At 69.5% G+C, this 57,251-nt stretch carries 51 protein-coding genes, 1 tRNA gene and 1 riboswitch (1 of these 53 running past the window's edge); of the genes, 15 read left to right on the plus strand and 37 right to left on the minus strand.

Features of this window, described 5'->3' with window-relative positions; all coding sequences use genetic code 11:
- Positions 1–216: 216 nt before the first annotated feature.
- The 10 genes from ACIQPT_RS27960 to clpS all read right to left on the minus strand — a co-directional run bounded on the left by ACIQPT_RS27960 (position 217) and on the right by clpS (position 8,436).
- Complete coding sequence (locus tag ACIQPT_RS27960) at positions 217–1,167, minus strand: cysteine synthase (protein ID WP_327218498.1); 951 nt, start codon at positions 1,165–1,167, stop codon at positions 217–219.
- Positions 1,167–1,445, minus strand: coding sequence for a MoaD/ThiS family protein (locus ACIQPT_RS27965; RefSeq protein WP_006124874.1), 279 nt, complete (start codon positions 1,443–1,445; stop codon positions 1,167–1,169). Before ACIQPT_RS27965 ends, ACIQPT_RS27960 begins: the two co-directional genes overlap by 1 nt.
- 98 nt (positions 1,446–1,543) lie before the next feature.
- A complete protein-coding gene (locus tag ACIQPT_RS27970) occupies positions 1,544–1,672 on the minus strand; it encodes a putative leader peptide (protein WP_256123298.1) in 129 nt (42 codons plus the stop codon).
- Positions 1,673–1,741: 69 nt separating this feature from the next.
- Positions 1,742–2,539 carry an ABC transporter ATP-binding protein gene (locus tag ACIQPT_RS27975; protein ID WP_401159736.1) on the minus strand — a complete coding sequence of 266 codons (798 nt, stop codon included), beginning with the start codon at positions 2,537–2,539 and terminating at the stop codon, positions 1,742–1,744.
- Positions 2,540–2,612: 73 nt separating this feature from the next.
- Positions 2,613–3,653 carry a FecCD family ABC transporter permease gene (locus tag ACIQPT_RS27980; RefSeq protein WP_401159738.1) on the minus strand — a complete coding sequence of 347 codons (1,041 nt, stop codon included), beginning with the start codon at positions 3,651–3,653 and terminating at the stop codon, positions 2,613–2,615.
- On the minus strand, positions 3,650–4,648 hold the full coding sequence (locus ACIQPT_RS27985; protein ID WP_401159740.1) for an ABC transporter substrate-binding protein: 999 nt from the start codon (positions 4,646–4,648) through the stop codon (positions 3,650–3,652). The genes ACIQPT_RS27980 and ACIQPT_RS27985 overlap by 4 nt, the downstream gene beginning before the upstream one ends.
- Before the next feature lie 58 nt (positions 4,649–4,706).
- A riboswitch (cobalamin riboswitch) is annotated at positions 4,707–4,824 on the minus strand.
- Between the two features lie 75 nt (positions 4,825–4,899).
- Positions 4,900–5,322 carry a Mov34/MPN/PAD-1 family protein gene (locus ACIQPT_RS27990; protein WP_401159741.1) on the minus strand — a complete coding sequence of 141 codons (423 nt, stop codon included), beginning with the start codon at positions 5,320–5,322 and terminating at the stop codon, positions 4,900–4,902.
- A gap of 300 nt (positions 5,323–5,622) precedes the next feature.
- The gene (locus ACIQPT_RS27995) at positions 5,623–7,086 is read right to left on the minus strand and encodes an amino acid permease (RefSeq protein ID WP_401159743.1); all 1,464 of its coding nucleotides are present in this window, start codon (positions 7,084–7,086) and stop codon (positions 5,623–5,625) included.
- 344 nt (positions 7,087–7,430) lie between these two features.
- The gene (locus ACIQPT_RS28000; protein ID WP_401159744.1) at positions 7,431–8,042 is read right to left on the minus strand and encodes a DUF2017 domain-containing protein; all 612 of its coding nucleotides are present in this window, start codon (positions 8,040–8,042) and stop codon (positions 7,431–7,433) included.
- A gap of 76 nt (positions 8,043–8,118) precedes the next feature.
- Positions 8,119–8,436, minus strand: a complete 318-nt coding sequence (clpS, locus tag ACIQPT_RS28005) for an ATP-dependent Clp protease adapter ClpS (RefSeq protein WP_401159746.1) — start codon at positions 8,434–8,436, stop codon at positions 8,119–8,121.
- Between the two features lie 79 nt (positions 8,437–8,515).
- Between clpS and ACIQPT_RS28010 the strand changes: the two genes are divergently transcribed.
- The gene (locus ACIQPT_RS28010) at positions 8,516–9,841 is read left to right on the plus strand and encodes a nicotinate phosphoribosyltransferase (protein WP_401159748.1); all 1,326 of its coding nucleotides are present in this window, start codon (positions 8,516–8,518) and stop codon (positions 9,839–9,841) included.
- A 222-nt stretch (positions 9,842–10,063) separates the two neighbouring features.
- Positions 10,064–10,657, plus strand: coding sequence for an isochorismatase family protein (locus tag ACIQPT_RS28015; RefSeq protein WP_401159749.1), 594 nt, complete (start codon positions 10,064–10,066; stop codon positions 10,655–10,657).
- 31 nt (positions 10,658–10,688) lie between these two features.
- On the opposite strand, the gene ACIQPT_RS28020 is transcribed toward ACIQPT_RS28015, so the two are convergent.
- Entirely contained in the window at positions 10,689–11,057 is a 369-nt protein-coding gene (locus tag ACIQPT_RS28020) for a hypothetical protein (protein WP_401159932.1), read from the minus strand.
- A gap of 250 nt (positions 11,058–11,307) precedes the next feature.
- Positions 11,308–13,710 carry an immune inhibitor A domain-containing protein gene (locus ACIQPT_RS28025; RefSeq protein WP_401159751.1) on the minus strand — a complete coding sequence of 801 codons (2,403 nt, stop codon included), beginning with the start codon at positions 13,708–13,710 and terminating at the stop codon, positions 11,308–11,310.
- Between the two features lie 423 nt (positions 13,711–14,133).
- Between ACIQPT_RS28025 and ACIQPT_RS28030 the strand changes: the two genes are divergently transcribed.
- Complete coding sequence (locus ACIQPT_RS28030; RefSeq protein ID WP_401159753.1) at positions 14,134–14,436, plus strand: hypothetical protein; 303 nt, start codon at positions 14,134–14,136, stop codon at positions 14,434–14,436.
- Here the strand turns inward: ACIQPT_RS28030 and ACIQPT_RS28035 are convergent.
- Entirely contained in the window at positions 14,433–15,101 is a 669-nt protein-coding gene (locus ACIQPT_RS28035) for an RDD family protein (protein ID WP_401159755.1), read from the minus strand. The genes ACIQPT_RS28030 and ACIQPT_RS28035 overlap by 4 nt on opposite strands.
- 194 nt (positions 15,102–15,295) lie before the next feature.
- Positions 15,296–16,891, minus strand: coding sequence for an RDD family protein (locus ACIQPT_RS28040; protein ID WP_401159757.1), 1,596 nt, complete (start codon positions 16,889–16,891; stop codon positions 15,296–15,298).
- A gap of 248 nt (positions 16,892–17,139) precedes the next feature.
- On the opposite strand from ACIQPT_RS28040, the gene ACIQPT_RS28045 reads away from it, so the two are divergent.
- Positions 17,140–17,622, plus strand: a complete 483-nt coding sequence (locus ACIQPT_RS28045) for an SsgA family sporulation/cell division regulator (RefSeq protein WP_401159759.1) — start codon at positions 17,140–17,142, stop codon at positions 17,620–17,622.
- Between the two features lie 22 nt (positions 17,623–17,644).
- On the opposite strand, the gene ACIQPT_RS28050 is transcribed toward ACIQPT_RS28045, so the two are convergent.
- Positions 17,645–19,012, minus strand: coding sequence for an FAD-binding oxidoreductase (locus tag ACIQPT_RS28050; RefSeq protein WP_401159760.1), 1,368 nt, complete (start codon positions 19,010–19,012; stop codon positions 17,645–17,647).
- A gap of 97 nt (positions 19,013–19,109) precedes the next feature.
- Between ACIQPT_RS28050 and ACIQPT_RS28055 the strand changes: the two genes are divergently transcribed.
- Positions 19,110–20,834, plus strand: a complete 1,725-nt coding sequence (locus ACIQPT_RS28055; RefSeq protein WP_401159762.1) for a tetratricopeptide repeat protein — start codon at positions 19,110–19,112, stop codon at positions 20,832–20,834.
- A gap of 109 nt (positions 20,835–20,943) precedes the next feature.
- On the opposite strand, the gene hppD is transcribed toward ACIQPT_RS28055, so the two are convergent.
- Positions 20,944–22,089, minus strand: coding sequence for a 4-hydroxyphenylpyruvate dioxygenase (gene hppD, locus ACIQPT_RS28060; protein ID WP_401159764.1), 1,146 nt, complete (start codon positions 22,087–22,089; stop codon positions 20,944–20,946).
- A 122-nt stretch (positions 22,090–22,211) separates the two neighbouring features.
- Here hppD and ACIQPT_RS28065 point away from each other — a divergent pair, with 122 nt between their 5' ends.
- The 8 genes from ACIQPT_RS28065 (at position 22,212) to ACIQPT_RS28100 (ending at position 28,855) form a co-directional block, all read left to right on the plus strand.
- Positions 22,212–22,685 carry an Lrp/AsnC family transcriptional regulator gene (locus tag ACIQPT_RS28065; RefSeq protein ID WP_401159765.1) on the plus strand — a complete coding sequence of 158 codons (474 nt, stop codon included), beginning with the start codon at positions 22,212–22,214 and terminating at the stop codon, positions 22,683–22,685.
- A 40-nt stretch (positions 22,686–22,725) separates the two neighbouring features.
- A complete protein-coding gene (locus ACIQPT_RS28070; RefSeq protein WP_030087600.1) occupies positions 22,726–23,373 on the plus strand; it encodes an ABC transporter permease in 648 nt (215 codons plus the stop codon).
- Positions 23,366–24,640, plus strand: a complete 1,275-nt coding sequence (locus ACIQPT_RS28075; protein ID WP_401159768.1) for a betaine/proline/choline family ABC transporter ATP-binding protein — start codon at positions 23,366–23,368, stop codon at positions 24,638–24,640. The genes ACIQPT_RS28070 and ACIQPT_RS28075 overlap by 8 nt, the downstream gene beginning before the upstream one ends.
- Positions 24,637–25,506, plus strand: a complete 870-nt coding sequence (locus ACIQPT_RS28080) for an ABC transporter permease (protein ID WP_401159770.1) — start codon at positions 24,637–24,639, stop codon at positions 25,504–25,506. Before ACIQPT_RS28075 ends, ACIQPT_RS28080 begins: the two co-directional genes overlap by 4 nt.
- Entirely contained in the window at positions 25,503–26,483 is a 981-nt protein-coding gene (locus ACIQPT_RS28085; RefSeq protein ID WP_401159772.1) for a glycine betaine ABC transporter substrate-binding protein, read from the plus strand. Before ACIQPT_RS28080 ends, ACIQPT_RS28085 begins: the two co-directional genes overlap by 4 nt.
- Positions 26,484–26,559: 76 nt before the next feature.
- Positions 26,560–27,174 carry a helix-turn-helix domain-containing protein gene (locus ACIQPT_RS28090; RefSeq protein ID WP_401159774.1) on the plus strand — a complete coding sequence of 205 codons (615 nt, stop codon included), beginning with the start codon at positions 26,560–26,562 and terminating at the stop codon, positions 27,172–27,174.
- 46 nt (positions 27,175–27,220) lie between these two features.
- Complete coding sequence (locus tag ACIQPT_RS28095; protein WP_401159775.1) at positions 27,221–27,427, plus strand: hypothetical protein; 207 nt, start codon at positions 27,221–27,223, stop codon at positions 27,425–27,427.
- A gap of 33 nt (positions 27,428–27,460) precedes the next feature.
- Positions 27,461–28,855 (plus strand): MFS transporter, encoded by a 1,395-nt coding sequence (locus ACIQPT_RS28100; protein WP_401159777.1) that lies wholly within the window; start codon positions 27,461–27,463, stop codon positions 28,853–28,855.
- Here ACIQPT_RS28100 and ACIQPT_RS28105 read toward each other — a convergent pair.
- The 6 genes from ACIQPT_RS28105 to ACIQPT_RS28130 all read right to left on the minus strand — a co-directional run bounded on the left by ACIQPT_RS28105 (position 28,815) and on the right by ACIQPT_RS28130 (position 35,060).
- A complete protein-coding gene (locus ACIQPT_RS28105) occupies positions 28,815–29,612 on the minus strand; it encodes a S16 family serine protease (protein ID WP_401159779.1) in 798 nt (265 codons plus the stop codon). The two genes, ACIQPT_RS28100 and ACIQPT_RS28105, sit on opposite strands and share 41 nt — an antisense overlap.
- 234 nt (positions 29,613–29,846) lie before the next feature.
- Entirely contained in the window at positions 29,847–30,491 is a 645-nt protein-coding gene (locus tag ACIQPT_RS28110; RefSeq protein ID WP_164620270.1) for a helix-turn-helix domain-containing protein, read from the minus strand.
- A 503-nt stretch (positions 30,492–30,994) separates the two neighbouring features.
- A complete protein-coding gene (locus ACIQPT_RS28115; protein WP_401159781.1) occupies positions 30,995–32,779 on the minus strand; it encodes a DEAD/DEAH box helicase in 1,785 nt (594 codons plus the stop codon).
- 156 nt (positions 32,780–32,935) lie between these two features.
- Positions 32,936–33,319 carry a type II toxin-antitoxin system death-on-curing family toxin gene (locus tag ACIQPT_RS28120; RefSeq protein ID WP_401159783.1) on the minus strand — a complete coding sequence of 128 codons (384 nt, stop codon included), beginning with the start codon at positions 33,317–33,319 and terminating at the stop codon, positions 32,936–32,938.
- Positions 33,319–33,516 carry a ribbon-helix-helix protein, CopG family gene (locus tag ACIQPT_RS28125; protein ID WP_032775118.1) on the minus strand — a complete coding sequence of 66 codons (198 nt, stop codon included), beginning with the start codon at positions 33,514–33,516 and terminating at the stop codon, positions 33,319–33,321. Before ACIQPT_RS28125 ends, ACIQPT_RS28120 begins: the two co-directional genes overlap by 1 nt.
- A gap of 44 nt (positions 33,517–33,560) precedes the next feature.
- Positions 33,561–35,060: an MFS transporter gene (locus ACIQPT_RS28130; protein WP_401159785.1), complete on the minus strand. Its 1,500-nt coding sequence runs from the start codon at positions 35,058–35,060 to the stop codon at positions 33,561–33,563.
- A 217-nt stretch (positions 35,061–35,277) separates the two neighbouring features.
- Here ACIQPT_RS28130 and ACIQPT_RS28135 point away from each other — a divergent pair.
- A tRNA-Cys gene (locus ACIQPT_RS28135) sits at positions 35,278–35,352 on the plus strand.
- 78 nt (positions 35,353–35,430) lie between these two features.
- Here the strand turns inward: ACIQPT_RS28135 and ACIQPT_RS28140 are convergent.
- The 10 genes from ACIQPT_RS28140 to ACIQPT_RS28185 form a co-directional block, all read right to left on the minus strand.
- Positions 35,431–36,201 carry a hypothetical protein gene (locus ACIQPT_RS28140; RefSeq protein WP_401159786.1) on the minus strand — a complete coding sequence of 257 codons (771 nt, stop codon included), beginning with the start codon at positions 36,199–36,201 and terminating at the stop codon, positions 35,431–35,433.
- A gap of 78 nt (positions 36,202–36,279) precedes the next feature.
- Positions 36,280–36,714, minus strand: coding sequence for a hypothetical protein (locus tag ACIQPT_RS28145; protein ID WP_401159787.1), 435 nt, complete (start codon positions 36,712–36,714; stop codon positions 36,280–36,282).
- A gap of 91 nt (positions 36,715–36,805) precedes the next feature.
- The gene (locus ACIQPT_RS28150) at positions 36,806–37,432 is read right to left on the minus strand and encodes a hypothetical protein (RefSeq protein ID WP_401159789.1); all 627 of its coding nucleotides are present in this window, start codon (positions 37,430–37,432) and stop codon (positions 36,806–36,808) included.
- Positions 37,433–37,455: 23 nt separating this feature from the next.
- On the minus strand, positions 37,456–39,771 hold the full coding sequence (locus tag ACIQPT_RS28155; RefSeq protein ID WP_401159790.1) for a hypothetical protein: 2,316 nt from the start codon (positions 39,769–39,771) through the stop codon (positions 37,456–37,458).
- A gap of 17 nt (positions 39,772–39,788) precedes the next feature.
- The gene (locus ACIQPT_RS28160) at positions 39,789–40,223 is read right to left on the minus strand and encodes a hypothetical protein (RefSeq protein ID WP_401159792.1); all 435 of its coding nucleotides are present in this window, start codon (positions 40,221–40,223) and stop codon (positions 39,789–39,791) included.
- A gap of 620 nt (positions 40,224–40,843) precedes the next feature.
- Positions 40,844–42,139 (minus strand): type VII secretion-associated serine protease mycosin, encoded by a 1,296-nt coding sequence (gene mycP / locus ACIQPT_RS28165; protein WP_401159794.1) that lies wholly within the window; start codon positions 42,137–42,139, stop codon positions 40,844–40,846.
- Between the two features lie 263 nt (positions 42,140–42,402).
- Positions 42,403–43,791 (minus strand): type VII secretion-associated serine protease mycosin, encoded by a 1,389-nt coding sequence (gene mycP, locus ACIQPT_RS28170; protein ID WP_401159795.1) that lies wholly within the window; start codon positions 43,789–43,791, stop codon positions 42,403–42,405.
- Between the two features lie 245 nt (positions 43,792–44,036).
- Positions 44,037–45,428 (minus strand): type VII secretion-associated serine protease mycosin, encoded by a 1,392-nt coding sequence (mycP, locus tag ACIQPT_RS28175; protein ID WP_401159797.1) that lies wholly within the window; start codon positions 45,426–45,428, stop codon positions 44,037–44,039.
- 1,648 nt (positions 45,429–47,076) lie between these two features.
- A complete protein-coding gene (mycP, locus tag ACIQPT_RS28180; RefSeq protein ID WP_401159799.1) occupies positions 47,077–48,441 on the minus strand; it encodes a type VII secretion-associated serine protease mycosin in 1,365 nt (454 codons plus the stop codon).
- A 29-nt stretch (positions 48,442–48,470) separates the two neighbouring features.
- On the minus strand, positions 48,471–48,605 hold the full coding sequence (locus ACIQPT_RS28185) for a hypothetical protein (protein WP_401159801.1): 135 nt from the start codon (positions 48,603–48,605) through the stop codon (positions 48,471–48,473).
- A 739-nt stretch (positions 48,606–49,344) separates the two neighbouring features.
- On the opposite strand from ACIQPT_RS28185, the gene ACIQPT_RS28190 reads away from it, so the two are divergent.
- Positions 49,345–49,614: a hypothetical protein gene (locus ACIQPT_RS28190; protein WP_401159803.1), complete on the plus strand. Its 270-nt coding sequence runs from the start codon at positions 49,345–49,347 to the stop codon at positions 49,612–49,614.
- Positions 49,615–49,952: 338 nt separating this feature from the next.
- Here ACIQPT_RS28190 and ACIQPT_RS28195 read toward each other — a convergent pair whose 3' ends face one another.
- The 5 genes from ACIQPT_RS28195 to ACIQPT_RS28215 all read right to left on the minus strand — a co-directional run.
- The gene (locus ACIQPT_RS28195; protein ID WP_401159805.1) at positions 49,953–50,495 is read right to left on the minus strand and encodes a hypothetical protein; all 543 of its coding nucleotides are present in this window, start codon (positions 50,493–50,495) and stop codon (positions 49,953–49,955) included.
- 127 nt (positions 50,496–50,622) lie between these two features.
- Positions 50,623–52,983, minus strand: a complete 2,361-nt coding sequence (locus ACIQPT_RS28200) for a xanthine dehydrogenase family protein molybdopterin-binding subunit (RefSeq protein WP_401159807.1) — start codon at positions 52,981–52,983, stop codon at positions 50,623–50,625.
- 58 nt (positions 52,984–53,041) lie between these two features.
- A complete protein-coding gene (locus ACIQPT_RS28205; RefSeq protein WP_401159808.1) occupies positions 53,042–54,748 on the minus strand; it encodes a 2Fe-2S iron-sulfur cluster-binding protein in 1,707 nt (568 codons plus the stop codon).
- Positions 54,745–55,641: an FAD binding domain-containing protein gene (locus ACIQPT_RS28210; protein WP_401159809.1), complete on the minus strand. Its 897-nt coding sequence runs from the start codon at positions 55,639–55,641 to the stop codon at positions 54,745–54,747. The genes ACIQPT_RS28205 and ACIQPT_RS28210 overlap by 4 nt, the downstream gene beginning before the upstream one ends.
- 362 nt (positions 55,642–56,003) lie before the next feature.
- Positions 56,004–57,251, minus strand: the 3' portion of a protein-coding gene (locus tag ACIQPT_RS28215; protein ID WP_401159811.1) for a beta-N-acetylhexosaminidase. Its footprint extends 486 nt past the window's final position; only the last 1,248 of its 1,734 coding nucleotides appear in the window; its start codon lies off the right edge, out of view — the gene reads right to left on this strand; the stop codon is at positions 56,004–56,006.

The following is a 57,251-nucleotide window of genomic DNA, read 5'->3' on the forward strand; positions in this document are numbered from 1 at the left end:
GGGGGGCCGGTGGGGGGGGGGGGGGGGGGGGGCGGGGGGGGGGGGGGGGGGGGGGGGGGGGGGGCGCGGGGGGGGGGGGCGCGGGGGGGCCCGGGGGGGGGGGGGGGGGGGGGGGGGCCCTTTCGGGGCGCTGCCCCGGGCCCCGCTCCTCAAGCGCCGGAGGGGCTTGAAAGACGTCCTCAAGCGCCGGACGGGCTGGGTTTGTCCCCGGACGGCTCAGGCCCAGAGTTGGCCCTGCAGGGTTTCGATGGCTGCTTCTGTCGTCTCCGCCGTGTAGACGCCCGTCGACAGGTACTTCCAGCCGCCGTCCGCGACGACGAAGACGATGTCGGCGCTCTCCCCCGCCTTGACCGCCTTGTTGCCCACGCCGATCGCCGCGTGGAGCGCGGCGCCGGTGGAGACGCCCGCGAAGATGCCCTCCTGCTGGAGGAGTTCGCGGGTGCGGGTGACCGCGTCGGCGGAGCCCACGGAGAAGCGGGTGGTGAGGACCGAGGCGTCGTAGAGCTCGGGGACGAAGCCCTCGTCGAGGTTGCGGAGGCCGTAGACGAGGTCGTCGTAGCGCGGTTCGGCGGCGACGATCTGGATGTCCGGGCGGTTCTCGCGGAGGTAGCGGCCGACGCCCATGAGGGTGCCGGTGGTGCCGAGGCCCGCGACGAAGTGGGTGATGGACGGGAGGTCGGTGAGGATCTCCGGTCCGGTGGTGGCGTAGTGGGCGCCCGCGTTGTCCGGGTTGCCGTACTGGTAGAGCATCACCCAGTCCGGGTGCTCGGCCGACAGTTCCTTCGCGACGCGTACGGCGGTGTTGGAGCCGCCCGCGGCCGGGGAGGAGATGATCTCGGCGCCCCACATGGCGAGCAGGTCGCGCCGTTCCTGGGAGGTGTTCTCCGGCATGACGCAGACGATGCGGTAGCCCTTGAGCTTGGCCGCCATGGCGAGCGAGATGCCGGTGTTGCCGCTGGTGGGCTCCAGGATGGTGCAGCCGGGGGTGAGCCGGCCGTCCTTCTCGGCCTGTTCGACCATGTGGAGCGCCGGGCGGTCCTTGATCGAGCCGGTGGGGTTGCGGTCCTCCAGCTTGGCCCAGATACGGACGTCCTCGGACGGGGACAGCCGCGGGAGGCGGACGAGGGGAGTGTTCCCCACGGCCGCCAGCGGGGAGTCGTACCGCATCAGCGCATGCCGCCGGCGACGGCCGGGAGGATCGTGACGTTGTCGCCGTCGCTGAGCTTCGTGCTGATGCCGTCGAGGAAGCGGACGTCCTCGTCGTTGAGGTAGACGTTCACGAAGCGGCGGAGCTGCTCGCCGTCGACGATGCGCTCACGGATGCCGGTGTGGCGGCTCTCCAGGTCGGCGAAGAGGTCGGCGAGGGTGTCCCCGTTGCCTTCGACGGCCTTCGCGCCGTCGGTGTAGGTGCGGAGGATGGTCGGGATGCGGACCTCGATGGCCATGGCGTGGGCTCCTGTCGAATGCGGAGAGGTGGCGTGGGGCGCGCGTTTCTGCCCCCGCGCAGGGGGTGGTGCGTGTGGGTGGGCGCGCGGACCGCGGCTCAGGCCGGGCGGCTCACGGGCAGGCTGCGGGTGGGACAGATCGCGCTGGCGAGCCTGCACAGGTCGACGTGCAGCCGCGCGACGAGCAGCGTGCCCGGCGTCTTGTTGCTCACGTCATGGGGAACCATGCGGGCATCGTATCGATTCCCTGTGCGGAAACCCGAGTGCCATCCCGCATGGTGGATGGTGAGCGACCGCTATGTGGACATCGCGGGGCGGGCGCGTCCTTCCGGGAGGTAGACGACGGTGGGTGCGCCGGTCTTCGGATGGGTGCTGACCTCGGCGGCGACGCCGTACACCTCGCCCAGCAGTTCGGCCGTGAGGACCTTCTCCGGGGTGCCGGAGGCGACGACGCGGCCGTCCTTGAGGACGTAGAGGCGGTCGCAGTAGTAGGCGGCGAGGTTGAGGTCGTGCAGGGCGAGGAGGTTGGTGGTGCCGAGGTCGCGGACCAGGGAGAGGATCTCCAGCTGGTAGCGGATGTCCAGGTGGTTGGTCGGTTCGTCCAGGACGACGAGCGAGGGCTGCTGGACCAGGGCGCGGGCGACCAGGGCGCGCTGGCGTTCGCCGCCGGAGAGGGAGGCGAACGTACGGGGTTCGAGTGCGGCGATGCCGACCCGGGCGAGGGCCTCGGTGACGAGGGTGGTGTCGGCGGCGGTGTCCGCCTCCCAGAACCGCTTGTGCGGGGCGCGGCCCATCGCGACGACCTGGCCGACGGTGAGCTCGAATCCGGCGTGGCCGTCCTGCGGGACGGTGGCGATGCGCTGGGCGCGGGCCTTCACGGGGAGGGTGGCGAGGTCGTCGCCGTCGAGGAGGACGCGGCCGTGGGTGGGGCGCAGGGTGCCGTAGACGCAGCGCAGGAGGGTGGTCTTGCCGCTGCCGTTGGGGCCTACGAGGCCGACGGTCTCGCCGTCGGCGGCGGTGAGGTCGACGGCGTCGACGAGGTGGCGGCCCTCGCCGATGCCGTACGAGAGGCCTTCGGTGCGCAGGGTGGTCACGGGCGGGCTCCCTCGGCAGAAAGTGCGTGCATCATCGTCATGCTGGCGCCCCCTCCGGCTGTGCTCACGGTCGTCATGCGGGCGCCCCCTCCGGTCTGCGGCGGAGCATCCACAGGAAGAACGGGCCGCCCGTCAGCGCCGTGAGGACGCCGACCGGGATGTCCTGCGGGGCGGCGAGCGTCCGGGCGGCCAGGTCGGCGAGGACCAGGAACACCGCCCCGCCGAGGGCGACGACCGGGAGCAGCGCGCGGTGTGCGGCGCCCACCGCCATCCGGGCCATGTGCGGGACCATCAGGCCGACGAAGCCGATCGCCCCGCTGTACGCGACGAGCGCCCCGGTCATGAGGGAGGCGAGGACGAAGACGGCGGCCCGGAAGCGGGCGGTGTCGAGGCCGAGGACGGTGGCGCCCTCCTCCCCCACCAGGAGCAGGTCGAGCGGGCGGGCCAGGGTGAGGAGTACGGCGGTGCCGACGACCAGGGTGACCGTGGGGAGCGCGAGCATGTCCCAGCGGGCCGCGCCGAGGCCGCCGAGGGTCCAGTAGAGGACTTCCTGGAGGTGGTCGGCGCGGGCGGAGGTGACCAGGATCAGGCTGGTGAGGGCGGAGAGGATGTAGGAGACGGCGACCCCGGCGAGGACGAGCCGGTTGGTGGTGAGGCCGCCTCCGCCGCGCGCCAGGGTGTAGACGAGCAGCAGCGAGAGCAGTGCGCCGGCGAAGGCGGCGGCGGGGATCGTGACGGTGGTGGCGAGCGACGCGCCGATGCCGAGGACGATCACCAGGACCGCGCCGGTGGAGGCTCCGGAGGAGACGCCGAGGAGGAACGGGTCGGCGAGCTGGTTGCGTACGAGGGCCTGGAGGACGGTGCCGATGACGGCGAGTCCGGCGCCGACGACGATGCCGAGCAGCACCCGGGGCAGCCGGACGTCCAGGACGATCGTGCGGAAGGGGCTCGCCTCCGCCCGCCCGGTCAGGATGTCGAGGACCTGACCGGGCGGGATGCGGACGGAGCCGAGGGCGAGGGCGGCGAGCACGGCGGCGGCGAGGAGCGCGGCGAGCACGCCGAGCACCAGGGTGTAGCGGAGCAGCCGCCGCGGTGCGGGGGTGCGGCAGGTCACGGGGTGGTGGCCGCCGGGTGGAGCTGGGCCGCGAGCTTGTCGACGGCGGCGGGGACGCGGACGCCGAGGACCGCGTCGGAGAGCGGCATGACCGCGAAGCGCTTGTTCTTGATGGCGGGGACGTCGGCGAGGGCCGGGTCGGTCAGGAGGCGCTTCTTCTTCTGTTCGACGGTGGTGGAGCCGTAGTCGTAGATCACGATGACCTCGGGCTTGCGGGCGACGACGTTCTCCCAGGAGGCGTCGCCGAAGGCCTTGTCGAGGTCGGCGAAGATGTTCGTGCCGCCGGCCCGCTCGATCAGCTCGTTGCCGATGCCCTCGCCGCCGGCGGTGAAGGCGGTCTTGTCGCCGCTGTCGTAGACGAAGACGGGGAGGGCCTTGAGGTCCTTGAGCTTCTCGGCCGTCGCCGCGTTGTCGGCCTTGGCCTGCTTGATCCAGGCCTCGGCGCGGTCGGGGACGCCGAAGGTGCGGCCGACCTCGCGGATCTCCTCGTAGAGGGTGTCCATGGGCCGGTCGCCCTTGGTGCAGCTCTCGGCGTTGAGGCGGGTCTCGATGCCGGACTTCTTCAGCGCCTCGCGGCTGCGGCCGTCGCCGGCGGTGAAGGCGCTGCTGTAGCCGCCGTAGACGAAGTCGGGGTTGGTGGCGAGGACCTGCTCGTAGGAGGGGTACTCCTTGGCGATGACCGGGACGGCGGCGTAGTCCTTCGCGTACTTCGGCAGGACCTGATCGTCGAGGTAGGCGGTGCCGACGAGGGAGCTCTTCAGGCCCAGTTCCAGCATGATCTCGGTGACGTGCTGGTTCATGGTGACGACGCGCTTCGGCGGGGCCTTGTACGTGGTGGTGACGCCGCAGTTCTTGACGGTGTACGGGAAGCCGTCGCTCTTGGCCGCGGCCTTGTCCCCGGTGGCGGTGTCGCCGTCGGAGGAGCTGGAGCAGGCGGTGAGGGCGAGCGGGAGCAGCACGGCGGCGGCTATGAGCGCGGGGGTGCGCCGGGACATGGCGGGGCCTCTCCGGGGGATTTCCGCGTCCCCTGGTCGATGCGAGAAGGCAGCGGGCCAGTTCCTGGCTTCCGGGCCGCCCTCCGGTGCGGAGTCGTCCGTGGGGAGTCGTCCGTACGGGAGGGGGCCCGGTCACAGTGGCGGGACCGTGCCGGATTCGCACCGGCTTCCTGGTTCCTGCTGCCTTGTGGTCGGGTCTGGGGTGCAGTGTGCCAGACCCGGGCGGCGGCCCCGCGCGGTGCCCGGCTGTCTCAGTACGCCTCGACGACCTGCACGTCTTCCTCGGTGATCTCGCCGTCCACGATGCGGTACGAGCGGAACTGGAAGGGTCCGGAGCCGTCGGTGTCGGCGGTGGAGACGAGGACGTAGTGGGCGCCGGGTTCGTTGGCGTACGTGACGTCGGTGCGGGAGGGGTAGGCCTCGGTCGCCGTGTGCGAGTGGTAGACGATCACCGGCTCCTCGTCGCGGTCGTCCATGTCGCGGTAGAGCTTGAGGAGGTCAGCGGAGTCGAACTCGTAGAACGTGGGCGAGCGGGCGGCGTTGAGCATCGGGATGAAGCGCTCGGGGCGGTCCGTCCCGGCCGGGCCCGCGACCACTCCGCACGCCTCGTCGGGGTGGTCGGCGCGGGAGTGGGCGACGATCTGGTCGTAGAGCGTCTGGGTGATGGTCAGCATGGCGCCAGGATAAGACCGACCGGCAATTGGGGGGTGGGAGAAGGAGCGGGGCTGGGTGCGTGCAGCTGCAAGGCGGAGGATTGAGTCAACGCGGAGCGTTGGTGATTGACGACAACGCCGCAGATGCGCGTGCCCAGCCCCGCGACGCCGCCCCCCAATTGCCGGTCGGTCTGCGGCAGGTGGCCCCTCGCGTACCGGTGGGTGGTACGCGAGGGGCCGCATGCTGGACGCCGTCGGCCGTTGGGGCGGCCGGGGAGGGCAGTCCGGGAGGAGGGGCGGTCGTGGGGCCCGCCCTCGGGGTCAGTGGGTGTCGGAGGCGGCCTTCTCGGTCTTCTCCGGGGTGCGCGCCTGGAGCACCCGGTAGGAGACGAAGAGGATGAGCGCCCACAGCGGTGCGCAGTAGAGCGAGATCCTGGCGTCCTTGTCGATCGCCATCATCATGATGACCAGGCCGATGAAGGCGAGCGCGAACCAGCTGGTGTACGGGGCTCCGGGGGCCTTGAACGAGGACTGCGGCAGCAGGCCCGCGTCGGCCATGCGGCGGTAGCGGATCTGGCTGATCAGGATCATGATCCAGGCCCACATGCCGGAGATGGTCGCGAAGGAGACGACGTAGTTGAACGCCTCGCCCGGCCACTGGTAGTTGATCCACACGCCGACGAGCATCAGGGCGGCGGAGAACGTGGTGCCGACCAGCGGCAGGCCGTTCCTCGTCAGCTTGGTGAAGGCGCGGGGGCCCTGGCCGTTGAGGGCGAGGTCGCGGAGCATGCGGCCGGTGGAGTACATGCCGGAGTTGCAGGAGGAGAGCGCCGCGGTGAGGACGACGAAGTTGACGATGGCGGCGCCGATGCCGAGGCCCATCTCCTCGAAGGCCTTCACGAACGGCGAGACGCCGGGCTTGAAGGTGGACCACGGCACGACCGAGAGGATCATGATCAGTGCGCCGACGTAGAAGACGGCGATGCGCCACGGCACGGTGTTGATGGCCTTGGGCAGCACGGTCTTGGGGTCCTTGGACTCCCCGGCGGTGACGCCGACGAGTTCCACGGCGAGGAAGGCGAACATGACGATCTGGAGCGTCATGAGCGTGCCGGTGAGGCCGTTGGGGAAGAAGCCGCCGTCGTTCCAGAGGTTGGAGACGGTCGCGGTGTCGCCGGCGTCGGAGAACCCGATGGTGAGGACGCCCGCGCAGATCAGGATCATGCCGATGATGGCGGTGACCTTGACCATGGAGAACCAGAACTCCAGCTCACCGAAGAGCTTCACGGAGATCAGGTTGGCGCCGTACAGAATGACGGTGAACACCAGGGCGGACAGCCACTGCGGAATGTTCCACCAGTACGTCATATAGGTGGCGGCGGCGGTGACTTCGGTGATTCCGGTGACGACCCAGAAGAGCCAGTACGTCCAGCCGGTCACGAATCCGAAGAACGGGCCGAGGAATTCCCGGGCGTACTCCGAGAAGGAGCCGGAGACCGGGCGGTACATGAGGAGTTCGCCCAGGGCCCGCATGATGAAGAAGATGACCAGGCCCGCGATGACGTAGGCCAGGATGAGGCTGGGCCCGGCCCGGTCGATGGCTTTGCCCGCGCCGAGGAAGAGCCCGGTGCCGATGGCTCCGCCGATGGCGATCATCTGGATCTGACGGGCTCCCAGACCGCGCTGGTATCCCTCGCCGCCGGATCCGTCGGCTCCGTCGGTCCCGGCGTCGCCGCCGGGCCGACCCTTGTCGACCTGTCCCTCGTCGACCTGCGCCGATGTCATGGTGGTGCGCCTTTCTCCACGCCGATCCGCGCCGTACAAGGCTGCGGATCAGGTCCTGATCCCCCCGGATATGGATGGAGTGCCACCGGCGTTCGGCCGGTCTGTGGCGCCCCCGGGAACAGGGGTGACGTCCCCGGGCGGTCGTGAAGATTTATCACGGCCGTCACGGGACACGGTGGGACATTCTGTGGCGCACACCACAGCGAAAAGCGGGCAAGGCGGGCCGTCCGGCACGAAAGGGCCGAATCACTTGGGGGGATCGTTATGCGGATCTGAGCGTCCGTTGAGCGAACGGATGACGTTCGCTCCGGCGCGGCGGGAAAGGAGAGCGACGCCCCGCGCCTCTACGGCATCAGGGTCTCGACGAGCGTTTCCTGGAGCGCGCCGAGCCAGAGGTAGGCCATCACCATGGGCTTGCGCGGATCGGAGTCGGGGAGCCGGTAGAGCGAGCCCTCCTCGCCCTCCTCCTCGTCGGAGACCTCCAGCCGGGTGCCGATGGTCAGCCGCAGGTCGTTGAGGGAGCGGAGCCAGCAGCGGCACTCGTCGCCGGTGAGGGTGAGGACGGCGCCGCCGTCCCCGGCGGGCGCGAGGGCGTCCAGGGTGCGGACGACGGTGACGGCGTCCTCGCGCTTGCCGGAGCGCAGGTCGTTCTCGGTGAAGCGGCGGAACTCGGCGGACAGCTCGCGCAGCTCCTCCTCCGGCTTTCCGGACGCGGCGGGCAGGTCGGGGCCGCCGTAGGCGTCGGGGAAGAGCCGGGCGAGCGCCGGGTCGGAGGGCGGCTTGCTGGGGCCCTCGGCGAAGAGGGCGGCGAGCGGGTCCTCGCCGTCGGCGGGCTCGTCGCCGGGGCCGATCAGTTCGAGCAGCTGTACGGCGAGGGAGCGCAGGATGGAGATCTCGACCTCGTCGAGCGCGACGGCCGCGCCGCCGCCTGGGGTGGCCTCGAAATGGCCGGCCATGGGTTCTCCGATGGTGGGTCGAACGGGGCGGGTGGAGGCGGGGCGGTGGAGGCGGGCCGGCAACGGCCTGAAGGGGTTAGTTGCGGTCCTGGGTGAGGGTGGCCCACAGCCCGTAGCCGTGCATGGCCTGGACGTCGCGTTCCATCTCCTCGCGGCTCCCGCTGGAGACGACGGCGCGGCCCTTCTGGTGCACGTCCATCATGAGCCGGTGGGCCTTGTCCTTCGGGTAGCCGAAGTAGGCCTGGAAGACATAGGTCACATAGCTCATGAGATTGACCGGGTCATTGTGGACGAGCGTCACCCACGGGACGTCCGGCTCGGGGACCGCGAAGGTCTCCTCGGCCGAATCGGGACGTTCGATCTCTACGGGGGTAGCAACGCTCACCTGTCCCATGCTGCCACCCGGGCGGGCCCGGCGCACAAACGGACCCCACATCTCGTCACTTTGACGAATAGGGGGTAGCATCCCAGCCATGAACTCAGCGGACCTCGGGCGACGGGTCGGCGTTCCGTCGACGGCGCTCTTCACCGACCAGTACGAGCTGACCATGGTGCAGGCGGCCCTCAAGGCCGGCACCGCCGACCGGCACTCGGTCTTCGAGGCGTTCACCCGCCGGCTGCCCGAGGGGCGGCGCTACGGAGTCGTCGCGGGCACCGGGCGGGTGCTGGACGCGGTGGAGAACTTCCACTTCGACGACGAGATGATCGGCTTCCTGCGCCAGCAGGACATCGTCGACGAGCCCACCCTCGAATGGCTGGCCGGCTACCGCTTCAGCGGCGACATCTGGGGCTACCCGGAGGGCGAGGTCTACTTCCCGGGCTCCCCGATCCTGCGGGTGGAGGGGTCCTTCGCCGAGTGCGTGCTGCTGGAGACGGTGATCCTCTCCATCCTCAACCACGACTCCGCCATCGCCGCCGCCGCCTCGCGCATGTCGGGCGCCGCCGGGGGCCGCCGGCTGATCGAGATGGGCGCGCGGCGCACCCACGAGCTCTCCGCCGTGGCCTCGGCCCGCGCCGCGTACGTCGGCGGCTTCGACGCCACCTCCGACCTCGCGGCGGGCTTCCGCTGGGCGATCCCGACCGTCGGCACGAGCGCGCACGCCTTCACCCTGCTGCACGACACCGAGCGCGACGCGTTCCGGGCGCAGGTGGACTCGCTGGGCCGGGGCACGACGCTGCTGGTCGACACGTACGACGTGACCGAGGCGGTCCGGGCGGCCGTCGAGATCGCGGGTCCCGAGCTCGGCGCCGTACGGATCGACTCCGGGGACCTGCTGCTGGTCGCGCACCGGGTGCGGCAGCAGCTGGACGAGCTGGGGGCGACGGGCACGAAGATCGTGGTGACCTCGGACCTGGACGAATACGCCATCGCCTCGCTGGCCGCCGCACCGGTGGACGCGTACGGGGTCGGCACCCAGCTGGTCACCGGGAGCGGGCACCCCACCTGCTCGATGGTCTACAAGCTGGTGGCCCGCGCCGGCTCGGCGGAGCCGGACGCTCCGCTGGTGCCGGTGGCCAAGAAGTCGCTCGGCGCGAAGTCGTCGAAGGGCGGTCGCAAGTGGGCCGCCCGCCGGACCGATGAGCAGGGCGTCGCCGAGGCCGAGGTGATCGGCACCGGCCCCATGCCCGCGTCGGCCGGCCGGCCGCTGCTGGTGGAGCTGGTGCGGGGCGGCGAGGTGCTCGTGCGCGAGCCCCTGGAGGCCGTCCGGGAGCGGCACGTGGCCGCGCGCGCGGAGCTGCCGATGTCGGCGATCCAGCTGTCGCGCGGCGAGCCGGTGATCCCGACCGAGTACGCCTGAGAGCAGTGCCGGGGCGGCCCGCCGGGGCCGCCCCGGCCGCCCGGACCGGCCGGGTCCACAACCGGGGGTTTGGCCGACGGGCTTGATTGTGACGTTCCAGTGCCTAGGCTCGAACCCTCGGACCCACCCGGGCACCCCCATCCCGGCCCCACCGCTCCCACTTCCGCTCCCGCTTCCGCTCCCGCCCCCATCCGCTCCCGCCCCCACCGAAGGACACCCGCCATGCACCGCGCATTGATCGTCGTGGACGTTCAGAACGACTTCTGCGAGGGCGGCAGCCTCGCGGTGGCGGGCGGTGCCGATGTCGCCGCCGCCATCACCGACCTGATCGGCGACGCCCAGCCCGGCTACCGCCACGTGGTGGCCACCCGCGACCACCACATCGACCCGGGCGACCACTTCTCGCCCAACCCGGACTTCGAGCACTCCTGGCCGGTGCACTGCGTCGCCGGTACGGAGGGCGTCGGCTTCCACCCGAACTTCGCGCCCGCCGTCGCCTCCGGCGCGATCGACACGGTGTTCGACAAGGGGGCGTATTCGGCCGCCTACAGCGGGTTCGAGGGCTCCGACGAGAACGGCACCGGCCTCGCCCGGTGGCTGCGCGACCGCGAGGTCACCGAGGTCGACGTGGTCGGCATCGCCACCGACCACTGCGTACGGGCCACCGCCCTGGACGCGGCCCGTGAGGGCTTCGTCACGCACGTGCTGCTCGACCTGACCGCGGGCGTGTCCGGGGCGACCACGGAACGGGCCCTGGCGGAGCTGCGTACGGCGGGCGTGAAGCTCTCCGGAACGCCCGTCGTCGCGTCGTCGTGACCCCGGTGGCCCCGGACCCCGCCCCGCGGCCCTAAGCGGCCGGGCGGGCCGGTCCGGCGTACCCGGAGGAGCCCAGCAGGGCCCTGATCGGGTGCCACAGCTCCTGGCACGACTGGAGCGACTGATACGACTGCGGCGCCTGGGACGACTCCGGCCCCTGGGATGACAGGGCCGCCTGGGAGGACTGGACCGCCTGGGGCGACTGGGCCGCGAGGCCCGACAGGCCGGCCGGCTCCTCCTGCGGGGCGGCCCGCCACAGCAGCCCGTCCGGATGGTGCAGCACCGCCGTGACCTCGTCCGGCGTCGGCGGCCGGTCGTTGCCGCGCAGATAGACCGCCCGCAGCCCCAGATTGCGCAGCCTGGTCAGGGCGCGCGCCCGGTTCGCCGCGTGCACCAGCACCCGTACCGGGGCTCCGGGCCCGGCTCCCGTACCGCCGCGGGGACCTGATCCGTCGGCCGGTCTGGTCAGGGTCAGGGCGACCACCACCGTGCCGTTCGGCAACCTGCAGAAACCTCCGCCAGCCATGCTCCGCGCTCCCCCGTGAGACGTCGTGTCAATAAGGATGTGAACAAGACGCACCTAAACACGATCGGCCGCCGCCCGCTAGAGGGCGACGGCCGATCATGGTTTGAACTGCGGTTTTACTTGATCAGCGACCCGAGGGGCTGACCAGCACGCTCATGGTCGAGCCGTTGAGGGGCTCGTGCACGATGGAGATGCGGGTGTTCGTGTCAGAAACCTTGACACTGCCCGTGGGGTTCTCCTTGTACCAGTAGGTGCCCTTGCGGTCGTCGAAGACCGGGTTGCCCAGCGCGGGCTGGATCTTCAGCGGGACGTCCGCGTTGTGGAGCGTGAAGCCCTTGTTCGGGTACCAGCTGAACGGCGCGTCGAACGGCTGGATCTTGTTGCGCAGGAGCGAGCCGTCCTTCCACTTGAGCGGCTTGGCGTGCGCGTCGATCGGCAGGATCAGACCCTGGCCCGGGTGGACGGAGGTGTTGTTGTCCTTCTGGGAGGTGTCCCAGAGCCAGACCAGCAGACCCGTCTGGTACGCGTAGTGCTCGACCCAGTCCGGACGGGTGCCGGAGAAGCCGAAGTTGTACGGGCCGACCTTCAGGGTCTCGTCGTACGAGACGTACTGGCGGTTCTCCGCGATGTAGTACTGCGGGTAGTCCTGGGTGAAGGACTCGCCGATGCGCGAGAAGCCCTTCGTGGTCCAGCCGTTGTCGTCGCCCTCGGCGTTGTCCGAGAAGAGCTCGGCGCCGTCGGCCGTGACGGTGATCTCGTCGGCCGCGAAGCCCTTGCCGCCCGCGCCGCCGTCCGTCTGGTAGCGGAAGCGGAGGTCGACCTTCTTGCCCGCGTAGGCGTCCAGCGGGAAGGAGAGCTTCGTGTAGTCGCCCGAGACGTCGGTCAGGGCCGGCTTGTCACTGGCGTCGCGCGGGATGGCCTTGCCGTCGGCGGTGCCGTCGAGCGCGGTCCAGCTGGTGCCGCCGTTGTCGGACACCTCGGTGTAGAGGTAGTCGTAGTCGGCCTCGATGTCGTACCAGCCCGAAAGGTCCAGCGTGGCCTTGGACTTGCCGGTCAGGTCGACCGAGCGGGTCAGGGTGTTCGACAGGTCGTCGCCCATGTCGCTCCACCACTGCTTCGCGCCCTCGGCGGGCTTGACGACGGTGGTGGTGACGGCCTTCTCGGGCAGCTCGACGACGAGCGCCTGCGGGTCCTTGGTGTTGTACTCCGAGACGCCCAGCTTGTGCAGCGAGGTCTTGCCGGCCTTGGCCTTGTCGTAGTCGAGCCAGCCCAGCTGGAGCTTGTCCCACGAGGTCATGTCGCCCGGCAGGTTGCCGATCTCGCCCTTGCCGGTGCCGAGCCAGGAGCCCGCCGACATCAGGGACCAGAAGCCGACGGAGTTCTCGCCGCCGCCGGAGGTGTCGTACAGGTCCGGGAGGCCGAGGTCGTGGGCGTACTCGTGGGCGAAGACGCCCAGTCCGCCGTTCTCGGGCTGGACGGTGTAGTCGCCGACCCAGATGCCCGTGTCGCCGATCTGGGCGCCACCGGCCTTGTTGTCCTCGGGGCCGGTCGCACCGGCGTTGGTGCCGTACGCGTACCAGCGGTGCGCCCAGATGGCGTTCTCGCCCTCGGCGCCGCCGCCGGCCGACTCGTCCTCGCCGGCGTGGACCAGCTGGAAGTGGTCGATGTAGCCGTCGGGCTCGTTGAAGTTGCCGTCGCCGTCGTAGTCGTAGCGGTCCCACTGGTCGTACTCGGCCAGGTTCGCCTTGATCTCGGCGTCGGTACGGCCCTTGGCCTGCTGGTCGGCGACCCAGGCGTTCACACCGTCGCGCACCGCGTCCCACACGTTGGCGCAGTTGGACTGGCCGCAGTAGTTGGAGCCGTAACGGGCCTCGTTGTAGGGGACCTTGACCCAGTCGGAGACCTCGCCCTCGACCGAGTAGCGGCCCGAGGAGGTCTTCTCGTAGTAGGTCTTGAGCGAGTGGACGCCCTTGCCCTCGCCGAAGTAGAGCTCCTGGAAGTGCTCCTGGTTGTAGTCGTCCTTCCAGGCGGTGCTGTTGTCCTTCTTCGGGTCCGGCTTGGCGATCTCGTTGTGCGCCGGGCCCGGGGTGCCGCCGTACTTCTTGACGGGCGGCTTGGGACCGTCGCCGTCCGGGTCGAACATCGTGGTGTCGTCGACCTCGTCGCCGAACTCCAGCAGGATGGTGAAGATCTTGTCGGTCTTCTCCCGGCCGAGCTCCACGTACTTCTTGTCGCCGAGCTTGACGACCTTGGAGCCGCTCCGGTTCGACACCTTCTTGTCCCCGGACAGCACCTGCCCGAGCGCGGCCTCGCGCTGGGCGGCCTGCTGCTCGCTGAAGGGGCCTTCCAGGTTGTGCTCCACATGCCCCTTGGCCGGCGCCGGGTCACGGCGGTCGACGGTGGAGACACCGGAACCTGATGAGCTGTCATGCGCCTGGGCGGTGGCGAAGGTCGACGCCGTCGCAGCGGTCGCAGCCATGGCCACGACAACGGCGGCGGTGCGAAGCGCCCGTCTCTGATTGGTCACTTGATGCAGTCCTCCCCGGGCGTCCGCGCAGCGGCCAGGGGGGTATCTAGCGGGCCGCGCGCGTAAACGCGTCACAAGTGACGACATTCGATCGGAGTTATGAGAGAAAAGACAGACCTTGACTTGAACAGACCAAGTGCACTATGCGGAGTGCCCTTCCGGTATGCGGACGGTATGAGGAGGGCATGGGAACGGTAAAAGAACGGTGACCGTCCGGACCTGGCCGTCGGCGCTTTCCAACAGGCGCGCCCCACTGTCCGGTTGGTGAGAGGCGTGACTCCGTGCGCCCCCTGTGCACCGGTACCGTGTGTTAGGTCACGCTTACTACCGGTCCGGCTCGGGCATCCACCGTCGTAGGGTCGTTCGGCGCCATCAACCGTGCCGACCGCCCGCCCATCCGACGTCCCGAGGACGGAAATCGCCATGCCGCGTCCGACTGCCGCACAGTTCGCCTACGGTTCGGCCACCGTCGTCGTCACGACGCTGGCCCTGCTGCTGCTGTTCCGCACGGAGTCCGGCGCCGGGGTGGCCGCCGTCGGCGTGGCCGCGCTGGCCCTCGGCCTCCTGGTGGCCGTACGCCTGCCGCTCCCCCGCCACCGGGTGGCGCAGGGGGCCGGGCGGACGGCGACCGCGCAGGCCGCTGCCGCCGCCGCCCGAACTCACCACGCGCTGGAGGGCATCGGGACCCGCGAGCGGGTTCCGGCGGGCCGTTCCCGGGTCCGCTAGCGGGCGGCCACCACGACCGTCTTCGCCGCCTTGTCCTGGAGCCCCTGCCGGTAGGGCTTGTCGGTGAACATCAGCACGATGTTGATCAGCCACCACAGGCACGGGCAGCACAGCAGCGCCGGGGCCCACAGCACGACGGCCCGCATCAGTGCGGCCCCGGTGTCGGGCACCCGCCCGTCGTTGAGCATCGCGACGCGCAGCTTCAGCAGCCGCTTGCCCACCGTACGGCCGTCCTTGTGGGTGAAGTACGTGTCGTAGGCGACGTACACCACCAGACCGATGAGCGACCACACCAGCTGGCTTCCGCCGTACCCGTTGGCGACCGCGTCGCCGAACCCGTCGTCGCCGTCCCCGTTGACGTCGACCGCGCCGCCCCAGGGCAGCGAGATCAGATACAGCGGGATCGAGATGATCAGGAAGTCGATGAGCCGCGCCAGGATCCGCTTCCCCGGCTCGGCGAGCGGCGGCATCCCGGCCAGCGGATCGGGCGCCCCGAAACCGCCGCCGCTGCCGTACGGATCGTTCGGCGGGGGCGGAGGCGGCGGCGGGGGCGGCGCACTGCCGTACGGCTGACCCTCGGACGGCGGCGAGGGCTCCTGCGGCTTCTTGAGGAACGGATCGTCGTCCTCGGGCGGCTGGCCGGGCGTCGGCTGGTCGTTGCTCATGGGGGCAGTGCATCCCGCACCACCGGGGCCCGCAACGGCTCAGGTGCGTTCGGGGGACGCAGGGTGGCATACGAGTCTAAACGGGCATGTCGCCGCCCGCTCGGCCAGCCGACGCTCGGCCAGCCGACGCCCGGTCAGCCTGTGCCCGCTCAGCCGGCGCCCGCTCAGCCGGCGCCCGCTCAGCCGGCGCCCGCTCAGCCGGCGACGAAGGTGCGGGCGGCCTTGTCGTGCCAGCACTGGCGCCAGGGGCGGTCGAACAGGCACCAGAGGACGTTGACCACGCCGATGGCGAGCAGCCCCAGCACGCCGTAGACGAGCCAGCGGCGCAGGGCCGCGCCCAGGGTGGGCGCGTCGTGGGACTCGATGTCCCGTACGTCGAGGCCGCAGAGCTTCTTGCCCAGCGTCCGGCCCCACTTGGCCGTCGGCAGCGCCTCCAGGAGGAAGCCGATGAGGAGGAAGGCGGCGAGCAGCGCCCCCAGCAGCGCCCCGGTGGTGGAGTCCAGCAGCCAGACGGTGACCGTCTCCCCCGTCTCCTTCGCCGCGGTGATCTTCCGGTCGATGTGGTCGAGCGCCCGGGTGGCCAGCGGGACCGCCGCCGCCCCGACCACCGCGCCGAGCACGAGGCTGTCGACCAGCCGGGCGGCGAACCGCTTGCCGAGCCCGGCGGGCCGGGCCGAGGCCTGGTTGCGGGCGAGTTGCTGGAAGGGGTCGTCGACCGGCGGCTTCCAGGGCACGACGGGCTGATCCGCCCCCGGGCCGGGCCCCTGTCGCTGCTGCTGGAGCGACGGCTGTTGCTGCTGCAGTTGTTGCTGCTGCTGCTGCAGTTGTGGTTGCTGCTGCTGCGGTTCGGGCTGGGCCAGTTGGTGGACCTGCTGCGCCCAGGAGGCGGAGCCGCCGCCGGGGCCGGGCGTCAGGGGCGTGTGCAGGGCCGCCGGAGGTACGGGGGCGGGGGCGGCGGGGGACGGCGTGGGCACGGGGGCGGCGGCGGGGGCCTGGACCGGCCCCTGACGTACTTCCTGCGGTGCGGGGACGGGGGCGGGAGCGGGACCCCGGACCGGCGCGGGAGCCAACGGCTGCGCCTGCTGTGGCGGCTGGGCCTGCGGGGTCTGCTGGACCTGCCGTGACGACTGGGCCTGCTGTCCCTGTTGGACCTGCTGCGGCTGCGGCTGGGGCTGCGCCTGTGCCGGGAGGGCACGGGGCTCCGGGGCGTTCCCCCGTACCGCCTTCGGCTGCGGCCCCACCGCGCGGATCGTGACCGTCCCGTCGGTCGGCGGACGTGCCCCGGCCTCCTCGGCGGACCGGTCGCCGCTCTCCCGCATCCCCGGCAGCGCGCCGCCGGTCGGGTCCTGGGCCAGCGGCGTCCTCGGGTCGGCCGGCGGCGACGGGCGGGCGGCGGGCTCCTGCGCCGGCCCGCCCCAGTCGACGCGGCGGTCCCCTTCGCCGCCGAAACCGTTCTGGCGTGCGGTGTCCGCCTGCCAGACCGACCCGGCGTCCGCGGCGGGTTCGCCCGGGGCGCCCCCGTCCGCCTGGAGTCCGTCCTCCTCGTCGAAGAAGATCGGCCCGGTCTCCTCCACCGGTGCGGTCTGCGCACCGGCGACGGGAGCGGCGGGGCCGGAGGGGGCAGCGGCGGCGGAGGCAGCGGCCGGGCCCGACTGCCGGGGCGCGGGACGGCTCGTACCGGGGACCCAGGACGCGCCGTTCCAGTACCGGACGTAGCCGGGGATGGAGGGGTCGGGGTAGTAGCCCTCGCGGGGGCTTTCGTCACCGGGTGCCGGAGTTGGCGCGCTCATCAGCGGGTCCCGTATCTCTTCGAGGCCTCAGGCCGTCCCCGCGGTGCGGGCGGACGGCCTCAATACAAGGGTCCACATCTATCAGACAGCCGCCCGCCCCCGGGCCGGTCCACCTGTTTGGGACCACTTTCGGGACGGCCCGAAGTTTTTTTTGAGAAGTCGCGTAATAGGTGGCGGGGAGGGCGCTCTCTCCTTGTGCGGGACGGTCACGGGACCGGCCCATGAGCACCGGAAGGTTGTGCATTCTCATGATGAGCATCGTGGAACGTGAGCTGGAGCTGCGTCTCGTCCTGTCCCCCGAGCGGTCCATTCCGGTACCCGCCCGGCTGACGTACCGCACGGACGACCCGTACGCCGTGCACATCGCCTTCCACATCGGCTCCGAGTCGCCCGTGCACTGGACGTTCGCCCGGGAGCTGCTGGTGGAGGGCGTGTTCCGGCCGTGCGGGCACGGGGACGTACGGATCTGGCCGACGAAGGTCGCGGGCCGCAGCGTGATCTGCGTGGCCCTCACCTCCCCCGACGGCAACGCCCTGCTGGAGGTGCCTTCGGCCGCCGTGGCCGCCTGGGTGGAGCGGACCCTGCGGGTGGTGCCGCCGGGCTCGGAGACCGAGCGGCTCGGCATCGACGAGGCGCTGGCGGAGCTGCTGGCCCCGCTGCCGGCGGACGACCTGTGGCTGAGCGACCCGTGGTCGGCGGACGAGTCGCCGTCCCAGGACGGTGAGGTGTGAGAGCGGCCGAACAGGAGGGCTGTCAGAAGAGCTTGCCGGGGTTGAGGAGACCGAGCGGGTCGAAGGCGGCCTTGATGCCGCGTTGCAGTTCGACGCCGGTCTCGCCCAGTTCGCGGGCGAGCCACTCCTTCTTGAGGACGCCGACGCCGTGCTCGCCGGTGATGGTTCCGCCGAGCTCCAGACCGAGCGCCATGATGGCGTCGAAGGACTCGCGGGCCCGGCGGGACTCGTCGGGGTCGTGGTGGTCGAAGCAGACGACGGGGTGGGTGTTGCCGTCGCCCGCGTGGGCGCAGACGCCGATGGTGAGGTCGTACTCCTCGGCGATGGCCGCCGTGCCCGCGAGCATCGCGCCGAGCTGCGAGCGCGGTACGCAGACGTCGTCGATCATCGTGGCGGACTTGACGGTCTCCAGTGCGGTGAGCGACATCCGGCGGGCCTGGAGGAGCAGTTCGGACTCGGCCGGGTTGTCGGCGGGGACCACTTCGGTGGCCCCGGCGGCGGTGCAGAGCGCTCCGACGGCGGCGAGGTCGGCGAGCGGGTCGGGGGTGTCGAAGGCGCAGAGGAGCAGGGCCTCGGTGGTCTCGGGGAGGCCCATGGAGGCCAGCGCGTTGACGGCACGCACGGTCGTACGGTCCATCAGTTCGAGGAGTGACGGGGTGTGACCGCGCTCCATGATCCGGCACACAGCGTCACAGGCGGCGGCCGCCGAGGGGAACTCGGCGGCGAGGACGAGCTGCTGGGGCGGCTGTGGTTTGAGTGCGAGGACGGCCTTGACGACGATGCCGAGGCTGCCCTCGGAGCCGACGAAGAGCCGGGTGAGGTCGTATCCGGCGACGCCCTTGGCGGTGCGGCGGCCGGTGGTCAGGAGCCGCCCGTCGGCGAGGACGACGTCCAGACCGAGGACGTACTCGGCGGTGACCCCGTATTTCACGCAGCACAGGCCGCCGGACGCGGTGCCGATGTTGCCGCCGATGGTGCACGTCTCCCAGCTGGAGGGGTCCGGCGGGTAGTACAGACCGTGTTCGTTCACCGCGCGTGAGAGCACCGCGTTGACGACGCCCGGTTCGACGACGGCGATCCGGTCGACCGGGCTGATCTCCAGGATCCGGTCCATCTTCACCAGGGACAGCACGATGCAGCCGTCCGAGGCGTTGGCCGCGCCGGACAGGCCGGTACGGGCGCCCTGCGGGACGACCGGGACGCGCAGCGCGGTGGCGGTGCGCATGACGTGCTGGACCTGCTCGACCGTGCGCGGGAGCACGACGACGGCCGGGGTGCCGGCCTCGCAGAAGCTCGCCATGTCGTGGGCGTAGGACGCGGTGACGTCCGGATCGGTGATCAGCGCCTCGGGAGGCAGTCCCGCGCGCAGCCGTTCGAGGAGATCGCTCATGATCCAAGCGTGACACCCGGGGCCAAAGGTGTGAACCCGTGGGCGGCAACGATCCCAAGGCGCGGTGTGCTCGTATGACTGACGCACAGTGATGGCCATGGATGTCATGCCCCAGCAGGATCCGGAATCCCGCCGGCCGCCCGAGCCGTCCCCGCAGAATCCGCAGGACCCGCTGAACCTGCAGGACCCATACGCGCTGCCCGCCGAAGGCGCCACCGCCGTACCTCCGCCGCCGCCCACCCTGCGGACGACGTTGCGCCGGGCCGCGGTCGGCGCGGTGGCGGCCGGGGTGCTGCTGGCCGGGGCGCTGGTGGCGGTGGACGACGGGGAGGGCGACGGGCCGAAGGAGCCCGGTCCGGTCGAGCGGGCCGAGGCGGCGACGACCGCGGGCTCCCCCGCCTCGCTGTCGGACCTCACCGCGCTGATCGGGGACCGGCAGAAGTGGGTGGAGTCCCACCCGAAGGACGCCCCGTCCCTGGCGACGCTCGGCACGGCGTACGTGGAGTGGGCGCGGCGTTCGGCGGACACGGCGTACTACGCCCGCGCGGAACAGGCCCTGAAGCGTTCGCTGGAGGCACAGCCGGGCGAGCGCGGGAACGGGGAGGCGTGGGTGGGTCTGGCGGCCCTGGCCAACGCCCGGCACGATTTCCTCGCGGCGAAGCGGTGGGGCGAGACGGTGAAGAAGCAGCAGCCGAAGGCCTGGAGCGTGTATCCGGTCCTCATCGACGCGTACACCGGGCTCGGCGATCAGAAGGCGGCGACCGCGGCGACGGAGAAGTTCGGCGAGCTGCGCAAGGGCGTCCCGGCGCTGGCCCGCACCGCCGACCTCTACCGGGGCCAGGGCTGGCGCGAGGACGCGCTGGCCACCGCCCGGGAGGCGGCCGACCGGGCGACGCAGCCCGCCGAGAAGGCCGAGGCGCTGCACCGGCTCGGCGAGCTGGCCTGGGAGCGGGGCGAACCGGAGGAGGCGGTGGCGCAGTTCGACGCGGCGCTGCGCACGGACGCCGGTCAGCTCGCCTCGCTGGCGGGCCGGGCCCGGGCCCTGGTGGCGCTGGACCGCACGGATGAGGCGCTGGCCGCGTACCAGAGCGCGCTGGAGAAGCTCCCGCGCCCGGAGTACGCGCTGGAACTGGGCGAGCTGTACGCGTCGCTGGGGCTGGACGGGGACGCCCGCACCCAGTACGCGAAGCTGCGGGAGATGGTGGCCGCGGCGAAGAAGGACGGGGTCGACGAGTCCCTGGTGCTGGCCCGCTTCGAGGCCGACCACGGGGACCCGGACACGGCGGTGGAGCTGCTGCGCGGGCAGTGGGCGAAGCAGCACCGAGGTGCGGCGGTGGCGGACGCGCTGGGCTGGGCGCTGCACCGGGCGGGCAAGTCGCGGGAGGGCCTGGAGTACGCGGAGCGGGCCGTCGACACGGGCGTACGGAATGCCTCGTACGCGTACCACCTGGGCGTGATCCAGCGGGAGCTGGAGGACTACGGTCCGGCCCGCCGCCATCTGGAGGAGGCCGTGCGCACCAACCCGGCCTTCTCACCGCTGGCCGCGCCGCTGGCCCAGGAGGCGTTGGACGCGCTGGGCGAGCTGCCGCCGGGCGGGCCGGGCGACATGCAGCCGCCTCCGCCCCCGCCGCCGGCCCCCGAGCCGAAGCCAGAGCCGAAGAAGGAGCCGAAGAAGGAGGCCGGGCCGGAGACGAAGCCCGAGGCTCCGGCCCCGGCTCCCTCGAAGTCGGCCGCGGCTCCGTCCCCGTCCCCGTCGAAGCCCGCGGCGAGCAGCCCGGCGGCCGAGAAGCCGGCGGAGGCGGACGCCTCGAAGAGCCCGTGAAGCGGGTGCCGTAACGGTGAACGCCGCCGCGGTCCGGAGTACTGCTCCGGGCCGCGGCGGCCTTCTGTGCGGAAGAGCGGCGGCCTTCTGTGCGGAAGAGCGACGCAGGTCAGAGGTTGCCGCGCTTCTCCTGCTCGCGCTCGATCGCCTCGAACAGGGCCTTGAAGTTGCCCTTGCCGAAGCCCATGGAGCCGTGGCGCTCGATCATCTCGAAGAAGACGGTCGGCCGGTCCTGGACCGGCTTGGTGAAGATCTGCAGCAGGTAGCCGTCCTCGTCGCGGTCGACGAGGATCTTCAGCTCGCGCAGGGTCTCGACCGGCACGCGGGTCTCGCCGGCCCACTCGCCGAGCGTGTCGTAGTACGAGTCGGGGGTGTTCAGGAACTGGACGCCGGCGGCGCGCATCGTGCGGACCGTGGCGACGATGTCGTTCGTGGCGAGCGCGATGTGCTGGACGCCGGCGCCGCCGTAGAACTCCAGGTACTCGTCGATCTGCGACTTCTTCTTCGCGATGGCCGGCTCGTTGATCGGGAACTTGACCTTGAGCGTGCCGTCGGCGACGACCTTCGACATCAGGGCGGAGTACTCGGTGGCGATGTCGTCGCCCACGAACTCCTTCATGTTGGTGAAGCCCATGACCTGGTTGTAGAAGCCGACCCACTCGTTCATCCGGCCGAGCTCGACGTTGCCGACGCAGTGGTCGATCGCCTGGAAGGTGCGCTTGGCGGGCGGCTCGACGATCGGGGAGGCGGACTCGAAGCCGGGGAGGTAGGGGCCCTCGTAGCCGGAGCGCTCCACCAGGGTGTGGCGGGTCTTGCCGTACGTGGCGATGGCGGCGAGGACCACGGTGCCGTGCTCGTCCTTGACCTCGTGCGGCTCGGTGATGCCGCGGGCGCCGTGCTCGACGGCGTACGCGTACGCGGCCCGGGCGTCCGGGACCTCGATGGCGAGGTCGACGACGCCGTCGCCGTGCGCGGCGACGTGGTCGGAGAGGAAGGTGCCCCACTCGGTGGACGGTTTGATCACGGAGGTGAACACGAAGCGGGCCGCGCCGTTGGTCAGGACGTAACTCGCGGTCTCGCGGCTGCCGTTCTCCGGTCCGGAGTAGGCCACGAGCTTCATGCCGAAGGCGGTCGAGTAGTAGTGCGCGGCCTGCTTGGCGTTGCCCACGGCGAAGACGACCGCGTCCATTCCCTTGACCGGGAAGGGGTCGGCCTGCCGGGCGGTTTCGGGGCTGGTGTGCAGGGTCTCAGTCATATTCGAAGGTTCTCCCCACATCGCAAGGTGCGCAATAGTTCGCGCATTCGCTGGTCAATGTGACCAGCGAATCGCCATGATGGCCGCACTATCTGTACAGGATGCCTACGGAAGGCCTGCTCATGGCGATCGATCATCTGGACGGGCGGCTCATCGTGCTCCTGGCGCGCGAACCGCGGATCGGCGTCCTCGAAGCATCGCGGCGGCTCGGGGTGGCGCGCGGGACCGTGCAGGCGCGGCTGGACCGCCTTCAGTCGAATGGCGTCATCCGGGGGTTCGGCCCGGACGTGGACCCGGCGGCGCTCGGCTATCCGGTCACCGCGTTCGCCACGCTGGAGATCAAGCAGGGCCAAGGGGCCGACGTACGGGCCCACTTGGGCGGCGTACCGGAAGTGCTGGAGCTGCACACCACCACCGGGCACGGCGACATGCAGTGCCGGCTCGTCGCCCGTTCCAACGCCGATCTTCAGCGGGTGATCGACCGGGTTGTCGGATTTGATGGCATTGTCCGGGCCTCCACGGCGATCGTCATGGAGAACCCGGTTCCGCTGCGGATCATCCCGCTGGTGGAACAGGCGGCCGAGGACACCGACTGAGCGAAGGGCCCGGGAGGCCGGCCGAGCCGAAGGAGTGCGTGTGAGCTTCTGGGAGTATCTGAACACCCGCCACCAGCAGCTCCTCACGGACGCGTTCCAGCACGTCAGCGCGGTCTTCCAGTGCATGGTCATCGCCACCGTGCTGGGCGTGGTCATCGGGGTGGTGAGCTACCGCAGCGGCTGGGGCGGCTCGCTGGCCATCACCTCCACGGCGACGATCCTCACCATTCCGTCCCTCGCCGCGATCGGTCTGCTGATCCCGCTGGTCGGCCTGGGCGTCGCACCGACCGTGATCACGCTGACGCTGTACGGGCTGCTGCCGATCGTCCGGAACTCCATCGTGGGGCTGCGGGGCGTCGATCCGTCGCTGGTCGACGCGGCGACGGGCATCGGGATGTCGCGGCTGGCGCGGCTGTGCCGGGTGGAGCTGCCGCTCGCCTGGCCGCCGATCCTGACCGGGATCCGGGTCTCCACCCAGATGCTGATGGGGATCGCCGCGATCGCCGCATACGCCTCCGGGCCCGGCCTCGGCAACGAGATCTTCAGGGGCATCGCCTCGCTGGGCAGCGCCAACGCGATCAACCAGGTCCTCGCGGGCACGCTCGGCATCGTCGTCCTCGCCCTGCTCTTCGACGCCGCGTACGTCCTGCTGGGACGGCTGACCATCCCGAGGGGGATCCGTGCCTGAGACCGAGACCGAGACCGGTGCTGTCGCTGCGGAGGAGGGGGCCGCGGCCACCTCGGGGGCCACGATCCAGCTGGAGAACCTCACCAAGAGCTACCCGGGCAACCCCAACCCTGCGGTGGAGAACGTCTCGATGGAGATCCGGGCGGGCGAGACGGTGATCTTCGTCGGCCCGTCCGGCTGCGGGAAGTCCACCACGCTGAAGATGATCAACCGGCTGATCGAGCCCACCTCGGGCCGGATCAGGATCGGCGACGAGGACGTCACCGACATCGACCCGGTGAAGCTGCGCCGCAAGATCGGGTACGCGATCCAGTCCTCCGGCCTCTTCCCGCACATGACGGTCGCGGACAACATCGCCCTGGTCCCGAAGATGGTCGGCTGGTCCAAGTCCCGGGTGAAGGACCGGGTGGAGGAGATGCTCGACCTGGTGGGCCTGGACCCGCGCGAGTTCCACGGCCGCTATCCGCGCCAGCTCTCCGGCGGGCAGCAGCAGCGCGTGGGCGTGGCGCGGGCGCTGGCCGCCGACCCTCCCGTACTGCTGATGGACGAGCCGTTCGGGGCGGTCGACCCGATCACCCGCGACCACCTCCAGGACGAGCTGATCCGGCTCCAGCACGAGCTGCACAAGACGATCGTGTTCGTCACCCACGACTTCGACGAGGCGATCAAGCTGGGCGACCGGATCGCGGTGCTGCGGGAGCGCTCGCACATCGCGCAGTTCGACACCCCGGAGGCGATCCTCACCAACCCGACGGACGACTTCGTCTCCGGTTTCGTCGGCGCGGGCGCGGCCCTCAAGCGCCTCAACCTGACCCGCGTACGGGATGTGGGCATCGCGGACTTCCCGACGGTCACGGTCGAGGACCCGCTCCAGACGATCTTCAACAAGCTGCGCAACGGCCCGCACAACGAGCTGCTGATGCTGGACCGCAGGAACCGCCCGTACAAGTGGCTGCGGCGCGGCGACCTGATGCGGGCGCGCGGTTCCCTGGCGCGGGCCGGGCAGCTGGTGCACGACACGGTGACCCGGGACGCCACGCTGCACGACGCGCTGGAGGCGGTGCTGACCGACAGCGGCGGCCGGGTCGCGGTGACCGGGCGGCGCGGCGAGTTCATCGGGGTCGTCGACATGAAGACGCTGATGGACAACGTGCAGGAGCTGCTGGAGGCCGACCGGCTGACCGCGATGGAGCACCAGCACGAGCTGGAGGAGCAGCGCGGCCGGCAGACGGAACAGGAGCTGGAGGGGGGTGGCGGCGGAGTATGAGCCCCAGCCACCCGTCCGGCTCCGGCAAGGGCCCGGCCACCCCCACCCGCCCGCCGGGCGAGCACGACGTCAAGGGCCACGCCTTCCACGACGAGGAGAGCGACCCCTCCCCCGCCCCGGCCACCCCGGAACGCCGGTTCACCTGGCGGAAGCTGGTGGTCCTGCCGGCGGTCCTCGCGGTGATCCTGGTCGTCACCTACGTATGGATCACCAACATCCACCTGGACTCGATCGCGGAGAACTCGCTCTCCGGCGGCAATGTGCAGCTGCGCTGGTGGCAGCATGTGCGGCTGACGGCGATCTCCACGTTCTGGGTGCTGATCATCGCGATCCCGCTCGGCATCGCGCTGACCCGGCGGCGGCTGCGCAAGGCGGCCCCGGCGTTCACGGCGCTGGCCAACATCGGGCAGGCGACCCCGGCGATCGGTCTGCTGGCGCTGCTGGTGATCTGGCTGGGCATCGGCCCCCGGACCGCGATCATCGGCATCGTGATCTACGCGGTGCTGCCGGTGCTCTCCAACACGGTGGCGGGTCTGCGGGCGATCGAGCCGAACATGATCGAGGCGGCGCGCGGGATGGGGATGTCCGGCCGGGGCGTCCTGATGAAGGTGGAGCTGCCGCTCGCGGTGCCGCTGATCCTGGCGGGCGTGCGTACGGCCCTGGTCCTGAACGTCGGCACGGCGACGCTGGCGACGTTCGGCGGGGGCGGCGGCCTCGGCGACCTGATCACCTCGGGGATCCAGACGCAGCGGATGCCGGTGCTGATCATCGGCTCGGTGCTGACGGTGGTGCTGGCGCTGCTGGTGGACTGGCTGGCGTCGCTGGCCGAACTGGCGCTGACGCCGCGCGGGCTGGAGGAACGATGAGGAGGACGGCGTACGGCATCCGGGTGCTGGCGGCCGCGTCCTTGATGCTGCTGGTGGGCGGCTGCGGGCTGAAGAGCGGTTCGCCGATGGTGGACGACGTGTCGCCGGGGTCGGTCGGGCAGGGCGAGCCGCTCAAGGGCGCGACGCTGACGGTGACCTCGAAGAACTTCAGCGAGAACATCATCCTGGGCCAGATGACCGGCCTCGTCTTCAAGGCGGCCGGGGCGGAGGTCCTGGACCGGACGAACCTGCCGGGTTCGATCAGTGCGCGCGAGGCCATCATCAACGGCGACGCCGACGCGCAGTGGGACTACACCGGCACCGGCTGGATCACCTTCCTGGGCCACGCGGACCCGATCGTCGACCCGAGGAAGCAGTACGAGGCGGTACGGGACGAGGACCGGGGCAACGGGGTGGTCTGGCTGCCGCCGGCCCCGCTCGACAACACGTACGCGCTGGCCATCAGCAAGAAGAACAACGCCAGGTACAAGCTCAAGACCCTCTCGGACGTGGCGGCCCTCGCGAAGAAGGACCCGGGCGCGGTGACGATCTGCGTGGAGAACGAGTTCGCCTCGCGCGACGACGGGCTGCCCGGCATGGAGAAGAAGTACGGGATGAAGATCCCGGCGGGCAACATCCAGAAGATGGATGCCGGAATCATCTACACCCAGGTCTCCGAGTCCAACTCCTGCCTGCTGGGAGAGGTGTTCACCACCGACGGGCGGATCAAGGCGATGAACCTGGACGTCCTGGAGGACAACAAGAACTTCTTCCCCAACTACAACGCCTCCCCCGTCATCCATGAGGCCACCTTCGAGAAGTACCCGGTGATCGCGGAGCTGCTGGACCCGCTCGCGAAGAAGCTGACGACCGAGGTCGCGCAGACGCTGAACGCCAAGGTGGACGTGGACGGCGAGGACCCGCACGAGGTGGCGAAGGAGTGGCTGGTGGCGGAGGGGTTCATCGAGGAGGGGTGAGTCACAAAGAACCGTTGCAAACAGTTCATTGCAAAAAAGGCTTGCAAAGCACTCTTTGCATCTCTACCTTCGAGTCATGGCAGAGAACGAGGACGTCCGCCCCCACCGCTACGACGGCACCGACCGGAAGATCCACAACGTCGACGCCCGCACCTTGCGGGCCATCGCGCACCCCCTCCGGCTGCGACTGCTGAAAGCGCTGCGCGATTTCGGCCCCGCCACCGCCTCCAAGCTCGGCGAGCGACTGGGCGAGTCCAGCGGCGCGACCAGCTACCACCTGCGCCAGTTGGCCGAGTCCGGCATGGTCGAGGACGCCCCGGAGCTGGGCAAGGGTCGCGAACGCTGGTGGCGGGCAGCCCACGACGGCTCGACCGTCGAGAGCTCCGAATTCCGGACGCACGCCGACCCGGAAGTGCGCGGAGCCATCGACTTCCTCCTCCACGAGACGGCCACGAGCCACGCCCAGGAGCTGAACACCTGGCTGGGCACGATGGACGACTGGTCGCAGGAGTGGCAGCGCAGTTGGGACCTGAGCGACTTCACGATCCGCCTCACCCCGGAGCTGGCTCTGGAGCTGGCCCGGAAGGCCCAGGAGCTCGTGGAGAGCTATCGGGGCCGCGTCCCCGACGACGCCGAGGGCTCGGCCGTCGTACGGACCCACCTGCACACCTTCCCGCGCACCTCCGAATGAGCGTCGCACCGCCGCCAACAGCCCGCCACCCGAAGGGAATCGTCTTATGCACGCCGACGTCCACCACCTCCTGCACACCGCCCGCGCCACCGAACTCCACGGCGAGGCAACGGCGTTCCGCCTCCCCCGTACCAGCCTGCGCACCCGGGTCGGCTGGACCCTGGTCGAGGTGGGCCTGCGCCTGACGACCCAGAGCCGGGAAGCGAGCACGACCGTGAACGCGCCCCGCGCCACCGCCTTCCGTACCGCGTAACGGCCCTACGACCATCTCGGGGGAGACAGAACCATGGGGCACCGCACCCCGCTCGCCGCCACGCTCGCCGCCAACTCCATCTCCACAGCAGGCACTTCACTGACCCTGATCGGCGTCCCCTGGTTCGTCCTGGAGACCACCGGCAGCGCGGGCCGGGCCGGGTTCGTCGCGTTCTGCGCGACCCTGCCGATCGTCGTCGCCGCCCTGATCGGCGGACCGGTCATCGACCGGATCGGCCGCCGCCGGGTCGCCATCGCGTCCGACGCCGTGTGCGCGTCGGCCATCGCCGCGATCCCGCTGCTGCACGCCGCCGGCGCCCTCGACTTCTGGATGCTGTGCGCGCTGATGGCGCTCAACGGGTTCGCCCACACCCCGGGCAACACCGCGCGCTACGTCCTGATCCCGGACCTGGCCGAGCACGCCGGCACCACGCTCGCCCGGGCCGCCAGCCTCTTCGACGCGGTATCACGCGGGGCCCGGATGCTCGGCGCGGCACTCGCCGGGGTCCTCATCGCCTTCGTCGGCGCGGAGACGGTCCTGCTGCTGGACGCGGCGACGTTCGGGCTGTCCGCCCTGCTGGTCGCCGTGGGGGTACGGGGAGTGCGCGCGGCCGAACCGCGGAAGGCCGAGGCCCCGGTCTCGCTGCGCGCCTACGGCTCCGAACTCCGCGAGGGATACGCCCACTTGCTGGGAAACCCGCTGCTGCTGTCGGTCGTGATCATGGTGATGTTCATGAACGGCACCGACCAGGGCTGGAACGCGGTGCTGCTCCCCGTGCACGCCGAGGCCGAACTGGGCGGCGCGACCGCCATCGGGCTGCTCACCGCGATGTTCGGGGCGGGCGGTCTGGTGGGGGCCCTGCTGTACGGGGCGGTGGGGCACCGCTTCTCGCGGCGTGCGGTGTTCACGGTGTGCGTGATCCTGTGCGGTGCGCCGAGGTTCCTGGTCGCCGCGGTGACCGGGACGACGCTTCCGCTCGCGGTGACGATGCTGCTGAGCGGGATCGCGGGCGGCGTGCTGAACCCGATCCTGACAACCGTGATCTACGAGCGCGTGCCGGACCGGCTGCGCAGCCGGGTGTCGGGAGCGCTGACGGCGGGCTGCGAGTTCGCGATGCCGCTGGGCGGGCTGGCGGCCGGGCTGCTGGTGGAGGCCGCGGGGGCGACGGGGGCACTGCTGCTGATGGGCGGGGTCTACTTCCTGGCCACGCTGAGCCCGCTGGTGTTCCCGGCATGGCGGACGCTGGACGACGCGCCGGAGGCGGAGACGGAGGAGTCCGGGGGGTCCCAGAACACTGAGAAGGCTGGGACCGCTGGGACCGCTGGGACCGCTGCGAACACTGGGGACACTGGGGACACGGGGAATCCGTCCTCCGTACCGCCGCAGGTCAGCAGCTCGGCACCTTCCCGCCCGTCTCCAGGGCCTTGAGCGAGCCGACCGCGTCCTTCAGCGTGGAGACGGGCACGATCCGCAGCCCGTCGGGCCGCTCGGCCTCGGCCTGAGCGCACTCGGCCTTCGGGACGAGGAAGACGGTCGCCCCGTCGCGGTGGGCGGCCTGGGTCTTCATCGACACCCCGCCGACCGCGCCGACCTTGCCGTCCGCGCTGATCGTTCCCGTACCGGCGATGGTGCGGCCGCCGGTGAGACCGCCGCCGGAACCGTTGCCGTCGAGCTTGTCGATGATGCCGAGGGAGAGGAAGAGCCCGGCGCTCGGGCCGCCGATGTCACCGAGGTCCACCTCGACCCGCATCGAACCGGCCTCGCGGTCCAGGTAGTTCAGCGCGGCGTCGACGGCGACGTTCTGCGACTCCTTCATGTCGTCGAGGTTGTGCTTCTCGATCTCCTTCTCGGAGCCGCCGGTGGGGTAGACGGAATCGCGCGGCATGACCGCACGGTCGTCACGGAACCAGCCGTCGACCACATCGCCGATCCGGACGTCCGCCTTCGGCCCGGTGGCCAGGATCGTCGTCATCCGCAGCTGCCCGTCGGTGGACCGGGTCTCGGCGCCGGTGATGGTGATCACCGGCCGCCCGTCGTCCTTGCCGAGCACGTCCGCGGTCACCCCCGGCCGCGCCAGGGTGAACGGCAGCGGCGCGAGGGCCGCCGTACCGAACAGGGCGAGGACGGGCAGCGCGCAGAGGGCGAGGACGCGGGGGCGAGAGAGACGAGAGAGACGAGAGAGCACGCACCCAATCTAACCGGCGCGCCGGACCGGGAACGCGCCAGGCGTACGCCGTGCTCTCCCGCCCTCGCCACCTCCGCGAGGGCGGGCCCGGGGGGCCCGGGCGCACTCCCCGGCCGGTACGCGCCTACCCGCGGCACGCATCGGCTCCTTCCCGGCACGCACCGGCTGCGGCACGCACCGGAACCTTCCCGGTACGGCCTACCGCGGCACGCACCGGAACCTTCCCGGTACGGCCTACCGCAGCGCGTCGGCCACTTCCCGGGCGGCGTCGAGCACGCGGGGCCCGACCCGTTCCGGTACGGCGTCGGCGAGCATGACGACACCGACGCTGCCCTCCACGCCCGAGACCCCGACCAGCGGGGCGGCCGCCCCGCTGGCCCCGGCTTCGAGTTCGCCGTGGGTGAGGGTGTAGCCGGGGTGTCCGGACTCCGTCGTCTGGCGGGCGGACAGGATGGCCCGGCCCGCCGCGCCCCGGTCCAGCGGGTGGCGGAAGCCGGCCCGGTAGGCGACGTGGTAGTCGGTCCAGGTGGGCTCGACGACGGCGACCGCGAGGGCGTCGCTGCCGTCGACGAGCGTGAGGTGGGCGGTGGCCCCTATGTCCTCGGCCAGGGAGCGCAGCGCGGGCAGCGCGGCTTCCCGGACGAGCGGGTGCACCTGTCGGCCGAGCCGCAGCACACCGAGGCCGACGCGGGCGCGGCCGCCCAGGTCACGGCGGACCAGGGCGTGCTGCTCCAGGGTGGCGAGCAGTCGGTAGACGACGGTCCGGTTGACACCGAGTTTGTTGGACAACTCGGTGACGGTCAGGCCGTGATCGGTGTCGGCGAGCAGTTTGAGGACACGCAGTCCTCGGTCGAGCGTCTGGGAAGTCTCCGCTGTCACGACGCCCTCTCCTCTTCGGGGTGAGCGACGACGGTCCTGCTCCGGCGGTTGCGACGCCGGTCCCAGCGGCGACGCACGGAGAGGCCGCCGGTCTGGCAAGGCACCGGCTGCGCTCCGCGGCGGCGTTGCCACGGGGCGTTCATATGGCGGGGACAGTAGCGATCCAGTCCGCTCAGCGGAAGTACTCGTCCAGAATCCGGTCTCCGGACACGGAGCCACGGCACGGCCCGCACATAACGGCCGGTCAGCGGGACGGCGTCCGGAAAGCGAACATCTACGCGCGTTCACGTGTCACGACGCGGCCGGGGCGACCCGTCCACGGATGTGAACCAACGTTAACGATGTGTGAACGGCCACCGGAGAAATTTCCCGGAACCGCTCCCCGGAAACGTCGCCGAGCCGCCCGGAAAGCGGTCGGCCCGTACGGAGAGGACACCTCCGTACGGGCCGCCGAAGCCGAACGCCACCGGGCTACCGGGCTACCGAGATCTCGTCACCCGGGATCACGTCATCCGGGTGGCCCACTCCTGAACCTTCACGATGCGCTGCTGGATCTGGTGGGCCGTCGCCTCGGCGCTCGGAGGACCGCCGCAGACCCGGCGGAGCTCGGTGTGGATGACACCGTGGGGCTTGCCGCTCTGGTGGGTGTAGGCGGAGACCATCGTGTTGAGCTGCTTGCGCAGGCTCAGCAGCTGCTTGTGGGTGACCACGGGCCGGGCGTCGGCGGGCTTCTCCAGGAGGTCGGCCTCCTCGGCCGGCTTCTGGCGGCTGTGCGCGATCTGCCGACTCTGCCGCTTCTGGAGGAGCAGCTGGACCTGGTCCGGCTCCAGGAGCCCCGGGATGCCGAGGTAGTCCTGTTCCTCCTCGGAACCGGGGTGGGCCTGCATGCCGAACTCGGCGCCGTCGTACAGCACCCGGTCGAAGACGGCGTCGGACTCCAGCGCCTCGAAGGGCAGCTGCTCCTCGGTCTCCTCGTCCTCCAGCTTCTCCGCGTCGGCGAGGAGCTTGTCCTCCTCGGAGAACGGGTTCTCCTCGTCGCTGCCCTTCTTCGGCTTGTCGAGCACGTGGTCGCGCTCGACCTCCATCTCGTTGGCGAAGTCGAGGAGCATCGGGATCGTCGGTACGAAGACCGAAGCGGTCTCGCCGCGCCTGCGCGAGCGCACGAAGCGCCCGACGGCCTGGGCGAAGAAGAGCGGGGTGGAGATGGTGGTCGCGTACACACCGACGGCGAGCCGCGGCACGTCGACACCTTCCGACACCATCCTGACCGCGACCATCCAGCGCGACTCGTCCGCACTGAACTTGTCGATCTTCTTGGAGGCGGCCTTCTCGTCGGAGAGGACGACGGTCGGCGTCTCGCCGGTGACCTTCTTGAGGATCTTGGCGTACGCGCGTGCCGAGTCCTGGTCGGTCGCGATGACGAGGCCGCCCGCGTCGGGGATGCCCTTGCGGACCTCGGTGAGCCGCTTGTCGGCGGCGGAGAGCACGTTGGGGATCCACTCGCCGGTGGGCGCCAGCGCGGTGCGCCAGGCCTGCCCGATGGCGTCCTTGGTCATCGGCTCGCCGAGCCGGGCGGCGATCTCGTCGCCGGCCTTGGTGCGCCAGCGCATGTTGCCGCTGTAGCTGAGGAAGATGACCGGGCGGACGACGCCGTCGGCGAGCGCGTTGCCGTAGCCGTAGGTGTAGTCGGCGGAGGAGCGGCGGATGCCGTCGTTGCCCTCCTCGTACGCGACGAAGGGGATCGGGTTGGTGTCCGACCGGAACGGCGTACCGGTCAGCGCGAGCCGCCGGGTCGCCGGGTCGAACGCCTCCTGGCAGGCCTCGCCCCAGGACTTCGAGTCACCGGCGTGGTGGATCTCGTCGAGGATCACGAGCGTCTTGCGCTGCTCGCAGCGGTTGCGGTGCAGCATCGGGCGGACGCCGACACCGGCGTACGTGACGGCGACCCCGTGGTAGTCCTTGCTCAGCGGTCCTGCGCTGTAGTCGGGATCGAGCTTGATCCCTATCCGCGCGGCCGCCTCCGCCCACTGCTTCTTGAGGTGCTCGGTCGGGGCGACGACGGTGATCTGCTGCACGACATGGTGGTGCAGCAGCCACGACGCGAGGGTCAGCGCGAACGTGGTCTTGCCGGCGCCGGGCGTCGCGACGGCGAGGAAGTCGCGCGGCTGCTCCTGGACGTACCTCTCCATGGCGCCCTGCTGCCAGGCTCGCAGCTTCCCGGCGGTGCCCCAGGGGGCGCGGCCGGGAAAGGCGGGTGAGAGGTGGTGGGAGGCGGTGGTAGTAGTCACGGTCTCCGGTTCGGGGCTCTCGGGTACGTGGATCGCTGTCGGCACCGGACCGGGCCGGTACGTCCCGGCCCGCGATACGACAACCGGGCCACCTTACCGGGGGCCCGGTTGAAACCCGGTACGAACGAGCCGCGCCGATGCCCGACGAGACCGTGCTCACATCGCGTCACGCAGCGCTCTCAGCCGCCCTGCGATCTGGTCCACATCCTCAAGGCTGCCCATGGCCACCTCGGTGACGAGTTTGTAGGCCTCGTCCTGGTCGACCTCGACCATGTCGGTCCCGTTGATGTCCAGGAAGACGACCGTGGACATCCACGCCATGCGCTTGTTGCCATCGACGAGAGGGCGGTTCACGGCCAGCGACTGCAACAGCCCGGCGGCCTTCTGGAAGAGGTCGGCGTACGCCTCGACACCGAACATCCGCGACTGGGGCCGGTGGACCGCCGAGCTGAGCAGCCCCAGGTCACGCACCGCGACCTGCTGCCCCCCACAGGCGAGCTCCGCCAGGTCCAGGACTTCCTGGGCCGTCAGGTACTTCACTACTCCCCCAGCCTCCGCAGCAGATCGGCATGGCGCACCGCGTACTTCGCACCGAGTCGGCGAACCGACTCCCGGTCAGCCTCGACCTCCAGATAGCGGTCGATCGCCTGAAGCACTATGGCGTGCATGCTGCGGCCCTCCTGCTCGGCACGGAGCTTCAGCGCCTCTTGCTGGTCCTCGCGTATACGCAGGTTCATAGCCATACCAAAAAGGTACCACCCATGGGGCCAAAGCAGTACCGTTACTGCTCCCGCACCCGAGTCGCCACCCAGGCCCCCACCACCGCCACCCCCGCCATCGGCAGGAACACGGCGGCGAACGCGCCCGGGTGCGAGCTGGAGGCCCCCGCCTCCACCGCCCCGTGCGCGGCCGCGCCCAGGGCCTTGCCGCCGAGGGCCGCGAAGGCGGCACCGCCCATGGCCAGCAGCAGTACGTTGGAGAGGCCGTCGGAGATCTGGAGCGCGGCGGAGTTGGAGCCCGCCTCCTCCGGGGCCGACAGCTTCAGCAGCAGCACGCTGGTGGAGGCGATCACCATGCCCATGCCGAAGCAGCCGAAGGCCCAGGCGACGGCGACGGTCCAGACCGGCACCCCTTCGATCAGTACGGAGGGCGCGACGGCGATCGAGGCGGCGACGAGGATCATGCCGCTGACCATCAGCCGCTCCCGGTGGGCTTCCATGCGCGGCCGGGACTGGACGAACGAACCGAGCGCCCAGGTCGCCCCGCCCACGGCCAGCGAGAGCCCGGCCATCGTCGGGGACAGCCCGCGCTGGGTGACCAGCATCAGCGGTACGAAGGACTCGGCGGCGATGAACGACCCGGCGGCGACCCCGCGCAGCAGGACGACCGAGGGCAGCCCGCGCCCCGCCCGTACGGTCCCGGTGGGCAGCAGTCCGCGGACGGCGGGCACCAGCAGGGCGACGCCGAGGGCGGCCGGGAGGAGGGCGAGCCAGTTCAGCTCCTGCCCCGCGTACTGGAGCAGCCCCGCCCCGGCCGAGATCCCCAGCGCCAGCCGGATCCGGCGGCGGTCGTACGGCTCGGTGGCGGCGGCCGGATCCGCGGGCCCGGAGGCGGTCCGCCGGATGGCCGGGAGGGCCAGGGCAAGCGGAACCACGATAAGGACAGGTATACCGACGAAGACCCAACGCCAGCCGAGATGCTCGGTCACCGTCCCGGAGGCGAGCGGCCCGACGACGGAGGGGATCACCCAGCTCGCGGCGAAGGCCGCCAGGATCGCGGGCCGGATGCGCTCGGGGTAGGCCCGCCCGATGACCACGTACAGGGCGACGATCACCAGCCCGCCACCGAGCCCCTGGACCGCCCGCCCGGCGATGAAGATCCACATACTGGAGGCCGCCCCGGAGAGCAGCAGGCCGGCCCCGAACGCGGTGATCCCGGTGGCGAGCGGCTGGAGCGGCCCGCGCCGGTCGGCCCACTGCCCGGAGAGGACCATGGCGAAGAGGCTGGTGGTGAAGTACGCGGAGAAGGCGAACGCGTAGAGCGGGATCCCGTTCAGCTCGCGTGCCGCCACCGGCATGGCCGTGCCGACCGCCGTGGCCTCGAACGCGATGAGGAACACCACGGAGACGATGCCGATGCTCAGCGCCCGGTAGGTGCGCCCGAGGACCCCTTCGACGGCCGCGAGGGGAAGGTCGGACAGGGGGTCCGGGGAGGGGGCGTCGGTCGCGGTCGGCGCAAGGCGCGCGGCATCGGTGCCGTCACGCGGTTCGAGGGCGGTCATGGCCTCAGCGTAAGGGGCGTGGTGCGGTTTGAACCCTGTCGATGTACGGTCCCGGGCTCGGCCCTTGGTCGTAGGTCCGGAGCCCCGGGTGTGAACGGCGTATGGCAGTCGCATTGCGGCCCGGCCGCATCCCTTGAGGCGGCGACCGGGGACCCGTAGCGTCATGGACAGCAAAGAAACACAGCGAAGAATAGGAAGAAGCAGAGCACCACACCCCGACCGTGTGCCCGAGAGGCTCAGGGGCTCGACTGCAACTCGAGTTACACCGGTTCGATTCCGGTCACGGTCTCCACAGCACGGAAGTGGGCGCCCCCGATATACCAGGGGGCGGCCACTTCCGCACGTACGGCGACCGGCCGACGACCGGCACTCAGTCCGCCTTCAGCGCCTTCATCACATCGCGCATATCGGTGACCAGGTCAGCCCGGTACGCGAGCAGCTCGGGATCCGGCGGCGCGTCCGGCGTCTCCTCCGCGCCCTCGTCCCCGTTGTAGCCCATCCAGGAGGACAGAGTGAGCGTCACGACGGCACCGCCCTCCACGACCTTCAGGTGCATGGTGTTGTCGTCCATGACCAGCAGGTGAGCCAGGTCCCCGAGGTCCGGCACCTGCTCCACCTGCGTCACCGTCACGCCATCGATCTCCGTCAGCGTGCTGCTCGCCTCGAATTCGGGGCGCGGGTCGGTCTCCTTGTGCAGCTCGGCCGTGACGGACGCCTCGTAGCCCGTCGTCCAGCCCTCCCCTGCCTCGCCGTCCTGCGCCGCGTCCGCGGCGTCCTGCGGGGTAAAGGTGACGGTGCACCTGATGCGATGGAGGGCAGGATGCTCGATCCCGTCCAGTTCGGTCGTCGCCGGCTCAGGGTCCGTCGCTGCCACCACCTCTGCGAGGGCCTTCAGCTCCACCGCGGCGCAGGAGTCGGACTCCACGCGGTAGCCGTGCAGATCCGGCTTCCGGTCGCCACCGATCCCGTACGCGAACACCGCCGTAGCCCACACCGCCGACGCCACCAGCGCTCCGGCCACACCCCAGAGCAGCCCTTGCCGCCGGCGCCGCCCGGTCACGGGATCCCGCTCGAACCCGCTCACCACCTCCGGGAGCGCGCCCGGCACGTCCTCCCCCACCAACTCCGGCTCGGAAATCACACCGGCACCTCCCCCTGGTCAACGGCTACGGTACCGGCCCCCGCCCCCGCCCCCGCCGCCCCACCGCCCCGTCGCGCGTCACGCGGGGTCGAGTACCGGCCGGGCCTCCAGCCCTCCGTCGCCCTCGCAGCGCAGTTCCTTCGCCATGGCCAGGGCAACGGAATGGGCCACTGTCGCGTAGGCGTCCTTCAACTTCTCCGAATCGCCCTCGGGCTCCGTGGGCGACCAGCGCTCCACGCCGATGTCAATGTGAGCCGGCAGGGAGCCGGGCAACTCCTCGCTCCGGCAGGCGAACTGGACAACGCCGGCGTCCACAGCGGCCAGGGCACGCTCCCCCATCCGAAGCACCGTGAACTTCGAGGCAGGGTCGCCCTTCGGTGGGCCGCCGGTCAGCTCGCAGGTGACCTCGATGTAGTCCCACGGTGCTGCGCTCATCCCGTAGACACGGCAGATGTCCCCGTCACCGACGACGGCAAACGCGAGGCGCTCCCTCAGCGCCCGCGCGGCCTCCACGACGGTGGCCTCCGCTGCCGCCCCTGGAACCGCGCCGATGCCGTGATGACCGTGCCGACAAGACCGACGCAGCCCCGGCCGGAAATCCCACTCACGTGGATGAGGGAAGTGCTGTGGGAATGACGGGAGGCTTCGCGCACCCCATCTTTTCTGTAACCGATTGGGCGAACGCCCTCAGCAACTCCCACCGGAGCTCCGTTCCAAGGCTCTCCCCCACCACCTCGAACTGGAGCGGAAGATCGGACGGCTGGGAGGCAATGGCTCCAGGTACCGCGCATACCGCGATCAACTGCGTTCGCGCCCGGGCATGTTCCAGTGCCACGTATACCGATGCGTTCACCTGACGCCACGTCCGACTGATCTCAGGGCCCTCCATCATCCCCAGTGAGAGGACGGACCACTTCACCGTCGCATCGACGGTGCCGCTGATCCGGTCCCCCTCGAACGTGTCCATTCGACAACCGGTGTAGCGGGTATGCAGCAGATCCGACTCCTGCCACCGCTTCGCCTCCCGTACGAGACGATCCGCCAGCACATCGGCCCGAGGCGTCCCGCTCACCTCAACGTCGCTTCCTCCCGCCGCCTTGACGGCCGCCTCCACATTTTCGGCGCCGAGCAAGGACTTACACCAATCCAGTTCCGGTGATCCCGCACGGTCCTCGCCCCCGGAACACCCCGAGAGAAGACCGCCGATGGCCAGACCCGCAATGGCCGTCATCCGGACCCCGTAGCGGTGCAGCATCACTTGACCCGCCCTTGATCACTGACCGCGGTCTTACCGTTCCCATAATAGGTCTCGATATCCAAGCCAAGCTTCCGCTTCTCGTCAGCCGACAGCCCGATCTCGTCCGCATAGTTGAGCAGGGGCGTAACAGCTCCGCGCTCCCCCTCAGCCTTGAACTTGTCAATCCCGGTCAGCGCTTCGTCATTATTGTCGTACTCGCGCTGCTTCAGGTAATCCATCGTCTCACCGGCATATCCGGTGTCAATTGCCGCGGTTGCGGTATCCATGACAAGGGGAACTGTTGTAGCGGCCACGACTCCCGCAGCGGGACCCAGGACCACTGCAGTGCCGACCCCCACCACAGCACCTACGCCGGAACTGACGCCGAATTTCCTCCACTCGGCTTCCTTCTCCATCTCCAGTATCTTCCCTTCTTCTTCTCCCTTGAACTGCTGATGGATGCCCTCGATGCGCGCCTCGTCGATGATTCCATGCACCTTTGCCCCGCCGTATCCGAAGTGCAATCCGAGTTCCTGGCGCTCGGCTCCGAATGCCTTCATTCCACTTGCCTCGTACACCTGCTGCGCCGACGACAACGTCCGCCAGCCATCTTCGTCGGCTGCCACCACACCCATGAACCGACGCGTCGCAGTTTCGCCGAAGTCGGTCCGCTCGGAACCATCGCTGCTGTTCGCGAACAGCTCGTCACGCCCGAGTTCGTCACCCGCCGACCCGAAGTTATACGTGGAATAGTTGAGGTCGTCGATGTACGCGGCCCCCATACGCCCCAAGTTGTCCTTCAGCGCTTCATGCCGACTCAGCAGTCCCGAATCCGAGCCATAACTATCGATCACGTTCTTCATGATGCCCGCCGTCACGTCGTCGCGCTTAAGCGTGGGCGAGGGGTCGTCCCAGGCGTGCCCAGTAGTCGCCGCCTCCAGGGCCTTCCCGAGCGAATCAGGCATATACTCCATGGACCTTTTCATGTCGTCACGATCGTGACCTGTGATGTCGTAGAACGGGTCGTAATCTTCGTTCTGGAAGAAGTCCAGGTAACTGGTGATCTTCTGCCCGTCCTTGCTCTCTCCGAGATCAGCGTCACTCTTCTTCGGGGTGCCGTCCTCGTTGTACGCGGTGGGTTCGGCGGAGAAGAAGTGTTTCGCGGCCTCCGGGCTGTGCCCCAAGGCTTCCATCATGCTGTTCACCGGGTCGTAGCCGGAGCCGTTGACACCTGAGGGGTTCAACGGATTCTCCGGCCCGCCGGGCAAGCCCTTCGATCCGTAGAAGAAATCGTGGTCCTTCTGCCTCAACTGGACCACATGCTCGGCAATGGGGTTGAGGAACTTGGGGTCGTAGTTCCCGTACCGCATGATGCCGCCGAGCAGCTGGTACCCGTACGGCCCGCTGTTGTCGTACTTGGCCAGCGGGATGCGTTCCGTGCCCATTTTTCGGAGCTCCGGACCCCACTCCGCGGAGAACGCCTTGTCGTGGGAGGCGGTGGCCAGATTGAGGCCCAGGTTCTTCTGGAGCGCCTGGACGTCCTTGAGCCGCACCTCGTCAACCTTCATACCCTCGTGCGTATCCGTGGCAAGCTGCCCGAAGAAGGCGAGCGAGTTCTCCGGGCCGAGCTTCTCGTAGAAGCCCTTGGCGAACTCCGGCGACTTGGCATTGTCACGCAACAGCTCGTTGAGTGCCAGGAGTTGGGCGTGCGTGAGGTCACGCCCCTTGCGCGCGAGGTCGGCGGCACGGGTGGCTTCCTCCTGGTCCAGGTTCTTGTACTTCGGACTGCTGAAATCCTTGCCTTCGGTGACGTTGGCCTCGAGCGCGTTCTTGAAGGCGACGTCAGTGTCGTTGCAGTTGTCGACGATCAGGTCGATCTTCTTCTGCCAGCTCTCGACGGCTTCCTTCTGCTTGCGCAGCGCCTCGGGGTAGTCGGGATCGTGCCGCGCAGCCACGTCTTCCTCCAGCGGCCTCCGCGGCGTGACCTTGCCCTTGGCGTCCACATGGATGCCCGCCTCGCGCCCTTCGACGTCGCGGATGTTCACCAGGTCGCCCTTGGCCTTCTTGAAGGCCGTGTGAGCGTCTTCCAGAACGAGCTTGACACCTTTGGCCTCGGCTACCGCGTCCTTGAACTCCTTGGCAGTCTTGCCGATGAACCCTTTGGTGACGCCGGCGTTCGCGCCCTCCCACTCGGCCTTGACCGCCTTGACCTTCATACCGTCATTGGCCAGCTCGGCCAGGCGTTGCAACTTGGTGACCATCTCCGACCAGTCGTCGGCAGCCTCCTTCAGCTTGCCGAGCGGTGCGTCGATGATGTCCTCGTACTTCAGCACGCCGACTCTCCCATTACTTACTTCAGATACTCGTTGAGCTTCGACACACTGAGCAGATCGCCGACGATCTGGACGTCGTCCTTGTGGTGAGATGCCGTGGAGTAGTTGAGGTGGTTCGAGATCTGCGCGCAGGCGTCGAGAAGCGTCTTGAGGTGCGTCTGCCAGCGGTCGTGGACCTTCAGCAGACCGGATCCGCTCTCGAAGTTGCCGTTGGTGAGCGCGATGGCCGCGTCGAAGGTCGCGGGCCGGGCATGATCGCCGTCCTTCGACAGCCGCGTGCGCAGCTCGTACGCGTCATGCCCGATCGCGCCCAGGTCGTCATCGTTGACGGCAAGGTCAGCCTGGGACGGGCCCTTCGGGCTTCCTGGTTCGGCAGGGATGCCATTGAGGCGCATATCAACCCTTTGGGTCGATTCAGCACGAAGCGCTGACCATTCCGCATCGAACGTCATGAATTCCCCTGTGGTCACTCGTGAAACCCCCCGAAACCTCGGCGACTTCACCCAACGAGGACACTCATGCTAGCCACCTGGCATCGATCGGATTACTCCGAACCATGCGGTCTTCGCAACTCCATCACACGGCGAAAGACCGCCCTTGCTCGCGACTTCCCTACCTCCCTGCGAGCATCACGATTCCCCGCCGACTACCACCCGCAAGGCATTCCTGCCCTGGACCCCAGGAAGATCGGGCACTACTTGCAGAAGCTGCACTCATGCAGCCAAAAGGCTTTTTTTCAGCCAAATAGATAGGTTCGAATTCCGCCATCGCGCGGCCCGCCGCGGAACAGCTCAACTTACGGCTTGCCACACACTCAGCCGGTAGAGCCGGATCCTTGCCCCGGTGGAGCTTCGTAGAGCGCACCGGAGCGGGACACTCGGCGGTGACGGCCCGTAGCTGCCCTGAGGCACCGGTGCAGACGAGACTGCAGGACTGGGACGTGAGGTGCCGTGGAGCCTCCCGTCGAGGAGACGGCCAACCGGGCGCTGACCGCAGCGCCGACACAGGTAGAGCACAGCGTCTCGCACCTGAATCACTTGGCATCGCGCCGCGCCCAGGCCTGGTGCACTCTTCAGCCGATGGAGCCGGGACCTTGGCCGGGAGGGGCTCCGTAGGGAGCGTCGGGGTAGGAGCTGATCGGCGGTGGACCGTAAGGAGAGTACGGCGGCTGGTTCGGATACGGCTGCTGCGCACCCACCGGTGGAGCCTGTCCGGCAACAACCTCTCGCCGACGAGAACGGAGCACTACCGCAGTCGCGACGCCACCAACCAGAACTGCCCCGCCGATTCCCAGGCCGAGCCAGAGAACGGTGTTGCTACCTTCGTCCGCCGCCGCTACGGCAGGCTTCTCACTCTGATCAGAACCGCCCCCAGCCTTGGACGGCTGCGGCGAAGGCGCCTCGGACGCCGCAGCAGCAAGATCCGGAAGCGGATACACATCGGCCGGCCCGGGATCCCCCGGCGTCTTCAGCGCAATACGCGGACGAACGATCCCGTAACCAATCCCGTCGGACCGATCCTTGCCACTGACAGGACTGCCCGCAGTATTCAGCATGACCCGCAAGACCTGATGGTTCGCCCAGTTCGGATACTTGGACCAGATCAAGGCTGCGGAAGCGGAGGCGAGAGCTGTCGCGTCGCTAGTACCGCTGCTCTTACACAACTGGGTTCCTTCAGAACACGCGTGGATGGTGTCCACGCCCGGCGCTGCGAGATCAACCTGCGGTCCGTACTGAGAGGACTTGGCCCTTCGAAGGTCCTTTCCGACGGACCCCACTCCGACAACACCCGGCGTCCCGGCAGGATACTCGATCGAGTTTTCCTCATCTCCACTGTTTCCCGCAGCCGCGAAGATCAGCGACCCTTTATCCAGGGCGTAACTAACAGAATCTGTCAACCGTTGCGATCCAATGTTATTACCGAGAGAAATATTGATGACCTTGGTGCCCTGATCGACAGAAAAGCGAATTGCCGCCGACACGTCATCGTTGAAATATCTATCCCCTGTCGCCCCATTGACTTTACCCTCGCTATCCTTGACGCGGATCGGGAGAATTTTAGATCCCGGAGCCAGACCGAAGGCACCACCCCTGCCGCCGGCATTACCGGTTCCAGCAATGAGACCAGCGATCCCGGTCCCATGATTGTCGTAGTCTGTAAGCTCGTCCCCCGGAGAATCTGTCGCCAGATCTTTCCCCTTGAGGACGCGACCCTGAAGATCAGGTAATGATGTATCCATGCCTGAATCGATCACCGCAACAGTGACGTTCGCGCCTGTGCTGATCTCCGACATCTGCCCGGCGCGCATCACATCCAGATGCCACTGACGGGAACGAACAGAATCAGCTTGTGCAGGGATAGCGCCCACCAAGAGCAGTGCTACTGCAGCGGACAGAATAGCCCCACGCCGGGCAACGACTGCACTACTGGAACGCATTCCAGTCCCTTTTCTGGATTCTTGCTGCTCAGACAATCACCGGTGGCACGACACGTCAGGCGGTCTGCTGCAGAATCTCTTCGTCCTCAGCTGTACGTGATCAGGCCTCGCATTTCACCCCTGTACGAAACACGAGCGCGTTGCGGAACCCGTAGCCTCCTACCGCGCCCCCGCGCGAAGACCGGTGCGCCCTTTCAGCCGACGGGCCCCGGACCTTGGCCGGGCGGAGGTCCGTAGGGCGCATCGGAGTACGGGTTGTTCGGCGGTGAGCCGTAGAGAGAATGCAGCGGTTGAGGGTGCTGCTGGTGTGGATACGGCTGTTGATAGGCCTGAGGGACGGTCGCGGCAGCGGTCGCAGCGCGCCGGCGCCGGGTGACCACCAGTGCACACGCGACACCCGCCAAGGCCACTGCCCCGGCACCGAGACCGACCCAAAGACCTGTGTCACCACCGTCGTCGTCACCCGAGGCGGCCGTCGCAGGGTCTAGAGGCCTTGCCGGGCCATCAGCAGCCTTGGACGGCTCTGCGGAGGGCTTCTCCTTCGCTGCGGCCTCCGCCTCGGCCAGGTCCGGGAGAGGATACTCATCGGCCGGACCGGGATCGCCGGGCTTCGTCAACGCCGCCCCCGGACGCACTGCACCGTAGCCGACGTAGTCGTTGCGCTTGGCGCCGCTGGTCGGGCCACCAGCCGTATCGAGCATGACCCGAAGGACCTGGTTGTTCGTCCAGTTCGGGTACTTGGACCAGATCAGGGCGGCAGAGGCGGAAGCGATGGCGGTGGAGGCACTGGTGCCGTAAGACTTGCAGAAACCGGTCTCACCAGTACAGGCCTGAATCATGTCTTCGCCCGGAGCGGACAGATCCACCTGAGGTCCGTAGTGAGAGAAATCGGCCTTCTTGAGGTCTCTACCAATCGCGCCGACGCCCACCACACCTGGAGTGGATGCCGGGTACATGGTCTTGTTTCCCTTTTCCGCATCGTTCCCGACGCCAGCAAAGATAAGAGACCCCTTACCCAGGGCGTACTTCACGGCCTCGTCGAGGTTCCGCGAACCCTCCTCAACAGCCTGAGAGATATTGATAACCTTCGCGCCAGAATCGGCAGCGTACCGAATTCCTTCCGGCACAGACCTATTGAATTCTCTCAGTCCGTCTGCCTGGGTATTCAGCTTCTCTCCAGGGGTCATTCGAATCGGTAGGATCTTCGCGCCCGGCGCCAGCCCGAATGCCCCACCTCCCCCGTCCCCCTTGCCTGTTCCAGCGATCAATGCGGCCATCCGGGTACCGTGACCGTCCGGATCGGTGTGCTCGTCTCCCGAGGCACTCAAGGCTAGGTCCTTGCCCCTGAGGACACGGCCTTGCAGGTCAGGGACAGAGTCATCGACGCCGGTATCAATCACCGCGACCGTGACACCCACCCCGGTACTCATGGCCCACATCTCTTCTGCCTTCATGGCATCGAGGTGCCACTGCATCGACCTCATGGAATCCGCATGAGCCGGTGTGGCGGTACCCACCAGCAGTCCGAAAACCGATACGAGAACGGCGTGGGTATGCACTTTTCGCTGACTGCCGATGGGCATGCGTTTCCCTTACCAGGTGTTGGTCAGTCGATAACTGGTGGCACTACGCGCCTGGATCCCTGTCATCAGTCGTCGAAGACCGGGGCGCCGGCGGCATCATTTTGCCGACAGCGCTTCTCCACACTTTTCTTCGTCCTGACAGGAAACGGCGGCTCGTTGCAGCCCCCTAGCACCTGCGCTTCCCGCCAGCACTGCTCATCCCAACACTTGACTTAACGCCGCCGCGCACAGGCCTGGTGCACCCTTCAGCCGACCGAGCCGGGACCTTGGCCGGGAGGGGCTCCGTAGGGAGCGTCTGGGTAAGAGCTGTTTGGCGGTGGACCGTAGGGAGAGTACGGCGGCTGGGGATGCTGTTGGTGCGGATACGGCAGCTGCTGGCTTGTCGGCGGAGCCTGTGCGGCAACAGCCTCTCGCCGACGAGAACGCAGCACCGCTGCTGTCACGACGCCGCCCACTATGACGGCCGCGCCGACACTAAGACCGAGCCAGAGAACGGTGTTGCCGCCCTCGTCCGCCGCCGCGACAGGCGGCTCCTCGCTCTGACCAGAACCGCCCCCAGCCTTGGACGGCTGCGGGGACGGCGTTTCTGACGCCGCTGCGGCGAGATCCGGAAGCGGGTACACATCGGCCGGCCCGGGATCCCCCGGCGTCTTAAGCGCAATACGCGGACGAACGATCCCGTAGCCAATCCCGTCGGACCGATCCTTGCCGCTGACGGGACCGCCCGCAGTATTCAGCATGACCCGCAGGACCTGATGGTTCGTCCAGCCCGGATGCTTGGACCAGATCAGGGCGGCGGAAGCAGATGCGAGAGCTGTGGCGTCACTGGTGCCGTGCGACTCACACAGGCCGGTGCCCCCTCCACACGCATGAATGATCTTTTCCCCCGGCGCCGCCAAGTCCACTTGTGGACCATATTGCGACTCCTTGGTCCGCCGTAGATTCTCGTCGACAGCCCCTACTCCCACGACTCCAGGGGTGCCGGCCGGATATTCAACTCGATTGGCGCCATCTCCACTGTTCCCCGCCGAAGCGAAAATCAGCGCACCTTCATCGAGAGCATATTTTACGGCATCATCCAATCCCCGGGACCCCGTAGAAACGCCCAGAGAAATATTGATGACCTTGGCCCCATTCTTGACCGCGTAGCGAATAGCGGAAGGAACTTCCTTATGGAAATCGCTTTCGGAGGATGCTTGATTCGCCGCACCCATGGAATCTGGCACACGGACGGGCAGGATCTTAACGCCGGGAGCGAGACCAAACGCCCCGTTCCCACCTCTGGCCTTTCCCGTTCCCGCAATAATTCCGGCCATCCCGGTGCCGTGACCATTGTAGTCGGCGTGCTCATTCCCCTTGGCATCAGCCTCTAGGTTCAATCCGTCAAGGACTCGCCCATCCAGGTCTGGGTGCGAAGAATCCACTCCTGAGTCGATCACCGCGACCGTTACGCCAGCACCAGTGCTCACCTTCCACATCGATTCCGCTCTCATCACGTCAAGGTGCCACTGCTCAGAGCGCGCGGAGTCCGCAAAGGCAGGTGCGATCGAAATTCCGAAGACCAGGAGAGTGAGCGCGACGGCCTGCACAATCGTGTGACTGACCATACGTACCCTGCTGTCGCTACTCACGCCCATCTGCTTCCTCTGCCGTTGCGAACTAATCAGTCGATGACCGGGGGAACAATCCGTCGGCTTCCCTGCTGCCAGGTTCTCTCGTCCTCAGTAAGGTAGTCCGGCCTCGTTCCGCCCTCTTCGCGACGCCGCTCCCCAGCCCTAGGGGCGGTACCAGAGCTTCCACGCCCCAGTGCTCCAGCGCTTCGGGCCCCTTCGGGCGCGCCTCGCACAAGCCCCGTACCGCCAGGTGTAAACGGGCGTGCGCCACCGGTTTGACTGGCCTGCTGAGGGCGTCCACCCACCACCCCACCGCTTTCGCTCGCCAATCGCCGACCACCGACGATCCCGCTCTGGCCGGCACCGCCTCCCGCGCCTGACCCGTGCATCATCGGTGCGCGACCGGCATGGTTGCCCTCGCCGCCGATCACAGTCCCCTGCGGCAGTCCGACCGCCGGCCGACCCGCGGACTGTGGAACGGGCTTGCCTCCAACCACCCCACCAGGGCCTGTTGGTCGGCCAACTGCCGTCGATCCGTTCGTCGACCCGACTGGTCCGACGCCAGGTACACCGGGGCGCAGCGCGCCTGTTGTTCTCCCTGCCGCTGTCGTCGGCAGCTGCGCAAGCGACTTGCTTCCTCCGACCGGAGGGAAGCCACCCGCCATTGAGGGCGGTAGCCCATCCGGCCTCCCCGCATGGGACGGACCAGGTGCGGAATTGGAAGGAGGCGCCACAGCGGTTTCGGGAAGGGTTGCAACGCTGTCGATCTCCATGTCAACAGGCCGAGCGACTGGGGTAGTCGGCGGCGGCACAGTCGTAGCGGCTGAGACCGAGCGCGCGGAAGGCTGCTCCAGGCGAGTCGTATCGCTCTGCACAAACCCGGTTCCGGAAGGGGCAGCTCCCGTCACTCCTCCAATATCCCGGTATCGGCCACCGTCCCTGCTCTGCTCAGAGGGCGGTGCAATGCCCTGCGGCGGAGGCGGAAACGTCGGTCGCTTCAGCCTGTTGAGCTGCGCCACCGAATGGCTGTACGTCTGGGAGAGCTTCCGCATCTCCGCCGCCGCAGCCTCCCGCTCCCCGTTCAGCTTCTGGATCAACCCCGCGGAATCCGGATCATTCCGTGCCGACTCCGCAGCCTTCAGGCTCGCCTCCGGATCCCCCTTAGGACGCGGAATCGCCGCCTTCGCCTGAGCGATCGCCGTAGCCGTTTCACCCAGGCGCTTCGACGCGTCCCGGCTGAACTCGCCCAAACGCAGCGTGGAGTTCGCCAGATCCGCACTCCACGTGCGGAACGACTCCGCCCCGTCGCCCTTCCACTTCACCATCTGCGGGCGAACCTTCAGCTCTTCGCCGATCTTCGCGATCTCACTCGCCGCACTCGACAGACGATCGGCCACACCCTGAACAGCCGCACTGTTGGCCTGATCCAGCCACGCGATCATCTGCTTGTGCGACATGCCCTCGAACGATGTCGAACCCATCTCACTCCCCCGTTCGTCCCACTGATCGCCACACCGTCCCGACCAACATCAGGCGCCCCCGGTGTCATCGGTCGTCGAAGGCTGCGGCGTGGGATGCATGGCACGAAACGGCAGCGCGTTGCAGCCCCGTCCCGCCAGTACCGCTCATCCCATCACTTGGCATCGCGCCGCGCACAGGCCCGGCGCACCTTTCAGCCAACAGAGCCGGGGCCTCGGCCCGGAGGGGCTCCGTAGGGATCGTCGGGGTAGGAGCTGTTCGGCGGTGGACCGTAAGGAGAGTACGGCGGCTGGTTCGGATATGGCTGCTGCGAGCCCACCGGTGGAGCCTGTCCGGCAACAACCTCTCGCCGACGAGAACGGAGCACTGCCGCAGTCGCGACGCCACCGACCAGAACTGCCCCGCCAATCCCCAGGCCGAGCCAGAGAACGGTGTTGCCGCCCTCGTCCGCCGCCGCGACGACCGGCTCCTCGCTCTGGCCAGAACTGCCCCCGGCCTTGGACGGCTGCGGCGACGGCGCCTCGGACGCCGCAGCGGCAAGATCCGGAAGCGGATACACATCAGCCGGCCCGGGATCCCCCGGCGTCTTCAGCGCAATACGCGGACGAACAATCCCGTAACCGATCCCGTCGGACCGCTTCTTCCCACTAACAGGACCGCCCGCCGTATTCAGCATGACCCGCAGGACCTGATTGTTCGTCCAGTCCGGATGCTTGGACCAGATCAGGGCCGCGGAAGCGGAGGCGAGAGCTGTCGCGTCGCTAGTACCGCTGCTCTTACACAACCGGGTTCCTTCAGAACACGCGTGGATGGTGTCCACGCCCGGCGCTGCGAGATCAACCTGCGGTCCATACTGAGATGACTTGGCCCTTCGAAGATCTTTTCCGACGGACCCCACTCCGACAACACCCGGCGTCCCGGCAGGATACTCGACCGAGTTTTCCTCATCTCCGCTGTTTCCCGCAGCCGCGAAGATCAGCGACCCTTTATCCAGGGCGTAATTAACAGAATCTGTCAACCGTTGCGATCCGACGTTCTTACCGAGAGAAATATTGATGACCTTGGCGCCCTGATCGATAGCAAAGCGAATTGCCGCCGACACGTCATCGTTGAAATATCTATCCCCTGTCGCCCCGTTTACTTTACCCTCGCTATCCCTGACTCGGATCGGGAGAATTTTGGATCCCGGAGCCAGCCCAAAGGCACCGCCCCTGCCGCCGACGTTACCGGTTCCAGCAATGAGACCAGCGATCCCGGTCCCATGATTGCCATAGTCCGTACGCTCGTCTCCTGGAGAATCTGTCGCCAGATCTTTCCCCTTGAGGACGCGCCCCTGAAGATCAGGCACTGAAGCGTCCACGCCTGAATCGATCACCGCAACAGTAACGTTCTCACCGGTGCTGGTCTCCCACATCTGCTCGGCACGCATCACATCCAGATGCCACTGGCGGGAACGAACGGAATCAGCGTATGCGGGGGTGACTCCCACCAAGAGCAGTGCCACAACGGCGGACAGGATGGCCCCACGCCGGGCAACAACTGCACTGTTGGCACGCATTCCATTCCCTTTTTCTGGATTCTTGCTGCTCAGTCGATCACCGGCGGGACAACCCGTCGGCTGCCCTGCTGCCAGGTGTCCTCGTCCTCGACGAGATAGTCCGGCCGCTCGCTCGCATCGCGTCGGGGATCCTCAGATCGCTGCGGAGTCGCTCCACGGCCCATCTGGCCAATTCCACCACGGCTGCCGTCGCCCGCTCCGGCCCCTCGTACAAGCCCCGTGCCCCCAGGTGTGAACGGGCGGCCGGTTGCGCTTCCCAGCGGCTGCGGCGGACGACCGCCCACCATGCCGCCGGATTCCCTCGCCAGTTGGCGGCCGCCGATGATCCCGCTCCGGCTACCGCCCCCGGCGCCTCCCGTGCCAGCACCGGCACCGTGCCCCATCATTCCGCGGCCGGCGTGAGTGCCTTCCCCTCCGATCACTGTGCCGCGTGGCAAACCTCCTGGTGAACGCCCTGGAGTCTGTGCCACAGAGCGACCCCCGGTGATTCCACTGTCTCGGGCCGGTGGAGCGAGTGGACCTGTGCCCAAAGCCATGGGAGGACGGGGCACGCCCGTCGTCCTGCCCCCGGCATTCGTCGGCGGCCGCAAGGTAGGCCCGCCCCCGACAGCAGGTGGCGGAACAGTAGGCGTCGTGAGAAACCCATCGGGCTTGCTGGCGCCGGAATTCACGGCCGGGCCCACAACCGGATTCGACGGTGGTGGCGGCAGCGTCGCAACGCTATCGATCTCCATGTCCACTGGCGCCTGTACCGCACCTACTACCGGTGCAGTAGCGCTCGCGTGCGGGAGTGGGGGCGCATCCGCGCCTGTCGCTTCTCGATAGCCTCCAGGCGTCGATGCGCTGCCGACCGCACTGTGTGCGGAACCTGCAGCACTCCCGGTCGGCGTACCGTCGGAGATATTGCCATTCGCATCTACCCGCCTCGACCTGGCATCCGGCGAAATGCCCTGCGGCGGCGGCGGAAACGTGGGCCGTTTCAGCCTGTTGAGCTGCGCCACCGAATGGCTGTACGCCTGGGAGAGCTTCCGCATCTCCGCCGCCGCAGCCTCCCGCTCCCCGTTCAGCTTCTGGATCAACCCCGCGGAATCCGGATCATTCCGTGCCGACTCCGCAGCCTTCAGGCTCGCCTCCGGATCCCCCGTAGGACGCGGAATCGCCGCCTTCGCCTGAGCGATCGCCGTAGCCGTTTCCCCCAGACGCTTCGACGCGTCCCGGCTGAACTCGCCCAGGCGCAGCGTGGAGTTGGCCAGATCCGCACTCCACGTGCGGAACGACTCCGCTCCGTCGCCCTTCCACTTCACCATCTGCGGGCGAACCTTCAGCTCTTCGCCGATCTTCGCGATCTCACTCGCCGCACTCGACAGACGATCGGCCACACCCTGAACAGCCGCACTGTTGGCCTGATCCAGCCACGCGATCATCTGCTTGTGCGACATGCCCTCGAACGATGTCGAACCCATCTCACTCCCCCGTTCGTCCCGCTGATCGCCACGCCGTCCCGACCAACATCAGGCGCCCCCGGTGTCATCGGTCGTCGAAGGCTGCGGCGTCGGCGGCGTCTTGTCGCCGCTTCCGCTCTGCTTGTCCTCGCCCGGAACCGGGTTGTACTCACCGGGATAGTGCTTCTCCGCGCCCTTCTTGATGGCGAGCATCCGGGCGCGGATGTCCTCGTCCATGTTGTCGTAACCCTGGTGCGACGCCAGGACCGCGATGCTCATGCCCTCGATGGAGTCCGAGAGCAGCTTCGACAAGGTCTCGAGTTCGCCTACGACCTTCTCGTACGAGGCGAACATGCCCTTCGCCTCCGGCCACGCCACGTCGCCGAACTGGCTGTCCTTGATGGAGATCTCGCCCAGCTTCTTGGCGTCCGCCGGCGACTTCTTCAGGTCCACCAGGATCTCGTCGATGCGGTCACGGAACTTGGTGAAGGACTCCAGCTCGGTGTAAAGCTCTGTTACCGCGCTTTGCGCCGCGGCTACGGCACCCCCGATGAATCCCCCGAAGAGCCCCCCGGAGGAGCCGGCCCCTTCAGAGCCTTCTCCCGTTGCCACAACACCCTCCCCGTTGTCCTGCTGGCACAGCTTCGAGGATCACTGTAGCCAGCATCTGTGACAGCTCGCACCCTTTGATTGCACGTGCAATGCGCATCACACCGTCCCGACGGCGGTAACGAGCCAGTCAGGGCTTGGGTGTTGCGACTGCCGCCTGCGGCCTGATGGGGAGTCGGTTCACCGGGCGGCCCGTTGCGGAGCGGACCGCCGAGGCCACCGCCGCGGGGGCCGTGACGACCGGGACCGCCGAGGCCGGTTTCGCGCCGAAGGGGGCCACCACGTCGCGTTCCTCGACCAGTTTCACGATGCGGATGTCGGGGGCGTCCAGGGAGGTCGGGAGGGCGTAGCCGGTCAGGTCGGGGTGGCGGATCAGGCCTCTCGCGGTGCGGAGGTTCTCCGTGAGGGCCGCGCCGATGCCCTGGGTGATGCCTGCCTCGATACGGATGGCCAGTTGGGCGGGGTTGAGGACCCTGCCCACGTCCTGGGCGACCGCCATTTCGACCACGCGGACCGAGCCGAGCTCGATGTCGACGTCCACCACCGCCCGTACCGCGCAGAACGCCAGGCCGACGAACGCATCGCCCTGGCCCGATTCGTCCAGTGGTTCCGTGGGGTGCGGGCGGCACTGGGCGGTGGCCCAGAGTTCCTTGCCGTCCAGGGCCTCCATGACCGTCGTGGAGAGCACGCCGTCGTACGAGGTGATCTTGCCGTCGGCGATCTGGAGCAGCTCCGTGGACATGCCGAACTTGTGCGCCAGCGGCTGGAGGAGTTGGGTGCGGACCATCTTCGCTGCCCGTTCCACCGCCCCGCCCGACACCCAGGTGTGGCGGCCGTGCGTCGCCGGGCCCGCCGGGGGCTGGTCGGTGTCCACCGCCGCTACGTGGACCTCCTCGACGCCCAGGGTCTCCTGGACGATCTGGCGGGCCAGGGTCGTGAAGCCCTGGCCTGTTTCGACCGCCGCGCAAATGACGGTGGCCACGCCGTCGTGGACCCTGACCGTGGCCGTGGAGACCTCGTCCGTGCCCTCGGCGCCCAGCATGTGCACCATGCCCAGGCCGTAGCCCACGCCCCGGCGCACCGCCCCGGGCTCCCCCGCGCCCTCGGGGCCGCCCGGCAGCAGCCAGTCGTCCTCCGGGGCGTCCTTGGGGAGGGCGGGGAGGGGGTAGTCGCGGACCGAGCGGAGCAGTTCGGCCACGGGGGCCGGGCAGGTCACCGTCTGGCCCGTGGGGAGGATGTCGCCCGTCGACAGGGTGTTGCGCAGGCGTAGTTCGGCCGGGTCGATGCCCAGCTTCGCGGCCAGTTTGTCCATCTGGCCCTCGTACGCCGCGCAGACCTGCATCGCGCCCTCGCCGCGTACGTGACCGGAGGGCGGGTTGTTCGTGCGGACCGCCCAGCCCTCGATGAAGGCGTGCGGGACGACGTACGGGCCGCAGGCGAAGGCCACCGCGGCGGCCAGGGATTCGGAGGAGGCGTCCGCATACGCGCCCGCGTCCAGCAGGATCTGGGCCTCCACCTTGACCAGCCGGCCCTCCGCGTCCGCGTGGTGGCGGTAGCGCAGGAGGGTGGGGTGGCGGTGGGTGTGGCCGAGGAAGGACTCCTCGCGGCTCGCGGCCAGCTTCACCGGGCAGCCGGTGCGCAGCGCGAGCAGGCCCAGCGGGATCTGGAAGCCCGGGTCCTCGCGGTCGCCGGTCGCGCCGGGCACCCCGGTCACGACGACCTTGACCCGGTCCGCCTCCAGGCCGAAGCAGGCGGCGATCAGGTCGCGGTCGGTGTGCGGGTCGGTGGAGGCGGTGTAGATCTCGACGCCCCCGTCGGGCCTCGGCACGGCGAGGCCGGCCTCCGCGCCGATCGGGGCCGGGTCCTGGCGGCCGATGCGGTACAGGCCCTCGACGACGACCTCGCCCGTCGCCTCCGCGTCGCCGTAGCGCAGCGGGATGTGCCGGATCAGGTTGCCGTCGGGGTGCAGGGGCTCCGCCGCGAACGCCTTCTCCGGGTCCGTGACCGGCTCCAGCACCTCGTACCGTACGGCGATGGCGGCGGCGGCCAGCCGTGCGGTGTCCGGGTGGTCGGCGGCGACCGCGGCGATCGGCTCGCCGTGGTGGCGGACCAGGTCCGAGGCGAACACCGGGCGGTCCACGACGTGGCGGCCGTAGTTGCTGTCCCCCGGCACGTCCTCGTGCGTGACGACCGCCCGCACCCCGGGCATTTCCTCGGCCCCCGACGTGTCGATCGACAGGATCCGCGCGTGCGGGTGCGGGGAGCGCAGCACGGCCGCCCACAGCAGGCCCTCGGCCCAGAGGTCGGCGGCGTACGGGAAGGTGCCCTCGGTCTTCGCCCGCGCGTCGGCGGCCGGCAGCGAGGCGCCGAGGCCCAGCAGGGGCTGCTCCTCATCCGGGCCGGAACCCGCTCCCGGGCCGCCGCCGACGGTGTCCATCCTGGGCAGGCCGGTGCTGGTCGCGTTGGCCGCGGTGGCTGCGTCGCTGCTCACGCCGCCTCCTTGTTGTTCGCGTGGTGCTGCTGGTGTACGGCGGGGCCGTGGGCGTGCCTCACAGCGCCTCTCCCTCGTGCGGGTGGGGGCCCTGCTGTACGCCGCCGGCGCCCGGCTCGGCCTGGTGCGGGATGCGCGCCTCGTCCTGGACCGCCGTGGCCGCCTCGGCGCTCGCCTCGCGGGCCGCGACGACGTCCGCGACCGCGTCGAGCACGCCCCGGTAACCGGAACAGCGGCAGAGGTTCCCGCAGAGGGCCTGGCGGGTCTCCAACTCGCTGGGGGCGTGGTTGCCCTCCAGCAGGTCGTGGACGGTCATCGCCATGCCGGGGATGCAGAAGCCGCACTGGACGGCTCCGCACGCGGACAGGGCGCGCTGGACGTCGGACGGTTCGCCGTCGACGGCCAGGCCCTCGACCGTACGCACCTCGCTGCCCGCCGCCGTGGCCGCGGGGACCAGGCAGGAGGCAACAAGGCGGCCGTCGACCTGGACGTTGCAGGCGCCGCACTCGCCCTGCGAGCAGCCGTCCTTGGCCCCGGCGAGGCCGAGGCGCTCGCGGAGCACGTAGAGCAGGGACTCGCCGATCCAGGCGTCGCTGACCGGGCGGTCCACGCCGTTCACATGGAGCAGGTAGGACGCGGAGGGGTGCTCGCTCGGGGCGTCGAGGAGGGCGGGGGCGGGGGCCCCGTCAGCGTCGGCGTCGGGGGCGGGAGCCGCGTCGGGGGCGGGGGCCGGGGTGAGGTCGGCTTCCGGGGGTGCTTCGGGGAGTGCGTCCGGGGCTGTGTCCGACGTTGCGTCCGACGTTGCGTCGGCGGCGGCCTCGGCCTCGGCCTCGGCCTCGGCCTCGGGAGCGTGCTCTTGTGCCTCGTCAAGTGCCGTCTCGGGTGCCGTGCCCGGTTCTTCGGTGGGCAAGCCGTCGGTGGACGGGGCGGTGTCGGCCGCTGCACCAGCCGTCTCCGCTGTCTGCTCCGGCTCCGGCTCCGGTGTGGCCCAGGGGGCGGGGGCGCCGCCGGGCAGCGTGGCCGGGCGGGCGCTCTCCGCGTACCACTGCGGGGTGTGCGTCGAGGCCAGGAACTCGCCCGATTCGTCCGGGAGATCCCCGTCCGCCACCGGGATCGTCCACTGGCCGGTGTGGCCCGCGTGACCGGGATGGTCCGTGTGACCAGAGTGGTCCGTGTGACCGGAGTGGTCGGCGGCCCCGGCCGCCTGGAGTGGGTCCGGACCAGCCGCTTCCTGGATGCCCTGCTCCCGAGCCGTCGGCGCATCGCCGAAGGCCTCGGTGAAGTTCCACTGGGCCGTGGAGTGCGACGTGTCCTGGTAGGGGCCCTGGTATCCGGCCTGCCCGCCCTGCCCGCCCTGGCCGCCCTGCTGGTTCGGGTCCGGCCAGTGGACCGCGCCGTTCCCGTGGGCGGCGGACTCCTGCGCGGCGGCGGCCTCCTGGGCGCGCTGCTCCGCCTGTGCCTGCTGGGTCTGCGTCTGGACCACCCAGCTGCCCGTCGCCGCCGGGTCCAGGCCGGCGGCCGGGGTCAGCGGCAGGATCATCGGGGGGACGTACCCCTGGCCGGGCGCGGCCAGTGGGATGTTCGCCAGGTCCTCCGGCGGGAGCTGGACGAACGCGGTGGCGTCGGCGTCGTAGCCGTCGCCCTGCGGCGTCGGCTCCCAGCCGCCGTAACGGGGGTCCGGGCCCCCGGAGTGCTCCTGTCCCTGCTGTCCGTGTCCCTGCTGTCCGTGCTGCCCGTGCTGGTTGGCGGCTTCCTCATTGCTCACGACAGTGCCCTCCCCAGCGCGCGTCGGGCGAGCGCGGCGACGGTGCGCCGCAGGTGCAGGACGGCCGGGGACAGCGGCGGGGTCTCCGAGCCGTCGGCCGGTGGTGCGTGGTCCGGGATACAGGCCGCGGCGACGTACTCGCCGAAGGCGGCCAGCGCGTCGGGGGCCAGGCCCCGCTCGGCGTCCCAGTCGATCAGCGAGGCGATCCAGCGCTCCGCCTCCAGCGGGCGCAGCGGCATCGGGGCGATGGCTCCGACCGCGCAGCGCACGCCGCGCCGGGCCGGGTCCAGGACGATGGCGACCGAGGCGGTGGCGCGGCCCGGGCCGGTGCGTCCGGTGGCCTTCAGGAACACCTGCGGGGCGTGCAGCAGCGGTACGCGGACGAAGCCGATCAGCTCCGCGGGCTCCAGCAGTTCACGGCCGGCCAGCAGGTGGGAAACGGGGATCTCGCGGCGGGAGCCGCCGGGGCCCGCGATGACGAGCTCGGCCTCCAGCGCGGCCAGCACCGGCAAGGCGTCGCCGGTGGGCGCGGACGTGACGATGTTGCCGCCGAGGGTGCCGGCGTTGCGGATCTGGGGCGGTCCCGCGGCGCGGGCGGAGGCGGCGAGGGCGGGGATGAGGGCGGCGAAGTCGGGGCGGCCCATGCGGGCGTGGGTGAGTCCGGCGCCGAGCAGCGCGTGACCGTCCTGGTAGTGCCAGCCGCGCAGCTCGCTGATCCGGCCGAGGCCGACCAGCCCGGAGGGGCGCAGAAGCCCCTTGTTGACGGCTGCCATCAGGTCCGTGCCCCCGGCAACCGGAACGGCTGCGGGCATGGCGCCGAGTGCCGCCACGGCCTCGTCCAACGAGGCCGGCAGCGTCACCGACTGCATCGCCTGCGGTGCGTGCGTGGTCAACCCAGCTGCCCCTTCCCGGTCTCCCGGCTGTCCCGCCTGTTCCGCCGTACGGTACGTGTTCACAGCCCGGACGTGGCAACTCTGGCACATCTTCCGATCGGACCGGCGCGAGGGTCCGCGAAGGGTGGATCCGTCCCTGACCTGCGGGATGTTCCGGTTTCGCACTTCTTCGGCGGGGAGGGTGAATTGCCACTCTTCAGCGAGGCTTGTACGACTTATGCGGTTCGTGCCCTCGCTTCCCGCCGTTCACGTCCTCGCTCCGGCGTACGTCGGCGGGGTTGTTGGCCCCGGACGCGCGTCGGCCGCAGCGGTCCCGGAGGGCTCCCCGGAGGACGGCTGCGGCCGACGGGCCGGTGCGCGGGTCACACCACCGGCGGCACTCCGTCCAGCGGGCGGCCGAGGATGCCGGGGCGCTGCTGCCGGGGGTACGGGCCGGCCGGCGGGCGGTAGTCGACGCCGAGGGCGTCGAGCCGGGCGTAGTGGGCCCTCATCCGGGCGTCGAAGGCGGCGAAGTCCCGGTCCGCCGGGGCGGGCAGGGCGGACCAGGCGACCTCGGCGAAGGCGGCGAGGCGGGGGAAGACCTGGTAGTCGACGCGGGACCGGTTCTGCATGACCTCGGTCCACACGTTGGCCTGGGCGCCCAGGATGTGACGGGCCGCCTCCTCGCTCAGGCCCGGCGGGACGGGCTCGAAGCGGTAGACGTCCTCCAGGGTCCTGACGTATCCGATGGGCATCGGCTCGTCGGGGCCGCCGTCCTGACGGTGGTCCAGATACACCTGCTGCTCGGGGCACATGACCACGTCGTGCCCGGCCTCGGCGGCCGCGATGCCTCCGGCGTAACCGCGCCAGGAGGAGACCGCGGCCCCTTCGGCGAGGCCGCCTTCGAGGATCTCGTCCCAGCCGATGAGGCGGCGGCCGCGGGCGGCGAGCCAGGCGTCGAAGTGCCGGATGAACCAGGACTGGAGCCCGTCCTCGTCCTTCACGCCGAGTTCGGCGATCCGGGCCTGGGCGAGCGGGGACTCCTTCCACTGGTCCTTGGGGCACTCGTCGCCCCCCATGTGGACGAAGGGCGAGGTCGCGGCGGGGAAAAGCTCCAGGACCTCCTCCAGGACGCCTTCGAAGAAGCGCAGGGTGTTGTCAGTGGGGGCGAGTACGTTCGGATTGACGCCCCAGGTGTCCCAGACGGAGAGGGTGGTGGTGTCGATGACGTCGGTGTTGCCCAGTTCGGGGTATGCGCTGATCGCGGCCTGCGAGTGGCCCGGGATGTCGATCTCGGGGACGACCCGGATATGCCGCTCGGCGGCGTAGGCGACGATCTCGCGGATGTCGTCCTGGGTGTAGAAGCCGCCGTACGGCGTCTCGTCCCACAGCTCGGAGGCCCGGTGGCCGTATTTGGTGCGCGAGCGCCAGGAGCCGACCTCGGTCAGGCGCGGGTAGCGCTTGATCTCGATGCGCCAGCCCTGGTCGTCGGTGAGGTGGAAGTGGAAGACGTTCAGCTTGTGGGCGGCGAGCAGGTCCAGGTAGCGCAGGACGTCGTCCTTGGGCAGGAAGTGCCGTGAGACGTCGAGCATCAGGCCGCGCCAGCCGAAGCGGGGTTCGTCCTCGACGAC

It is taken from the genome of Streptomyces sp. NPDC091289 (assembly GCF_044757365.1).
Lineage (GTDB): Bacteria > Actinomycetota > Actinomycetes > Streptomycetales > Streptomycetaceae > Streptomyces.

Excerpts from the sequence above, each read along its gene's own strand:
- ACIQPT_RS27965 (WP_006124874.1), bottom strand. The coding sequence starts at position 1,445 with ATGGCCATCGAGGTCCGCATCCCGACCATCCTCCGCACCTACACCGAC.
- ACIQPT_RS28090 (WP_401159774.1), top strand. The coding sequence starts at position 26,560 with ATGGCAGAGAACGAGGACGTCCGCCCCCACCGCTACGACGGCACCGAC.
- ACIQPT_RS28050 (WP_401159760.1), bottom strand. The coding sequence starts at position 19,012 with ATGAGCGATCTCCTCGAACGGCTGCGCGCGGGACTGCCTCCCGAGGCG.
- ACIQPT_RS27960 (WP_327218498.1), bottom strand. The coding sequence starts at position 1,167 with ATGCGGTACGACTCCCCGCTGGCGGCCGTGGGGAACACTCCCCTCGTC.
- ACIQPT_RS28150 (WP_401159789.1), bottom strand. The coding sequence starts at position 37,432 with ATGACGGCCATTGCGGGTCTGGCCATCGGCGGTCTTCTCTCGGGGTGT.
- ACIQPT_RS28125 (WP_032775118.1), bottom strand. The coding sequence starts at position 33,516 with ATGAACCTGCGTATACGCGAGGACCAGCAAGAGGCGCTGAAGCTCCGT.
- ACIQPT_RS28130 (WP_401159785.1), bottom strand. The coding sequence starts at position 35,060 with ATGACCGCCCTCGAACCGCGTGACGGCACCGATGCCGCGCGCCTTGCG.
- ACIQPT_RS27995 (WP_401159743.1), bottom strand. The coding sequence starts at position 7,086 with ATGACATCGGCGCAGGTCGACGAGGGACAGGTCGACAAGGGTCGGCCC.
- ACIQPT_RS28030 (WP_401159753.1), top strand. The coding sequence starts at position 14,134 with ATGCCGCGTCCGACTGCCGCACAGTTCGCCTACGGTTCGGCCACCGTC.
- clpS (WP_401159746.1), bottom strand. The coding sequence starts at position 8,436 with ATGGGACAGGTGAGCGTTGCTACCCCCGTAGAGATCGAACGTCCCGAT.
- mycP (WP_401159797.1), bottom strand. The coding sequence starts at position 45,428 with ATGGGCGTGAGTAGCGACAGCAGGGTACGTATGGTCAGTCACACGATT.
- ACIQPT_RS28010 (WP_401159748.1), top strand. The coding sequence starts at position 8,516 with ATGAACTCAGCGGACCTCGGGCGACGGGTCGGCGTTCCGTCGACGGCG.
- ACIQPT_RS28100 (WP_401159777.1), top strand. The coding sequence starts at position 27,461 with ATGGGGCACCGCACCCCGCTCGCCGCCACGCTCGCCGCCAACTCCATC.
- ACIQPT_RS28085 (WP_401159772.1), top strand. The coding sequence starts at position 25,503 with ATGAGGAGGACGGCGTACGGCATCCGGGTGCTGGCGGCCGCGTCCTTG.
- ACIQPT_RS28000 (WP_401159744.1), bottom strand. The coding sequence starts at position 8,042 with ATGGCCGGCCATTTCGAGGCCACCCCAGGCGGCGGCGCGGCCGTCGCG.
- mycP (WP_401159799.1), bottom strand. The coding sequence starts at position 48,441 with ATGCGTGCCAACAGTGCAGTTGTTGCCCGGCGTGGGGCCATCCTGTCC.
- ACIQPT_RS28045 (WP_401159759.1), top strand. The coding sequence starts at position 17,140 with ATGATGAGCATCGTGGAACGTGAGCTGGAGCTGCGTCTCGTCCTGTCC.
- ACIQPT_RS28095 (WP_401159775.1), top strand. The coding sequence starts at position 27,221 with ATGCACGCCGACGTCCACCACCTCCTGCACACCGCCCGCGCCACCGAA.
- mycP (WP_401159795.1), bottom strand. The coding sequence starts at position 43,791 with ATGCCCATCGGCAGTCAGCGAAAAGTGCATACCCACGCCGTTCTCGTA.
- ACIQPT_RS27990 (WP_401159741.1), bottom strand. The coding sequence starts at position 5,322 with ATGCTGACCATCACCCAGACGCTCTACGACCAGATCGTCGCCCACTCC.
- ACIQPT_RS28035 (WP_401159755.1), bottom strand. The coding sequence starts at position 15,101 with ATGAGCAACGACCAGCCGACGCCCGGCCAGCCGCCCGAGGACGACGAT.
- ACIQPT_RS28160 (WP_401159792.1), bottom strand. The coding sequence starts at position 40,223 with ATGACGTTCGATGCGGAATGGTCAGCGCTTCGTGCTGAATCGACCCAA.
- hppD (WP_401159764.1), bottom strand. The coding sequence starts at position 22,089 with ATGACTGAGACCCTGCACACCAGCCCCGAAACCGCCCGGCAGGCCGAC.
- ACIQPT_RS27970 (WP_256123298.1), bottom strand. The coding sequence starts at position 1,672 with ATGGTTCCCCATGACGTGAGCAACAAGACGCCGGGCACGCTGCTCGTC.
- ACIQPT_RS28055 (WP_401159762.1), top strand. The coding sequence starts at position 19,110 with ATGGATGTCATGCCCCAGCAGGATCCGGAATCCCGCCGGCCGCCCGAG.
- ACIQPT_RS28040 (WP_401159757.1), bottom strand. The coding sequence starts at position 16,891 with ATGAGCGCGCCAACTCCGGCACCCGGTGACGAAAGCCCCCGCGAGGGC.
- ACIQPT_RS28185 (WP_401159801.1), bottom strand. The coding sequence starts at position 48,605 with ATGGGCCGTGGAGCGACTCCGCAGCGATCTGAGGATCCCCGACGCGAT.
- ACIQPT_RS27985 (WP_401159740.1), bottom strand. The coding sequence starts at position 4,648 with ATGTCCCGGCGCACCCCCGCGCTCATAGCCGCCGCCGTGCTGCTCCCG.
- ACIQPT_RS28065 (WP_401159765.1), top strand. The coding sequence starts at position 22,212 with ATGGCGATCGATCATCTGGACGGGCGGCTCATCGTGCTCCTGGCGCGC.
- ACIQPT_RS28080 (WP_401159770.1), top strand. The coding sequence starts at position 24,637 with ATGAGCCCCAGCCACCCGTCCGGCTCCGGCAAGGGCCCGGCCACCCCC.
- ACIQPT_RS28015 (WP_401159749.1), top strand. The coding sequence starts at position 10,064 with ATGCACCGCGCATTGATCGTCGTGGACGTTCAGAACGACTTCTGCGAG.